Source organism: Azospirillum rugosum, assembly GCF_017876155.1.
GTDB lineage: Bacteria > Pseudomonadota > Alphaproteobacteria > Azospirillales > Azospirillaceae > Azospirillum > Azospirillum rugosum.
This window is the reverse complement of the sequence record NZ_JAGINP010000033.1, coordinates 1-53,700: the sequence shown is the minus strand read 5'-3', so window position 1 is coordinate 53,700 and position 53,700 is coordinate 1. Positions and strand designations below refer to the sequence as shown.

Genomic DNA, 53,700 nt, shown 5'->3' with positions numbered 1-53,700 from the left:
GCTCGGCGCACGTCCCGATCGGCGCACATCTCAATCGGTGTCGCGAGCGCGACCGTGCCACATTCCCCCGGTCGGGCCAATAGGCCGAGGGGGTGGGGAAGGAAATAGGCCGACCGCCTGAGCCAAAGGGCGGCCCATGTGCAGGAAAGTGACGCACTCTTCTGCCTAAAAAATAGTCAAAAGCCCATGATGCCGGCCGAAGCCGGGTGAAGATGGGGCGTTCCCTCTCCCCATAACACGCGAATCCGAAGAACGTCCGCCCGCGCGGGCAAGGCGAGGAGATGATCAAAAAATGTGCAGAGGCGGGCCGCGACTCGGGGTATGAGGTGATTCGTGGTCAGTCCTATGACCGCAACCCTGCCGATTCCTAGCCCTTTCGAGTTGGCACGCTTCTTGTAATTGATCGGCCGTCCTTGGCCCCCTCCCGCCGCCCCGTCTTTGACCCGGGGACGGGGCGAACCGGGCCGATGCTACGAATACATGAGGAGCCTCGATGAGCCGTCTCTTCCTTCTCGCCGCGCCGACGATGGCGGCACTTCTGGGCTTGGCCGGTCTGCCCGAAGCCGCCCTTGCCCAGGATGCAGCTGCGGCCGCGGCCCCGGCCGGGCCGACCCTGAACAACGGCGACACGGCGTGGATGCTGGTCTCCACCGCGCTGGTCCTGATGATGACGATCCCGGGCCTGGCCCTGTTCTACGGCGGCATGGTCCGCAAGATGAACGTGCTGGCCACGGTGATGCAGAGCTTTGCGATCACCTGCCTGATCAGCGTCCTGTGGTACGTCATCGGCTACAGCCTGGCCTTCACCGGCGAGGGCGCCTACATCGGCGGCCTGGACCGCCTGTTCCTGAACGGCCTGGACTTCACGAAGGCCTTCACCCTGGGTGAGAGCACCTCGGCCGGCGTCCCGACGACGATCCCCGAGCCGGTCTTCATGATGTTCCAGATGACCTTCGCGATCATCACCCCGGCGCTGATCACCGGCGCCTTCGCGGACCGCATGAAGTTCTCCTCGCTGCTGGTCTTCACGGCCCTGTGGTCGCTGGTCGTCTACGCGCCGATCGCCCACTGGGTCTGGTACCCGACGGGCTTCCTGTTCGGCCTGGGCGTACTGGACTTCGCCGGCGGCACGGTCGTGCACATCAACGCGGGCGTCGCCGGCCTGGTCGCCGCGCTGGTCATCGGCAAGCGCAAGGGCTACCCGAACGAGAACTTCATGCCGCACAACCTGGTGCTGTCGCTGATCGGCGCCTCGCTGCTGTGGGTGGGCTGGTTCGGCTTCAACGCCGGCTCGGCGCTGACCGCCGGCCCGCGCGCCGGCATGGCCATGGCCGCCACGCACATCGCCACCGCCGGTGCGGCGCTGGGCTGGATGTTCGCGGAGTGGGCCGCCAAGGGCAAGCCGTCGGTCCTGGGCATCATCTCGGGCGCGGTCGCCGGCCTCGTGGCCGTCACCCCGGCCGCCGGCTTCGTCGACCCGACGGGCGCCATCGTCATCGGCATCGTCGCCGGCGTGATCTGCTTCTGGTCGGCCACCAGCCTGAAGCGCGCGCTGGGCTATGACGACAGCCTGGACGCCTTCGGCGTGCACGGCGTCGGCGGCCTGGTCGGCGCGATCCTGACCGGCGTGTTCGCCAAGATGTCGGTGTCGAACAGCGAAGGCGCCTTCGCCGCCGTCCTGAAGGACAGCCCGAACGCCACGCTGGGCCTGCTGGAAGGCAACGCCTCGGCCGTGTGGATCCAGATCCAGGGCGTGGCCTGGACCATCGGCTGGTGCGCCATCGCCACCTTCGTCCTGCTGAAGGTCATCGACGTGGTGATGGGCCTGCGTGTGGACGAGGACGTCGAGCGCGACGGCCTGGACCTCTCCCTGCACGGCGAGACGATCCACTGATCCCCGGCCACTAAGCACTCGTTTCTTTGCAGCCTGGTTGTTTCCTCCAAGACTTTCCGCCGCCGGGGCGTCCCGGCGGCGGATTTTCTTTTTGGGGCGTTGCGCGATTTCAGCCCGGCAGCCGCAAGCTCCCGTCCGCGGCCAGCGGGAAGTGCGGGTTCCAGCAGACCTCCCAAGGATGGCCGTCGGGGTCGGCGAAATAGCCGCTGTAGCCGCCCCAGAACACCTCCTGCGCCGGCTTCAGGATGCGGGCGCCGGCGTGCGCCGCCCGGGCCATCAGCGCGTCCACCTCTTCGCGGCTGCGCAGGTTGTGGGCCAGCGTGATGCCGCCGAAGCCGGAGGTCGGGCCGGCCTCCGCCAGGTGTGCGTCCTCGGCGAGCGCCTCCCGGCCGTAGAGGGCGAGCGCCATGCCGCCCAGCTGGTAGAAGGTGATCGCCTCCTGGCTGGCGGGCGACGGCGTCCAGCCCAGCCCCGCCTCGTAGAAGCGGCGGCTGCGCGCGAGGTCGGCGACGCCCAGCGTGATCAGGCTGATGCGCTGTTCCATAGGATGGGGTTCCATCACTCTTAGTCCCCCTTCTTCTCCACGGTCGCGACCGGCAGGCCGGCCTCCTTCCAGGCCTTGAAGCCGCCTTCCAGGTGGCAGACGTTCTCCAGCCCCATCCCCTGCACCGTGTCGGTGGCGAGCGCGGAGCGCCAGCCGCTGGCGCAGTAGAAGACGAAGCGCTTGCCCGACGCGAAGATCGGCTTGTGGTAGGGGCTTTCCGGGTCGACCCAGAACTCCAGCATGCCGCGGGTCGCCGGGAAGGCGTCGGGGATCATGCCGTCGCGGGCCAGTTCGCGCGGGTCGCGGATGTCCACGAAGACCACGTCGGGATCGCCGTGCAGGGCCAGCGCCTCCTGCGGGGTGATGGCCTGGATGCGGCTGTTGGCTTCGGCCAGAAGGTCCTTGTAGCCCTTTTTCATCGTCATGGCGCTGTTCCTCCTCCGTTTTTTCCATGATCCCCGCGGGACCGCAGGCGTGGCTGCCGCGTTCATGGTCCACGCATCTGTGTAACAGAGCGCCGAGCCCGCCGGAACACGAGCCCGGGGGATGCGGCGTTCGGGCCTGGGGGACGCCATGCAGACCGCCGGCGACAGGACGGGGACGGGGCGAGCGCTTCCGGCGGTGATCGACCGCTTTCGCGCGGAGCGCGACGAGCGCTACGTCCGCCGCGGCCTCTGGAACAAGCTGCGCGCCAACCTGCACCGCGTGCCGGTCCTGGACCAGGCGCTGGCTGCCTATTTCTGCGCCACGGACCCGGTGACGCCCTTCCGGGCCAAGGCGATGCTGATGGGGGCGCTGGCCTATTTCATCCTGCCGTCCGACACGGTGCCGGACTGGATGGTCGCGATCGGCTTCGCCGACGACGCCGCCGTCCTGGCGGCGGCGATCCAGGCCGTGCGCAGCAGCATGAAGCCCGAACACCAGGAGCGCGCCCGCACCGTCCTGGAGACGGAGCGGCGCCGGCACACACCCACCCGGCACACACCCACGTGAGCGTTCTTCAGGGCAGGGGGCGGGACCCGGCCGCGGAAGGGGGAAGCGGGGCCTGCGCCTCGTCCCGGACGTCCGCGTCGCGAATCTTCCGGGCGCGGCTCTGGAGCGCGTCGCGGTGCGCCGTGTAGAGCGCCGACCCCGCGATCACGGCGGCTCCGGCCCAGCCCCAGGCGTCCATCACCTCGCCGAACAGCAGCCAGGCGAGCACCGCCGTGAAGGGCAGGCGGATGTAGTCGTAGGGCATCATGGCCGACGCCGGGGCCATGCTGAAGGCGCGGGTCATGGCGAGCTGCGCCAGCGTCATGACCGCGCTCAGCACGGCCAGCCAGCCCAGCGCCGTCCAGCTGGGCCATGTCCAGACGAACAGGGCCGGAACCAGGGCCATGGGCGTGAGGAACAGCCCCATGTAGGCGACCACGACCAGCACGCTGTCCTTCATCGCCAGCGCGCGCACCTGCAGGGTGGTGGCCGCCGCGGCGACGCAGTGGAGCAGCAGGACGAAGGTCACCGGGCTGACGCTTCCCGCACCCGGCCGGATGATGACCAGCACCCCGGCGAAGCCGACCGCGACGGCCGTCCAGCGGCGCAGGCGCACCCGCTCTCCCAGGAACAAGGCGCCGCCGATGGTGACGAACAACGGCACCGTGAAGGCCAGCGCGGTGGCCTCCGGCAACGGCATGTGGGCCACGCTGTAGAACCACGCCAGCATCGCCAGAAGGCTGGTCAGCGAGCGCGAGGCGTACAGCCGCGACCGGCCGGTGCGCAGGCTGCCGAAACCCGACGCCGCCAGCCAGGGCAGCACGAACAGCACGCTGAACAGGTTGCGGAAGAACACGACCTCGAACGCGTGCATGTCCACGGTCACGTGCCGGACCAGGGTGTTCCCCACCGCCACGAGCAGCGCGCAGACCAGCATCCAGCCGACGGCGGCGAGGGGGTGGCCGAGTGCTGGTTGGCCGGGTGCTGGTTGGCCGGGTGCTGGTCGGTCGGGTGCTCGGGGCGTTGATGCGGTATCGGGCACGCGCGTCTCATCGGTGGGAGCAAGCCGAAGGCGCCCGGTCGCCCCCGCGTGGCGGGACTTGCCGGCCGTTACGCCCGGTTGCATCCTCCCTCCTGTCATGCCCTTACGCAAGCGTCATCCGATGACCGTCTCCGCCGTCCGCACCGTTGTCCTGCTGTTGGCGGTCGCCCCGGTAGCCGGCCCGCTGTCCATCCCCGCCGCCGGCGCTGCCGATCCCACGCGGACCTGGAGCGCGCCGACGCCCGCCGGCCCGCTGACCGCCGCCCTGGAAACCCGCGGCAAGGAGAGCGCCCTGGTCCTGACCCTGAAGCCGGAGGCCGGGGTGCGGGTCGTTCCGCCGGTGCTGCGCGTCGACGTGCCGGCCCTGCTGCGCGCGCGGGTGGCCGGGCGCTTTCCCGCCGCGATCCGGTCGGAGAGGGAGGATGGGCCGCTGCGCGCGGTCCTGCCGCTGAAAGGGCCGGTGCGCTTCGCCGACCCCGACCGCAACGACGGGATGATGCGGGTGGAGTTCCGTTATTGCCGAAACGGCCCGGCCACCTGCGCGGTGCAGCGGCTGGACATTCCCCTGCGCGCCGGGCCGTGAGTCCGCTCAGGAAGCGACCAGGACGAGAGGCATGTCCAGCCGGTAGCTGGTGCCGGGCCGGCGCGGCTCCACCGACAGGGTGGCGTCGAGCTGGTTGGTCAGGGCGTGGACCAGCCGCATGCCCAGGCTGCGGCTGCGCCGCCAGTCGAACCCGTCCGGCAGGCCGACGCCCTCGTCCTCGATGGTCAGGCGCACGGAGTCGCCGGCGTGGCGAAGGCTGACCGCGATGGACTTGGATCCCAACCCGGGCCCTTCACCGGGATAGGCGTGCTTGACCGCGTTCATCAGCAGCTCGTTGGCGATCAGGCCCAGCGGCACTGCCTGGTCGCTCGGCACCTCCACCGGCTCGACCGTCAGGGTCAGCCGCCAGCCGTCGCTCTCGGCGAGCGCGGAGCGTTCCAGGTCGCGGCACAGGGCGGTCAGATACTCGTGGAAGGGCACGAGCTGGATGTCGTCGACCTTGTAGAGCAGCTGGTGGATGTCGCTGACCGCGTGGACGCGGCGGCCGGCCTCGTGCAGGCTCTCGCGGGTTTCCGGGTTGCCGGTGCTCTGGCCCTGCAGCGACAGCAGGCTGGAGACCACCTGCAGGCTGTTCTTGATGCGGTGGTTGGCCTCCCGCATCAGCAGGTCCTTCTGGGCCAGCACCGCGTCGCGCTGGGCGAGCGCCGTCTCCAGCGAGGCGGTGCGCTCCTGCACGCGGGCCTCCAGCCGCTCCTGGACCAGGCGGGCGGCGTGGGCCTGGCGGAAGCCGAAGGCGGACAGGACCAGCAGAGCCGCGGCGGCCAGGGCGGCCATCCCGGCGTAGGGGGCCAGCGCCGCGCGCCAGTCCGCCAGGACCGGCTCCAGCCCGATGCGCACGGCGACATGGACCGGCCAGTTCTCCACCCGCCGGTGGGCGACGATGCCGCCGTCGCCGGTCGCGACGGCCATGGCGGGGTGGGCCGTCACCGAGCGCCTGACGAAGTCCGGCACCGGGGCCGGCGCCTGCGGGTTCCCATCCGGGTGATGGACCAGGACGGCAAGGTCGTCGGCCCGGAACAGCAGGATCGACGGATCGCTGGGCAGGTCGAGGTTGCGGTAGAACTCCTCGAAATAGGCGGGATCCACCGTCACCGAGGCGATCCCGCGGAAGGACCCGTCGCGTTTGCCCAGGCGCCGGCTGACCAGGAAGGTCGGCTTCCGCGTCACGCGGCCGACGATCAGCTCGCTGATGTAGGGGCGGTCGGGCCCGGACAGGTGCGCGAGGAAGGAGTCGCGGTCGCTCGCGTCGGATGGCGGCGTGGGAAAGCCGATGGTGCTGAGCCGCAGGCGTCCGGTCTCGTCGTTCAGCCAGACAGCGTTCAGGAAGGGCAGGTGCTCCACCTCCGCGCGCAGGCTGCCCCATATGTCGTTCGACGCTTCGATCTCGTTCCAGCCCATGTCCCGGATGCGCTGCGCGGTGTGCTCCACCAGCAGGTCGGAGGCGTCGAACAGGCGGGCGGTGTGCTCCGCCAGGACGTGGGCCGCCGACTCCGCGCGTTCCGTCGCTTCCTGAATGGCGCGCTGGCGCGACTCGTAGGCCACCACGGCCATGACCGCCAGCAGGAACACCAGCCCGGCCGCCGCCAGCCATCCGATGGCCGCCTCCAGCCGCGGGCGGTGAAGCGGCGGGGTGGCCGCCGCGGGCGATGCGTCGGCCGGGCCGTTGTCTTCTGGCCCATTATCTTTTGGCATGGGGGTGGGAAAACCGGATCGTGGGACCACACGCCAATTTAGCGTGCATCGGAAGGCGGGGGACCCGGCCTTTGGTTCGCATACGAATGGCCTAGATCCCCAAAGCGCCTCCGTTCCTTACGACCCCCGCGAACGGACCCGGCGTGACCTTTTGCGGCGAGGCCGCCGCCGGCCGGGATCACCCCCCGGCCTTCAGCGACTCCAACCGGGCGCGGATCAGCGCGTATTCCGGGTCGTTCGGCTGGAACTGCGCCAGAAGGCGGGTCCACAGGTCCGACGCCTCGGCGGTCCGGCCGGTGTCGGCGGCGTCGAGGCCCAGCAGCCAGAGCGCGTCGCGGTTCGTCGGCTCCACGGTCAGCGCCTGGCGGAGTGCCGTCACCGCCTCGGCCGGCATGGGGCCGGGCTTGTCGGTCGGGGGCTCCAGGGACAGCAGCGCGCCGGCGTAGGCGACCAGCACGTCGGGGCGGTCCGGCGCCTGCTCCTTGGCCTTGCGCGCTGCTTCCGCGGCCTTGTCGCGCTCGCCCAGCACGTTGTAGGAGCGGGCGAGCTTCAGCCAGCCGTCGACGTCGGCGGGGTTGGCCTCCAGCTTCGCGGCGAGGTTGGCGACCATGCCGCGGATCATCTGATCGCGGTCCTCCGGCGAGCCGGCCTGATCCTGGCCCTGGCCCGGATTCTGGTTCTGGGCGGCCGGCGGCTGTTCCGGCGGCAGGGTCTTGGGCGTGACGGCCGCGGGGTCGAGCCCAAGCTCCTTGGCGGCCTGCTGGATTTGGCCTTGCACCACCGGCACCCAGGGGGCGTCGGCGGGCGAGTCGCCCAGCAGGGCGGCCCAGCGCTCCAGCGCGCCCTTGACGTCGCCGGCCTGACGGCGGGCCAGCGCCAGATAGAAGCGGGCGCGCGGTTCCTTCGCGTCCTTGGTCAGGATCGTTTCGAAGGCGGTGCGCGCCTCCTCCGTCACCGTGCCGCCGGCGGCGCTGATCAGCACCTCGCCGTAGGTGCCGAGGATGTCCGGGTCGCCCTTGGACAGGGTGGCCGCCTTGCGCAGGGCGTCCGCCGCCTCCTGGACGCGGCCCATCTTGGCGTAGGCCTGGCCGAGGATGGACCAGCCCTGCGCGTCGTCGGGGTTCTGGTCCAGCTGCGCCTTCAGCTTCTCCAGCGCGGCCAGCACGTTCTTGGGCGGGGCGCCGCGCTCCTGGTTCAGGTCGCGGGAGGCCAGCGGCTGAGCCGGCAGCTCCGGCCGGCCGAGCTTGCCGTAGACGGCCAGCGCGCCGAGCGGCAGGGCCAGCACCAGCAGGCCGGCCAGGACTTTGCCACTGCGCGGAGCGGCGGCGGGTTGGGATGTGCTGCCTTTATGGTCGGCGATGGCGAGCATGCGGCGGCCGATCTCCGCCTTGGCGGCGGCGGCCTGGGTCTCGCTGATCAGGCCGCGGGCTTGGTCGCGCTCCAGCTCCGCCAATTGGTCGCGGTAGACCTCCAGGTCGAAGTCGGCGCGGGCGTCCGGGCCGGTGGCCTGGCTCTTCAGCAGGGGCGGCACGATCAGCATCACCACGGCCGCCGTCATCACGGCGGCGACGATCCAGAACAGCATCAGGCGTCTTCCTTCCGGTCTTCCTTCCGGAGTAGGGCGTCCAGACGCTGGCGCTCGTCCTCGGTCAGGGGGGCGGTGTCGCCGCCGGCGGCGACGGCGGCGCTCTTGCGGCCGCGCAGGTACAGGAACGTGCCGATGGCGCCGATCGCCAGGATGACGAAGGGGCCGACCCACAGGACCAGCGTCGTCGCCTTGAAGGGCGGGCGCAGCAGCACGTAGTCGCCGTAGCGGTCGGTGACGTAATGGACGACCTGCTGGTCGCTGTCGCCGGCCTTCAGCCGCTCCCGCACCAGGATGCGCAGGTCGCGGGCGAGCGGGGCGTTGGAGTCATCGATCGATTGGTTCTGGCAGACGAGGCAGCGCAGATCCTTGCTGATCTCGCGCGCGCGGCCCTCCATCGCCGGGTCGGGCAGCACCTCGTCGGGCTGGACGGCCCAAGCGATGGAGGCGGCGGTCAGCGGCGTGATGGCGAGGAGGGCGGCGAGGAGGATGGCTTTCACGTGGAGGGCTTTCACGACGCGGCCCTCAGATGCTTGACCATGGGCAGGATCTGCTCGTCCACCACCTGCGGGGTCAGGGGGCCGACCTGCTTGAAGCGGATGCGCCCCTGGCGGTCGATCAGGTAGGTCTCCGGCACACCGTAGACGCCCCAGTCGATGGACACGCGGCCGTCCAGGTCGGCGCCGATGCTGGCGTAGGGGTCGCCGTTGCGCTTCAGCCAGTCCAGCGCGTCCCCGGTCTTGTCCTTGTAGTTGATGCCGCGGACGGTCACCCCCAGTTCCTTCGACAGGCGGGTGATCACCGGGTGCTCCGCCTTGCAGGGGATGCACCAGGAGGCGAAGACGTTCACCAGCGTGACGTCGCCCTTCAGCATCGCCGACGACACGCCCTCCTTGTGGCCGGGCAGCGGCGGCAGGGTGAAGTCCGGGGCCGGCTTGTCGATCAATGCTGAGGGGATGTCGCGCGGGTCGCGCTCGAAGCCCAGGAGGAAGGCCACGCCGACGCCGACGAACAGCAGCAGCGGCAACAGGAAGATCAGGCGGCGCATCGGACGGGACCCTTACTCGGCAGGCTGCAACGTGGGCTTGGCGGCGCGGCGGCGCTCCGGCGCGCCGACGCGGAAGCGGCGGTCGGACAGGCTGACCAGCCCGCCGGCCATCATCCCCAAGGCACCCAGCCAGATCCACGGCACCAGCGGGTGGTGGTAAAGCCGCACGATCCAGGCCGTGCCGTTCTGCGTCGGGTCGCCCAGCGCGATGTAGACGTCGCTGAACACCGTGGTGTGGATGGCCGACTCGGTCGTCGTCATCCGGGTGACCGGATAGCTGCGGCGCTGCGGCTTCAGGGTGGCGATCAGCGCGCCGTCCTTGGTGACGGTGAACACGCCCTCCTCGGCGCGGAAGTTGGCGCCCTGCACCTCCGCCACGCTGTCGAAGCGGACGGAATAGGCGGCGAGCTGGGCGGTCTCGCCCGGCTTCATGGCCTGGATGACCTCCGTCTGCCAGGCCGAGGTGCCGGTCATGCCGAGGATGGAGATGCCCAGGCAGGCGTGCGCGATGGTCATGCCCCAGGCGCTGCGCGGCAGGTGCGCGGCGCGGGTCCAGCTGTCCTTCAGCGGCACGCGGAACAGGCGGATGCGCTCCGCGAACTCGGCGAGCGAGCCGAAGAAGGCCCAGGCGGCCAGCGCGATGCCGACCAGCGCCAGCAGCGGCCCGCCGCCGTTGGTGATGTAGGCGGCGATGGCGACGCAGACGACCACGGCGACGCCGGCCGACCACAGGCGGGTCAGCGCGCCGGGCAGGTCGCCGCGCTTCCAGGCCAGGAAGGGGCCGACGACCATGGCGATCACCATGGGGATGGCGACCGGCACGAAGGTGGCGTTGAAGAAGGGCGCGCCGACGGAGACCTTGCCCAGCTTCAGCACGTCCAGGAACAGCGGGTACAGCGTGCCGATGAAGACCGTCGCCGTCGCGGTGGACAGCAGCAGGTTGTTCAGCACCAGCGAGCCCTCGCGGCTGATCGGCGCGAACAGGCCGCCGGCCTTCAGGCTGGGCGCGCGCAGGCTGTAGAGCAGCAGCGAGCCGCCGGTGGCGATGCCCAGCAGCACCAGGATGAACACGCCGCGCGCCGGGTCCACCGCGAAGGCGTGCACCGACGTCAGGATGCCGGAGCGCACCAGGAAGGTGCCCATCAGCGACAGCGAGAAGGTGATGATCGCCAGCAGGATGGTCCAGGTCTTCAGCGCGTCGCGCTTCTCCACCACGATGGCGGAGTGCAGCAGCGCGGTGCCGGCCAGCCAGGGCATGAAGGAGGCGTTCTCCACCGGGTCCCAGTACCACCAGCCGCCCCAGCCCAGCTCGTAATAGGCCCACCAGGAGCCCAGCGCGATGCCGGCGGTCAGGGTCGACCAGGCAGCCAGTGTCCAGGGCCGCACCCAGCGCGCCCAGGCCGGGTCCACGCGCCCCTCGATCAGGGCGGCGACCGCGAAGGAGAAGGCGATGGAGAAGCCGACATAGCCCGCGTAGAGGAAGGGCGGGTGGAAGGCGAGGCCGGGGTCCTGGAGCAGCGGGTTCAGGTCGTTGCCGTCCAGCGGCGCCGGCACCACGCGGATGAAGGGGTTGGAGGTCGTCAGGATGAACAGCAGGAAGCCGATGCCGACCAGCCCCTGCACGGCCAGCACCCGCGCCTTCAGGGTGGGGGGCAGGTTGCGCCCGAAGACCGCCACGGCGGCGCCGAAGACCGTCAGCATGACGATCCACAGCATCATCGAGCCCTCGTGGTTCCCCCAGACGCCCGACACCTTGTAGAGCATCGGCTTGGCCGAGTGGCTGTTCTGGACGACGTTCATCACGCTGAAGTCGGACACCACATGCGCCCAGGTCAGCGCGCCGTAGGCGACCAGGACCAGCAGCATCTGCGCCACGGCGGCGGGGCGGGCGACGCCCATCCAGGCGGCGTTGCCGGTGGCGGCGCCCGCCAGGGGGACGCCGGACTGCACCAGCGCCACGAACAGCGCCAGCACCAGCGCGTAATGGCCGAGTTCGGGGATCACGGACCCGCTACTCCCTTTGAAAATGCTACGAGCTTGGCTTCAGCGTCTTGGTCGTGGCCTTGAAATGCTCGGCCTGCTTCAGCGCGTCCGCCACCTCCGGCGGCATGTAGTTCTCGTCGTGCTTGGCCAGCACCTCGCGCGCCTGGAAGACGCCGCCGGCCAGCCGGCCTTCCGCCACCACGCCCTGGCCCTCGCGGAACAGGTCCGGCAGCTGGCCGCGGTAGGTGACGGGGACGGAGTTCACCGTGTCGGTCACCACGAAGCGGGTGGTGACGCCGTCCGGCAGCTTCGTCACGCTGCCCTGCTCGACCAGCCCGCCCAGGCGGAAGTTGCGGTCGCCGACCTGCTGCGTCTGCAGCTGGGTGGGGCTGAAGAAGAAGACGATGTTGTCCTCGAAGGCGGTCAGGGTCAGGGCCGCCGCCGCACCCAGCCCGAGCAGGGCGAGGCCCAGCATGTAGAGGCGCCGTTTCTTGCGGGTCATCCTTCGCTCACCTCCGCCGCGGACGGGGCCGCGGCTTGCCCTTTGGAATCCTTGGGGCGAGGGCGCCGCCGCGCGGGGCGGCTGCCCTCCAGCGCCTTCAGCGTCGTCTCCGCCCCGCGCAGGCCCTTCAGCGTGGCGACGAGCAGCCCGACCATCACCAGCGCCGCCAGCCCGTAGGCCGGCCAGACATACGCGGCGTAGCCGCCCATCGCGAAAAACTCAGCCATCATCCGCTCCTCAGCCCTGTGCCCCTAACCTTGAGCCTCGGTCAGGCGCAGGGTCTGGATCTTGCGCTGCACGATCTCGGCCCGCAGGCGCAGCAGCACGACCGTGATGAAATAGGTGGTGAAGCCCAGCGCCATGACCGCCAGCGGGACCAGCATCGTGGGATCGATGGTCGGCCCGCCCATGCGGATGACGCTGGCCGGCTGGTGCAGCGTGTTCCACCATTCGACCGAGAACTTGATGATCGGCACGTTCACCACGCCGACCAGCAGCAGCACGTTGCCCGCGCGCATGCCGCGCTGCGGGTCGTCGAAGGCGTTCACCAGCGCCATGTAGCCCAGATAGAGGAAGAACAGGATCAGCACGCTGGTCAGCCGCGCGTCCCACACCCACCAGGTCCCCCACATCGGCGCGCCCCACAGCGAGCCGGTGACCAGGCAGATGAGGGTGAAGCCGGCGCCCACCGGGGCGGCGGCCTTGGCGAACAGGTCGGCCAGCGGGTGCTTCCACACCAGCCCGCAGGCGGCGGCGATGGCCATGTTGACGTAGACGAACAGGCTCATCCAGGCGGCCGGCACATGGATGTACATGATCCGCACCGTGTCGCCCTGCTGGTAGTCCGGCGGCGAGCCGAACAGCGAGACGTACAGCCCCACGATCAGCAGGATCACGGTCGCCCCGGCGCTCCACGGCAGGATCGCCGCCGACAGGCGCTGGAAGCGGGCAGGGTTGGCGAAACGGTGCATAGGTCCCATGACCTCTGGTCGTGCTGCGGACGATATAAGCGCACTGATGCCCCAGCGCGAGGGGATTCGCCTTGATCTTGGTCATCCCGCAAGCCCCCGCCGCAGGGCGATTTCGTGGTGGGCCATCATGCCCGGACGGCCTTCGGGCGCCTCGCGGAGACCGTATGACGCTTGAAGGCGACATTTCTATGGTACGATGGTGCTTGGTGGACAAGCCAGGGAGGCGGTTGTGGGCGACATCACGCTCCGGAACATCGGCGACAAGCACATGCACCTGCTCCATGAACTCGCCAGTGCGACCGGACGGACGCCGGAGGAGGAGGGGCGGTTGTTGCTGGAGCAAGCGCTTGAGCGGGAAGGATATGTGTCGGGTGCGATCGAGCAGGACGCATCCCAGCAATCCATGGAACCGGCCATGGATCCGGCTATGCAGCAGCGGTATCGAGAATTCTGGGAGCAAGCCGATCGATTCCGGGCCAGTTTTGGCAATCGGGTGTGCGCTGACAGCGGTGAAATCGCCAGTGAAATGCGGGAGGAACGGTCCAGACTGGTCGGTGAGCCGTGAACCGCTTACCGTCCTCGATCGTTGCCGATGCCAGCGTTGTAGCAAAATGGATCCTTGAGGAGAGTGACAGCGAAAGGGCCAAGATCGTTGGAATTGGCCGGACGTTGCTTGCTCCTGAGTTCCTGCTCGTCGAGTGTGCGAACATCTTCTGGAAGCATGAACGACTGGGCGGTCTTGGCGCAGGGAGGAGCGTTGACGCCCTCGCGATTGTTCAAAAAGCGCCGTTTTTATGGACAAGTGACGCTGATTTGGTCGACGACGCATGCCGCTTATCGAGCGACTTGAAGCATCCCGTGTATGACTGCCTTTACCTCGCACTCGCGTTGCGGCGCCGGGTGCCGGTTGTCACTGCCGATCGACGCTTCGCGGCGCTGGCGCAGAAGCACGGTGGCATGGCGGAACATCTAATCGCCCTCGACTCGCTCGCCTGACCCCTACTCCACCGCCTGCCGCAGCGCCGCGGCACTCGCCCAGGGGGCGAGCGGCAGGGCGCCGGCCAACAGGCTGCCGAGGAGGAGCAGGTGCGGGCGCGGGGTCAGGCCGTTGAGCGCGGCGTCGATGGCGCCGGCGCCGAAAATCAGCACCGGGATGTAGAGCGGCAGGATCAGCAGAGACAGCAGCACGCCGCCGCGCCGGGCGCCCAGGGTCAGGGCGGCGCCGATGCTGCCGATCAGGCTGAGGATCGGGGTGCCGACCAGAAGCGTCAGCACCAGGATGCCGAACCCTTCCGCGTTCATGTTCAGCAGCACGGCCAGCAAGGGCGCGGCGACGATCAGCGGCACGCCCGTCACCAGCCAGTGGGCCAGCGTCTTGGCCAGCACCACCGCCTCCATCGGCAGGGTGGAGAGCGACAGAAGCTCCAGCGAGCCGTCCTCGTAGTCGTTCTGGAACAGCCGCTCCAGCGACAGCAGCGAGGCGAGCAATGCTGCGACCCAGATGACGCCGGCGGCGATGCGGGCGAGGATGTTCGGCTCCGGCCCCACGCCGAAGGGGAACAGCACGACGCACAGCACGAAGAACATCACCGCGATGGAGGCGTCGGAGCCTTGGCGCAGCGCCAGATGCAGGTCGCGCCCGACCAGGCGCAGGAAGCGGGTCATGCCGCGTCCTCCCCTTCCACATCCTCGTGCTCAGTCTCGTCCTCGTCATGGGGGACGGGGGTGAAGTCGTCCAGGTGCAGGTCGCGGGCGCCGGGCATGGCGATGTCCACGTGGGTGGACACGGCGACCATGCCGCCGCCGGCGCGGTGCTCCGCGATGATCTCCTCGAACAGCGCGATGGCCGCGCGGTCGAGCGCCACGGTGGGCTCGTCCAGCAGCCACAGGGCGGCGGGGGCGGCGATCACGCGGGCGAGGTTCAGGCGGCGCTTCTGCCCGGCCGACAGGTAGCGGCCCGGGACGTTGGCGATGTGCGGCACCCCCAGCCGGTCCAGCGCGGCGTGCGCGTTGGCGCGCGGGTCGGCGGCCCCGCCGAGCGTCGCCCAGAAGGCCAGGTTCTCCACCGCGCTCAGCACCGGCTTCACCGCGTCGAGATGGCCGACGTAATGGATACGGGAACGGTGGCCATCGGGATCCTCGGTCACCGCGACTCCGTCCCAGGACAACTGGCCGCGCAGCGGCTTCAGCAGCCCGGCCATCACCCGCAGCAGACTCGACTTGCCGCTGCCGTTGGGGCCGAGCAGGACCAGCGCCTCCCCCGGCTCGATCCGGAAATCCAGCCCGGTGAAGACCAGCCGGTCGCCGCGGAGGCAGGTCAACTCGGTACCGGCGAAAACGGGCATGGGGACGGGCGGGCTCGTGCGGTGGACGGGGCCGGGGAGCTATAGCACAGGGAACGGAGAGGCCAAAAAGAAACGGCCATCGCAAGGGGGTTCTTGCGATGGCCGCGGATCCAGCCGGGGCCTGGCTGGGGGCGCCGCGTGGCGGTCGCCCTATCAGTCGCGCTGTGTCAGTAGCAATGTGTGTGTCGCAGAGGATCGGGACGGGGGTCACGTCCCTTCCGGGTCACATCGTGCCTGACGGCTGTCCTCTGTCTATGCCGAGAAAGTGGCGAAATTTTGATGGGGTGACGGATGGGGTAGCGTCCTCCGGAAAAGCCCTCATTGCCAACGCGGAATTGTCCAGGCATCCATTACCACGCGCACCGCGCGACCCGTGACCGCCCCGGATGCCCCGCATGACCGTCCTGCTCGACCTGTTCAATGGATTGCCCGACATCGCCCGCATCATGCTGGCCCTCAGCGCCGTTGCGGCGGCGGGGCTGGCGCTGGGGCAGGTCAAGCTGCACGGGGTGGGGTTGGGCATCGGCGGGGTGCTGTTCGCGGGCATCGCCGGCGGGCACGTCGCCAAGGCGCTGGGTCTCACCTTCGACCTGCACGTCCTGCATTTCCTGCGGGAGTTCGGGCTGATCCTGTTCGTCTACACCATCGGCATCCAGGTCGGCCCCGGCTTCTTCGCGGCGCTGAAGAAGTCCGGCCTGACGCTGAACGCGCTGGCCGCGTCGCTGGTCGGGCTGGGCGTGCTGGTGGCGGTGGCGATCCACCTCGTCGGCGGGGTGCCGCTGCCGGCGGTGCTGGGCATCTTCTCCGGTGCGGTGACCAACACGCCGTCGCTGGGCGCCGCCCAAGGCATCCTGCGGGAGGTCGGGGCGAGCGCCGCCGAGATCAACACGCCCAGCCTCGGCTATGCCGTGGCCTATCCCTTCGGCATCGTCGGCATCCTGATCGCCATGGGGGTGGTCCGCGTCCTGTTCCGAATCGACACATTGGCGGAGGCCGAGGCGTTCGAGCGCACGCGCCGCGCCCAGGTGGAGACGCTGGAGACGCTGGACGTCGCCGTGCGCAACCCGGCGGCCTTCGGCACGCCGCTGCGCGACATCCAGCTGTTCGGCGATCTGGGCGTGATGGTGTCGCGGCTGCTGCGGGAAGGGCACCTCCAGGTGCCGCACCCGGACACCTGCCTGCACCCCGGCGACGTGGTGCATCTGGTCGGCCCGCGGGAAAAGCTGGAGCGGATGAAGACCTACCTGGGCCAAGAGGCGGAGGTGACGCTGACCACCAAGGGCACCGACATGCGGTGGGAACGGCTGGTCGTCACCAACGAGCATGTGCTGGGCAAGACCATCGGGCAGCTGAGCCTCGCCGACGCCTACGACGTGGTGGTCAGCCGGGTGAACCGTGCGGGCGTGGAACTGGTGCCGACCCCGGCGCTGCACCTCCAGTTCGGCGACATCCTGACCGCCATCGGCAAGCCGTCCGACCTGCACCGGGTGGCGGCGCTGATGGGCAACTCGGCGCGGCGGCTACAGCAGGTGGAGTTCGTGCCGGTCTTCCTCGGCATCATGCTGGGGGTGATCCTGGGCTCCATTCCGCTCTACCTGCCGGGCATGCCGACGCCGATGAAGCTGGGGCTGGCCGGCGGGCCGCTGGTGGCGGCGATCCTGCTGGCGCGCATCGGGCACATCGGGCCTCTGGTCTGGTTCATGCCGCCGGCCGCCAACCTGGCGTTGCGCGAGATCGGCATCGTGCTGTTCCTGGCGGTGGTCGGCCTGCTGTCCGGCGACCGCTTCGTGGAGACGCTGGTGGAGGGCGACGGGCTGCTGTGGATCGGCTGCGGCGCGCTGGTCACACTGATTCCACTGCTGGTCGTCGGCATCGTCGCCCGCGCGGTGAAACGGCAGAATTACCTGACGATCTGCGGGCTTCTGGCCGGCAGCATGACCGATCCGCCGGCCCTGGCCTTCGCCAACGCCATGAGCGCGTCGGAGGCGCCGGCTCTTGCCTACGCCACGGTTTACCCGGTGGTAATGTTCCTGCGTATCCTGGCCCCCCAGTTGATCGTCCTCTTCCTCTGGTAGGGGCGGGGGCGGTCCTTTCCCTCCACCGCGAGGAAACGGGCCATGCACGCGCTCGCCGAGTTGTTCGCCGCCATCTTCCAGGGCATGCCGCCCATTGCCCGCGTCGTCTTCATGCTGGGCGTCACCTCCGCCGCGGGGCTGGCGCTGGGGCATATCAAGCTGCGCGGCGTGGGCCTGGGCATCGGGGGCGTGCTGTTCGCGGGCATCGCCGGCGGGCACCTCGCCAAACAGGCGGGCGTGACCTTCGACGCGGAGATGCTGGACTTCATCCGCGACTTCGGCCTGATCCTGTTCGTCTACACCATCGGCATCCAGGTCGGCCCCGGCTTCTTCGCGGCGCTGAAGAAGTCCGGGCTGGCGCTGAACGGGCTCGCCTTGCTGATGGTCGGGTCGAGCATCCTGATCACCGCCCTGCTGGTGACGACCGGTCTGCTGCCGCTGGGCTCCGGCCTCGGTGTCTTCGCGGGCGGGGTGACCAACGCCCCGGCGCTGGCCGCCTCCCAGCAGGTGCTGAAGGAGGTGGGGGCGGAATCCGCGGCGATGGCGCTGCCCGGGCTGGCCTTCGCCGTGACCTATCCCTTCGGCATCGCCGGCAACCTGCTGGCCATGGCCGCCGTGCGCGCCGTCTTCGGCATCGACCCGCAGGCCGAGGCGCGCGGCTTCGAGGCGGCGCGCCGGGCGGAGGTCGCGGCGCTGGAAACCATGGACATCGCCGTGCGGAACCTGTCGGTGCACGGCGTGCGGCTGGCCGAGCTGACCGTCCTGGACAGCCTGGGCGTCTGCGTGTCCCGCCTGCTGCGCGACGGGCAGCTGCGCGTGCCGACCGGCGACACCCGGCTGGCCTGCGGCGACGTGCTGCACGTGGTCGGCCCGCGGCTGAAGCTGGAGCAGGCGCGCATGCTGCTGGGCGTGCCGGCCGACGTGCGGCTGACCACCCAAGGCAGCGACCTGCGGTGGGAGCGCATCGTGGTCACCGCCAACGCGGTGCTGGGCAAGTCCATCGCCGCGCTGAACCTGAAGGGGGTCTGCGACGTGGTGGTCAGCCGCGTCACCCGCGCCGGGATCGAGCTGGTGCCGGACGCCGCGCTGAAGCTTCAGTTCGGCGACATTCTGACGGTGATCGGCAAGCCGGACGACCTGCGCGCCGTCGCCCGCATCATCGGCAATTCGGAACGGCGGCTGCAGACGGCGGAGATGATCCCGGTCTTCGTCGGCATCGCGCTGGGCGCCGCACTCGGCTCCATCCCGCTGTTCCTGCCGGGGATGCCGGCGCCGCTGCGGCTCGGCATGGCCGGCGGGCCGCTGATCGCGGCGATCCTGCTGGCGCGGCTCGGCCATGTCGGGCCGCTCGTCTGGTTCATGCCGCCGGCCGCCAACCTGGCCCTGCGGGAACTGGGGATCGTCCTGTTCCTGGCGGTGCTGGGCATCGCGTCCGGCGACCGCTTCGTGGAGACGATGGCGAGCGGCGCCGGCCTGCCCTGGATGGCCTGGGGCGTGCTGGTCACGCTGGTGCCGCTGCTGCTGACCGGGCTGGTGGCGCGCGGGGTGATGGGGCTGAATTTCCTGACCATCTGCGGCGTGCTGGCCGGGGCGCAGACCAACCCGCCGGGCCTCGCCTACGCCAACGCGCTGGTGACGTCGGAGGCGCCGGCGCTGGCCTACGCCACCGTCTACCCGCTGGCGATGTGCCTGCGCATCCTGGCGCCGCAACTTCTGGTGCTCATGCTCTGGTAGGTTGCCATTTACCGGACGGGCACTGCAAAATCCGCGTTGCGGGGGATTGGCCGGCGGTCTAGCTTATCGGCGAAGTCCATGATTGGTCGTACCTCTCTCCCCGCCAACAGGCCCGAATGCACCGACATCCGCCCACCAATCCCAACGCCCCCGAAGCCGTCATCGTCGACAATCTCCACAAGCGCTTCGGTCCGCTGGAGGTCCTGAAGGGCGTGTCCCTGACGGCGCGCGAGGGCGACGTCATCACGCTGATCGGCTCCTCCGGCTCCGGCAAGAGCACGCTGCTGCGCTGCATCAACATGCTGGAGGTGCCGGACGAAGGGCGCATCGTCATCGGCGGCGAGGCCATCGGGCTGAAGAAGGGCCGCGGCGGGCGCACCATCCCGGCCGACGCCCGGCAGGTCGACCGCCTGCGCACCCGGCTCGGCATGGTGTTCCAGAACTTCAACCTCTGGACCCACATGACGATCCTGGAGAACGTCATCGAGGCGCCGGTGCACGTCCTGGGCGTCCCGAAGGCGGAAGCGGTGGACCGCGCGCGCAAGCTGCTGGACAAGGTCGGCATCCTGGCCAAGGCGGACAGCTACCCGGTCCAGCTGTCCGGCGGGCAGCAGCAGCGCGCCGCCATCGCCCGCGCGCTGGCCATGCAGCCGAAGGTCATGCTGTTCGACGAGCCGACCTCCGCGCTCGACCCCGAACTGGTGGGCGAGGTGCTGCTGGTCATCCGCCAGCTGGCGGAGGAGGGCAACACCATGATCCTGGTGACGCACGAGATGGGATTCGCCCGCGAGGTCGCGTCGGAGGTCGTCTTCCTCCACCAGGGCCGAATCGAGGAACAAGGGCCGCCCGACCGGGTTCTGGTCAATCCGGAATCGGAGCGCGTGCGACAGTTCCTTTCGCGCCACCTGTCGAACGGCGGCTGAGCGCTTAATCCACTTGACTGGCGTTGTGAAACCGTAAAGCTCAGTGCCTGCCCGGTCAGAAGAACCGTCCATAAAAGGCATCTGAACAGAGGAGGTTTTCCGTGAAGAAGATCGTTGCGGCGCTGGCGCTGGGCGCCGTTGTTGCGTCCGTCGGCGGCATGGCCGAAGCCAAGGACTGGAAGAAGATCCGCATCGCCACCGAGGGCGCCTACGCCCCGTGGAACGCGACGGACCCGTCGGGCAAGCTGGTCGGCTTCGAGCCGGACCTCGCCATGGCGCTCTGCAAGACGATGAAGGCGGAGTGCGAGATCGTCGCCCAGGATTGGGACGGCATGATCCCGGCGCTCCAGCAGGGCAAGTACGACGCCATCATGGCCGCCATGTCGGTCACCGACGAGCGCGAGAAGGTCATCACCTTCGCCGGCCCCTACGGCAGCGAGCCGTCGATGTTCGGCACCATGAAGTCCTCGCCGCTGACCAAGGTCGCCTATGGCGCGGAGCGCGTGGACCTGTCCAAGGACGACCCGGCCGGCAAGGCCGCCATCGACAAGCTGGGCGACGCCCTGAAGGGCAAGACGGTCGGCGTGCAGACCTCCACCATCCAGGCCAACTTCATGGAGAAGTACCTGCCGAAGGTGGCGGTGCGCACCTACGACAAGCTGGACAACGCGGGCATCGACCTGGCCGCCGGCCGCGTCGACGCCATCTTCGGCGACCGTTCGGCGGTGGACGCCATCATCAAGTCCGACAGCGGCAAGGACATGACCCTGGTCGCCCCGGCCTTCTCGCGCGGCGTGCTGGGCAAGGGCGTGGGCGTCGGCCTGCGCAAGGCGGACGCCGACCTGAAGGAGCTGTTCAACAAGGCGATCGCCGATGCCAACAAGGACGGCACGATCACCAAGCTGAGCACCCAGCACTTCGGCTACGACATCTCGATCAAGTAACAGAGTCCTTCCCCTCTCCCATCCCCGATGGGAGAGGGAGGGGCCCGCGGAACGCGGGAGGGTGAGGGCAAGGTCTCCCCGCGAAACCAAGCCCTCACCCTCCCATGCTCGCGCATGGGCCCCTCCCTCTCCCGGCAGGGCCGGGAGAGGGGTTTAATGCCGAGTGCCCATGTTCGAACTTCTCTCCTTCGGCCCGAACGGGTGGGGCGGCCAGCTTCTGGGCGGGGCGGCGATGACCGTCGCCGTGTCGCTGTCGTCCTTCGCGCTCGGCCTTGTCTTCGGGTCGCTGGGGGCGTCGGCGAAGCTCAGCCGCAACGTCGCCCTCAACGCCCTCGCCGAGGTCTACACCACCATCGTCCGCGGCGTGCCGGAACTGCTGGTCATCTACCTGCTGTTCTTCGGCGGCGGCGGAATCGTCATGGCGATCGGCCGGGTCTTCGGCTACGAGGGCTACATCGAACTCAACGCCTTCACGGTCGGCGTCGTGGCGGTCGGTCTGATCTCCGGCGCCTATTCGACGGAGGTGATCCGCGGCGCCGTGCAGGCCGTCCCGCACGGCCAGATCGAGGCGGCGCGCGCCTGCGGCATGAACCGCTGGCTGATCCTGCGCCGCATCCTGGTGCCGCAGACCATGCGCTACGCCCTGCCGGGGCTCGGCAACGTGTGGCAGCTGACGCTGAAGGACACGGCGCTGATCTCCGTCACGGCGCTGGCCGAGATCATGCGCGTGGCGCATGTGGCGGCGGGGTCCACCCGCCAGCCCTTCCTGTTCTACACCACCGCGGCCGCGCTCTACCTCGTGCTGACCACCGTCTCGACGGCGGCGTTCGAGCGGGCGGAGCGCCGCGCGAACCGCGGCGTGCGGAGGGCCTGACCGGTGAACTGGGAACTGATGTGGGACAGCGTCCCGACCCTCTTGGGCGGCGTCCCGGTGACCCTGGAGCTGGTCGGGCTGGCGCTGCTGTTCGGCGCCGCGGTCGCCTTCGCGGCGGCGCTGCTGCGCCTGTCCGGCAACCCGGTGGCGGAGCGGCTGATGGCCGCCTACGTGTTCGTCTTCCGCGGCACGCCGCTGCTGGTGCAGATCTTCCTGATCTACTACGGGCTCGGCCAGTTCGAGGCGGTGCGCGGCAGCTTCCTGTGGACCTTCCTGCGCGAGCCCTTCTGGTGCGCGATCCTGGCGCTGACGCTGAACACCGGCGCCTACACCAGCGAGATCCTGCGTGGCGCCATTCTGTCGGTGCCGCAGGGCCAGATCGAGGCGGCCCGCGCCTGCGGCATGTCGCGCACGCTGCTGTTCCGCCGCATCGTGCTGCCGATCGCCATCCGCCAGATGCTGCCGGCCTACGGCAACGAGGTGATTCTGATGGTGAAGGCCAGCTCGCTCGCCAGCACGATCACGCTCTTGGAGATCACCGGCATCGCCCGCAAGATCATCGCCCAGACCTTCGCGGTGTTCGAGATCTTCATCGTGGCGGGCAGCATCTACCTGCTGCTGAACTTCCTCGCCTCGCGCCTGATCCGCTACGCGGAATGGCGCATGACGCCGTACCTGCGCGCGCGGGGGTAGGGCCGTTCAGGCCAACTCCCAATCGCAATGGGCCTCCGACCTGAACGGGCGGTTTGTCAGGCTTTGGCGTTGCCCATATAATGATGGTTTCGGAGGTGGGCCATGGGCGAACGCAACTTCAGCCTCGACGCACGTCTCAGCGATTTCATCGACCGTCAGGTCGAAAGCGGACGTCACGAGTCCGCGAGCGACGTCGTTGGCGAAGCGCTGCGCCGCTATCAGGAACAACTCTCCTCGGGATCCGTCCGGAACGAGGCGATCCGTGCCGTCGCCGAAGCCGGCCGCGCCGCCATCGCCCGTGGCGACTGCTCCCTCGTCCGGGGTGAGGAGGAAGCGGCCGGCCTGCTGCGCCGGCTCGGGCAACGCGCGTCGGAGCGCGTGAGACGGTCCGGAGCGGGCAAGCTTGGCTGATTTTCGCCTCGCCAAGCCGGCCGAAGAGGCGATCGAAGGCATCCTTGCCCAAAGCGAACAGGAATGGGGAAGCCCAGGGCGTGAGCGATACGAGGCGCTGTTTGTCCGGGCCATACTGGACGTGGCGGAATTACCGGGCCGCGGCGGCTCCATCCGGGAAACCGGGGCCGGCATCGGCCTGCGATCCTATCACCTGAAGCACAGCCGCAAGCGCGTACCCGAACCACCGGGGCGGGTTGGCGCGCCCCGCCATGTGCTGATCTACGAAGTGGCCGCGGATGGGATCGTCGATATCCTGGGCGTGGTGCACGAGCGCATGCTGCGCGGCCAAGCCATCGCACAGATCAAGGCGCGTCTGGCCCTGATCTGACGGCGCGCGGGCACAAAAAAAAGCGGCCCGTGGCCGCTTCATCGTCCATCCCCTCGACCGCGAGGGGGAATTGGTGGAGCCGAGGAGGGTCATGCGGGCACCGGGTCAGGTCTGTCCGGTGACATTGTCGCCCCCCGGCTGATGCCGGTCGAGTTCATGATGAGGACAGGACCGACGACATCGCCGTCAGAGGGCTCCCAGGACCGTCTGGTGGCGATCCGGTGGTCACGGCTCAGCCAAGGGGCGGGAGGATTGGAGCCGTTCCTCTGCCGGCGGCAATCCTGCTCGTCAAGCCGGTCGCCCGGCCGTCGTCGGCTTCGTCCACACCGCCGTGGCGGTGGGACCGGCCGACGACTGGATCACCCCCAGGCGTCGGCCAGCCGGTCGGCGATTGCCGCCGTCGAGCACCCGCATTGGACAACCACATGGTTCTGCCCGTCCAACCGGGCGTCTATGATCGTCACGTCGTCCAGGTCCTCGCACCCCGAGCGGAAGCGATGCCAGTCGATGGTGTCAAGGGCGAGGGTGACGATGTGGTCGTGGTGCCCGCTTGCCCGGCGGGAAAGATTCCAAACGATCTCGGCGGATTTCATGCTTGCTCTCCATGGTCGCGACGCCCAGGTCGGCGTGGAGGTATTTACCGCCGGAGCCGCATCGGGCCGGCTTGCGGGGCAAAGGGTCATGCCGGTGCCTGGTACTGCCGGCCGGTCAGCTTGTTGGTCCGCCACTTCCTCAAAGGGACACGAAGGCGGGTGTGCCGCGAGAACAGCGTATGGGTTCAGGCCGCCACCTTCGCCTCCCGCAACGCCCGGAAGACGCTGGACCGGCTGATCCCGAGCCGGGCGGCGATCTCGCCCGGCAGCACGCCGGCTTGGCGGAGTTCAATGACCTCGGCGAACCGCCGCCGGGCCGTAGGGGCTCGCCCCTTGTACCGGCCTTCGGCTTTGGCCACGGCGATGCCGACCCGCTGCCGCTCCAGCAGGAGCCGCCGCTCGAACGCGGCCACCGCCACGACGATCTCGGCGACCATCCGGCCGGTGGGGCTGCTGGTGTCGATGCCCAGATCGATGACGCGGATCGCCGCCCCCTTCCGCTCCAGGCGGTCGAACACCTCGCAGAAGTGGGCTGTGGACCGGCACAGGCGGTCCAGGCGGGTGACGATCAGCGTGTCGCCGTCCCGGACGAAGTCCAGGCACGCGTCAAGCTGCGGACGGTGACCAACAGCCGACACCTGCTCGCTGAAGACCTTCTCGACCCCCAGCCGGTTCAGGTGCTCGATCTGGTCCTCGAAGCCGGCGACCTGATCGAGCGTAGACGTGCGAGCATATCCGACAAGCATCCGGGGCCTCAGTTCCACATGACTTCTTGAGTAAGTGAAACATGAGTCTCAAAACTGATCAACACGACTTCAGTGACACTGCTGTATTCAGTGCCGCACCGGTAGGGCCATGTGGCACCGCCGCCCGCGTCAGGGGCTCAGCGAGCCTGCGGCTGTCCCGGAAGCCGGTGAAGCACCAGGGCCGCCGCGACCGCCTCGGCGTCGCCAGAGACGCTCCCATGTTGCAGCCGGGCTGGGGGGCCGATGCAGGCCGTGTGGCGAACAGCAGAGCTACGCAGAGCCGCCAGCATGGGCTCGCTTGACAGCTTTCAGATTGGGGGTACTCGAATGGGATCACGGCAGGAGTACGTCATGCCCAATCCCCTCGACTGGCTCATCGACCGTTACAGTGATCGCCCTCGTGCCCTTCAGAACATGATCGATCTCGCAGATCGGCTCCCCGCTCAGTGGGACACCGAGCAGGAAAGCCGCTACCGGCACCGCATGACCCGGTTGGCCAGCACGGTACTGGAGGTCGCGAACGTCACCACCGTCGCCGACAAGCCCATGGCGTTCCGCGAGCGGTTCACCGTCGCCACCGCCCTGGAGGTCCAGCGGTTTGTAGTCTATTTGATCTACCTGTCGTTGCCCGACCAAGTCTGGCCGCAGCCCGTGGCGTGGGACTCCGAGGCCGGGAGCCCGCGAGTGTATCACCTCGACAGGATGCTGGAGCACGCGGAGCAACTGGTGCTTACCCTGCTCGCTCGCCGCCTCCAGAGCGAAGCGTGAAGGTCATTGTGGAGACCATGCGGCTCTCCGACGGCTCGGCCGGAACACCCCACCGCCGTATAGGGGGAGCGATTTGACCGGATCGAGGTGACCAATGAAGCGTTCTTGGACACTGGTCGAGCGTCCCATCGCCTCCTGGACGGCCACCGTCGGTGTCGATCTCGGGTCTTGGAGTTTCGGGTTTGGCTGGGATCTACGGCCGGCCTACTTCTGGGTTGAGATCGGCCCCCTGTATTGCGATTTCAGCCGCGATGAGCCCTGGCCGTTGAATCCGGATGAGATTCCGAATTGGACGACACGTCTTGGGAGATGGGTCGTCAAAAATCTCGAAATCCGCTTCGCAATCGACTGGAACATCTGGCGGTTCGGCGTCTGTATGGCAGACCCCTACGACTGGGGGCTGTATTGTGGCCCGATCAATTTCCAGCTTGAATACGGAAAACGCTACGCCGACGACCGCCGACTCTAAGCTTGGCAATGGCTTGCCATGACGACCCTGGGGTTGGTGAATCAGAACCAGTGGTGCATGCGGCCCCTGTCCCGTTGAAGCGTCGGGAGACGGGAGATGGCGGCATGCAGTTTGCTCCCTTTGCCCTCAGCCAGCGATGCGTCCCGACAGCAGCAAGGACAACCTCAGGATATGCGGGAGGCCCCGACCATGGCCTTCTGGCGGCGTGGCGTGGACTTCATCGGTCCCATTCACGTCTATACCGGCTGCCAGTCGATGGCGGTGGTCGGTCTCGCATAGGACCTCAACGGGCTGCCCCTCCAGATGTGGCCGGTCATGGTCGATCTGCCGTTCCGTCAGGTGGTCAGCACCACCGTGGTGGAGTGAGTGCCCTGCCGATTCAGTAACTGGCGGCTCCGCGTTGAGGTCGATCTCGGGATATGGGCGGTAGGGCTTTTCTGTTGGGGGGCGGGACGACGATGGTGTTATCCGGGGGCCGCTGGTGGTGTCCCTGGAGAGTTACGAGGAGTGATCGGCCCAATCGCCTGCTCGGCCCAAGCTACCGGGCAGCCAACCGCCGGCACCGATTAGCTCGTCGGCGAGTCTGATCATCAGACTGTTCGGGCGAGCCTCCGGCCGAATCTGCCGGATCAGCACGACGGCCTGTTCCTCATAGCCCGGCATCGCCTGGGCGACGGCGATGACTGCGGCGGCAGCCGACCGCGACCGTCCGGCTCCGCAGCAGCAGAGCAGCTGTCCGCCCGGCGACACACTGCGACCAAACTCCAGGATAGCCTGGATGTCGCCGACTTGCGGCATCCGAATCAACCCGCGTCGTGACAGTGCCGTCGACATCGGGTTCCCGACCGCTGATTCCCGGTCGAGATCCCAAAAGCTCAGCCGTAAAACGGAGGCTTCGTCCGGCACCGGCATACCACCCTGGTAGGGGTCGCTGATGGCGATGATGTTCGTCGGTACAAACGCCCTGACGACGGTCTCGGCCTCCCGGAGGCCGCAGATCCGGATGCTAAACGGTACGACGGCGGTCGAGAAGCCTTCCCGCCCCACGTTGTGGTTTCCTTGGTGAATTCCTCTTCTGTCATCATGGTACCTTCATGGCCCTCACATCAAGGAAACCTGAACCTGCCTCGGCTAGATCCGGAGGTAAGGTATGGGTGGGGACCTCAAGACCCAGGTGGCATCGTTGATTCGGGCTAGTCGAACTGGTCATGGGATGACGCAGGAGGATCTTGCGGACCGGGCAAACCTAAGCGTGCAGTCGATCTCCGCCCTGGAAAACGCTAAGTACCTGCCAGCCCTCGACACCCTCGTGGATCTGGTTGAAATCCTTGGCCTCGATGTCACCGACGTAGTCTCCCCGTCGCAAGTGCCGGAACACCGCCTTGCTCAAGAGGCCAAGGCCAAGTCGCTCCTCCGCCGACTCGACGCTGACCTCTTGCTGGTGGCCGTCCGGCAGCTTGAGGCTTTGGTCGAGCACGCCGAGCGGGCTGGTCGGGCTACCCGCCCCACAGCGGGCTCGGCGAAGAAGTAGCTACTCACCTCCCGGCGTCTCCCATCCCTCAACTGCCGTGACTGCACAGCCTGCCCCGCCAACCACCAGCCGCGGGTTGAGTATCGTGTTTCCTTTAAGCTATGATCGCATTTATTCAACCTATCTGGTCGGGTGCCGGGTAGTGTCGGCTGTTTGAAGGAATGCGACATGGGCAAACCAATGGCCCTTCTCACTTCAGCGTTGCTCGCCGCGGCCGGCGTGCAGGCTGCGGGGTACAGTGCTGCGTCAGCAGCCAACCAGCAGGTCGCCCAAGCGGGCCGCCCACTCCGGTTGTCCGCTCTCTGCATGCAGGACGGTCAGATAGCGTTCTTCTTCGAGAACAACAGCGATGCGACCATCGACCACATCTCGATCAACGTCACCTTCCACAGCCGGAAATTCCCGAACCAGCCGCTGGACAATCACGCCGCCCAGTTCGAGTACTCCGATCCGGAGTCGGTCAACCAGGACTCCTACGAGATTCCCAATCGACACTGCTCAGATGTGGATTTTATCCGCGTCCGCGATGTCGGCTACTGCAAGGTCAAGGGCGTCATATTCCCACTCTGCCGGAACTACCTGGAACCCGATGTGATCGAAATCGACGGCGTCACCCCATAGCTCAGTCGGGAGCCCGCCATGGATGCCGTTCACCTGATCGCGATGACGCTCGGTGCCACGTGGGCCAGCGGGATCAACCTCTACGCCGCAGTGACGGGCCTGGGCCTGCTTGGGGTGTTCGGCATGGTCGAACTCCCTCCCGGATGGGAACTCCTAATGCATCCGCTGGTCATCGCGGCTGGCGGCTTGATGTACATGGTCGAGTTCACGGCCGACAAGGTGCCGGGCGGCGATTCGGTCTGGGACGCGATCCACACGTTCATCCGGATACCCGCCGGGGCCGTGCTGGCCTTCTCAGGGACGCATCACGTTGATCCAGGTCTCGCCCTGGCCGCGGCCTTGGTGGGAGGCGGTCTGTCGGCAGCCAACCACTCGGCCAAAGCCGGTCTGCGACTCGCCATCAACACCTCTCCAGAACCGTTCACGAACTGGGCCGCCTCGACAACCGAGGACGGTCTGACCTTCAGCGGCATCGCCTTGGCGGTCTACCACCCGGTTCTGTTCCTGTCCCTGCTGGGCCTGTGGATACTTCTGCTGATCTGGGCAATCCCCCGACTCTGGAGGTTCGTCAGAGCCGCATACCGGCAGGTTCGATCATTGCTCGGCAGAGCAACCGCCCCACGGGTACCGGCGGTCGTTGGCCCTGCGGCTACAGGGTCAGATCGAACACCAACCGGCCGGCGGACGGAGAATGCCTTCGATACCAGCCGTGAGGCCGGTGTTCCGCCGCTCGTCATCCAAGTTCAAATCTCGGGAAGCTGGCACGATCTGAAGGAAATCCCCGGCGATACGCCGCAAGTTCATCTCGTCGGGATGGCGAGAAAACTCAAGTCAAGCAGCATCACCCAAAAGGTGAGAGTTTTCCAGAAGGTCAACCAACCCGGTAGAAGCGATACCGGAGGGAATGTTCTTCTGGAGATGTAGCAAAGCCACCGGATCTAGATTTCACACAGGAGATAACGTTGACGCATCGACAGAAGTTGCTCGTCGGAGCAATCGTTCTCACCGCTTCCGCTCTTTCGTTTCACGCCTTGGCCGCCAACGGCCTGTATTTCTCGGTCGCCGTCAACGCGTTCGGTAAGGCCGGAGGGCAATGCAACATCAACCCGCAGCGGGTCACGCTGCTTGAAAAGCGGGGTGTTCAGGAAATCTACGTCACACCGGCCACCAAGACGATCAACGGCTCCTGTGTGGCCGTCTGCCAGAACGGCCGCTGTGACGTGTCGGTCACCAAAGGGTGAGGAACAAGCCGAACGTTGGCTCGAACAGCCGCCGAGGGCGGGTCGTGCGTCGCATTCACACCGTGGGGTCTCCACAATGAAAGTACTGATCGTGGTGTTCGGTCTCATGGCAGCCGGCATCGCTCCTGCTCTGGCCCAGCCCACTCCTTGGATGACCGGCAACGCCAAGGGATGGTTCACCGCCACCAAAACGGACGACAAGGGGAACAAGCTGGCCATCGTCTGCGACGCAGCCACCCAAGAGCAGGCGGCGATAATGTACATGCCGCGGATTCCTGTCCGGGGTATGGGGCAAATCAACGTTTCACTGGGGCTGGATGGGACCGTCGCTCCGGCGGGTTCCTGGCAAATCGTCCAGGGCGGCGTTGCGATCAAGGACTATGCCTCGGTTGCCGCTTTGGTCGAAAAAATGAGCGACGCCTTCCTGATCGACATTCTCCCCGGCGACCAACCCGGAGCATCGTTCAACAACTTCGGCTTCGAAGAGGTTGGCAAGGGACTGGCCCAGGCGTGCGGGCGGTAGCCGAGAGCCCGGCGGTGATGCACCGGATCACGACGGCGACCTCGGCGGTGCTGCTGGTCACGTTGGGGGTGGCCACCGGCTGTAGGCAGGCAGGACCAGCGAGCGGGATCGGCCAGCCCTATGACGGAGCGACGCCCTACCGCTTGGCCTTCCCACCGGGACAGGGCGGCGGCCCGCCGACCGAGGCGACCGGCCGTACGACGTGCCCGAACGACGATGTCGTGGGCGGCGGGTGTATGCGGTTCCTGCACCAGCAGCCCCGCGAGTTCTGGGAGCAGTACCAGCGGGAAGCCCCGGCTCTCCGCGAGGGCTTCCTGACCTGTGCCCGGCTGCGGGACGAGTTCGGCGACTGGGTGCGGGGCAAGCGGAACGAACTCCGCCAGAAGGATCGCCAGTGGAACATGGAAACCGGTTACCTGCCCCACAGCGTGGTCGAGGAATCGACCCATGCAATCCACCAGATGGCCACCGCCTTCAACAACGTCGAATACCACCAGATCATCAACGCGGGGGCTCGACCCGACTTGTGCCGCGAGCGGATCTTATTCTGGAAGGCTCAGATCCTGGCGATCACCGATAAGTTTCCGCCGCTTCGTCGGTAGGCCGAACCTACCGAACCTCCTGGATCGTGCCGTCGGCCATCCGACACCGCCATGCGGTCGTTCTTCCAGTCTGCGGGTCGAAGAGCGGCTGGCACAACGGCTGCTGCATCAGCTTCCATCGGTGAGGAAAGTCCCGGTAGGCCGGGATCGGATCGGGCCGCAGATCGGGGGCCATTCCGCCCGCCGGGGGAGCGTCGCGGCCGAACGGATCGGCAAGCGGATGAACCTGCGGCGGCTGATACGTGTCGGCGACGGCCGGCATCACGACGGTCGCGGCGGCAACCAGAGCCATCCAGCCCATGACTTCCTTGATCATGGTGCTCCTCCGCCCCACGCAACCCGGTAGAATTTTCCGCAACCAGGAACAACCTGCCCAGCATCCATTCTTCGACCGACGTAACATGACCACCCCACATGGTGACGACCGTCACAGTGTAAGGTTTTGGCTATTGGTATCAAGTTTGCTTGTTGTCATAAGAAAATTTCCACAAGCAAGCACGAATACGGCCCGATGGTATCTCCCGACCTTCAGCTTCCCGCCGCGATGCGGGCGAACCTGCTGACCCTCCAGGTCACACAGCAGGGGATGTCGGCTGCCCAGCAGCGGCTGGCGACCGGGCTGAAGATCAATGCTGCCCTGGACAGCCCACCGGTGTACTTTGCGGCCAAAGCCCTGACGCAGCGGGCCGCCGATTTGTCGGCGGTAAAGGACGCGATGGGACAGGCGATCTCCACGATCAAGGCCGCCGACAAGGGAGCCGGCAGTATCGCCAGCCTGCTCCAGCAGGCCCGCGGGTTGACCACAGCGGCCTTGGCTACCCTGGGCACCGACGATGCCTCGATCCGCACCAGGGCAGCCTTGGCGACCCAATTCGACGCCATCCTGGACCAGATCAACGGGGTCGCCCACGACAGCGGCTATGGCGGTAAGAACCTCCTGGTCGGTGACGGCTCGAAGATGGATGCGACCACGGAGAGCAAGCTCGACGTGCGGCGAATCGTCGGCGTCACGAAGGCCCGCGTCACCGATATCACGTCCCCCGACAGCTACGACATCCAGGTGGTCGGCAACGGCGAGATATCGGGGGCTCCTGAGGGTATTGCCGAAGCCGAACAGCAACTCGGCCTTACGGGCCTCTCGATCAGCGGCCTTATGAGTTCAACTCGGGGCAACTTCAACAACATCCAGATCGCGGTTACCGGCAGCCCCGGCCGGGACAAGACCATCACCGTCTCGAACCCACCCGAGTCGTTCACCCGGAAGTTCACGGTTGACGAATGGAAGGTGGCCGACGCCGCCGGCATCCCCCTGTCGTTGGACCACGCTTTCCAGAGCGGCTCCCGCGTCGGCTTCGATGTCGATTTTGACCTGATCGACGCGACGCCACGCAACGTCGGCACCCGCTCGGTCGAGATCGAGAAGCACGCCGCCCTGGCCGTGAAGGTCACCAACAACCAGGGTCTTACTGTGACCCGTGACCTCATGAGTCCCCTCGGACAGGGAAAGCTCGCCAATGGCGTCAACGACTTCGTGTTCCCGAGCGGAACCGTTCGGATCGAGGTTGATGGGCAGAAGCTGTGTTCCAGAACGGACCCCTTCGCCCGCGGCACGCAGATCGGGGTGGACGATCTGCGGGGCACAGGGCCGTACCTTCCGGTCGGCGTCCCGGTCGCCCAGGCCGAGCAGTACCTGAGCGTTCCGGAGTCCACCTACTTCCAGTTTAAACTGGGCCTGCCGGACGGAAACTCTCCTGGACTTAGGGACTTGTATGTGTGGGACACGCGGTACGATTCCGTGACCCAGGTCACCGTGCCGAATGAGCGGCAGACCTACTTCCCGGTCACGCTTGCGGGGAACAACCCGAACGCGGGCTCGACCATCCGCCTGAACATCGACGCGTTCGACCCCGCGACCCCGTACGCCTTCGACTTCGGCATTCCCAGCCCAGTCACCGAGGGCACACCCGGCTGGGTCGGCATCACCGACACCCAGCCGCATTCGACCGGCTGGGTCGGAATTGCGACCAACAGCCCAATCCTCGACGGAATGGGCGGCATTCCGCCGTTCGCCGACAACGTCAGCAACATGGCGTCATCGGCGAAGCAGGGCGTCTACAATCTGGTCCCCGAGAGCATCCAGGGCTTTGTGCCCGGTGCTAATGCCCGGCTTCGCTTCCAGGAGGGTGTGCTGGACAGTGCGGGGCCGGGGCAGGCAACGCTGATGGTAACCGACGGCTTTGGGCGGTCGTTCCAATCGGCCATCCCGAACGCCGGCTTCGCCTATGTCGATGTCAACTTCGGCAAGACAGACGCCGCACCCGCCTCCTCCATGCGGGTCGGCGTGGTCTCGCGGCTCGGAACCGGGGCCGGTCAGACCCTCACGCCGTTCTGGCACGATGCCGAGATCAAATGGCCAGCCGGCACCCGCGAATCGGCATTGCTGAAGACCGCTCTGGTCACGCCCGCCAACCACGCCAACGACATGTTCGTCGCCTTTGACGCTGCCCACCAGAACGGCGTCACCGTCGAGAGCCAGAACCTCCAGGTCGAGGGCAAGGGGCTACATGTCGACTACAGCCAGAACGGCTGGATGGACCGGGCCGACATCGAGAACGCCATCGCGGGTCTGGATACTGCCGAGCAGCGGGTCCGGTCGGCGTCCCAGGCCCTGTCCACCGGCATGGGCATCATCACGACCCGCGAGGACTTCATGCGGGGCTTCTCCGATGTGCTCGACGAGGGGGCGAACAAGTTGATCCTGGCCGACCAGAACGAGGAGGGGACCAACCTTCTGACGCTCCAGACGCGGCAGCAGCTTGCCCAGACCGCCCTGGGGTTGGCGAAACAGAGCCAGCAGGCGATCCTGTCCCTGTTCAGGTGACGCCTTGGGAGGCAGCGGTGGGGCCGGTGTCGGTCTGCGTCCCTCCTCGTGGCATCGCGTGGCCGAGAGCAGTATCCTCCGATTATTCACAACGGGTAGAGGTTGAAGTCCAAATCCGTTTCGGAAATTGTTTGGACGGCTTCCCGGAATTTTTCCGGATGCCGCAGGGCAAGCTGGATCACTTCCGACCAGAGTTCGTTCATGATCTCCGGTGGCCACGGCGGCAGCCAGACATCATCAAGAGCGGCCCGTCTGACCGGCAGGTCAGGATAGTCGTGGTGCACCAGTTCGCCGCCGAGGGACGGACACTCGCCTCGTAGCGAAAACGGGGAGCCATCCGGCAATCCGCCGGCCACAAGCTCCAGAAACGCCCGCAGGTGCAGGTCACGCGTTAGCCGCCAACCGGCGGCCTCCATCTCATGTTCGAACCGCTCCCGTTCCGCGAGCCCATTCCGGAGTGCATCCAAAAGCTTGTCTGCTCCATGCATATGCGTTGCCTTTCAGATAGCGGTTCGACAGCTTTTGGGGGCAAATATTGATGATCTACCACGCTAGGCAGCAGCTTGGTCGATTAACTGCCCGCCTGTTCCAGTTGGTCCCACGATGCTGCCGCCAAATCCCGGAGAGCCTCCAGGCGAGCCTGAAGGCGTTCGGCTCGGGCAATCGCAGCGTCTCTCTGGGCTTCAGCCTGCTCGGCTCGAACAACCATGGCTTTCATCATGGCGTCTGCGTGTTTGACGCGAGCGTTCAGTTGTCGTTCAGTGTCCTGCCATAGCCCTTCGGCAACCCGGAAGGTCCGCTGCCAGTCGTTAACCAAACCAATCCAATGGCTAACTTCGCGTCTGCGATCCGCCGATGCGGCATCCCTCGCCGCGTTGATTGCTCTCTTGGCTGCCCAGTAGATCCGCTCCTTCTCCCGATACGATTTTCCCTTTCTGTCCTTTGTCAGAAGTTCGTTGATAGCTTCCTCTCCTTCTCCCGGCGGAATGACCAAGAGGTCTGCAAGGGACCACCCAGCTTCCCGGCAAGTTCGGGTGAAAGCCAATGCTGCGGCATCCCGCTCGCCCTCGTGAACGCTCCCGAGCATGCCCAATATTTTCTGAAGCCGAGCGACCGTCGCGGTGATGTCGTCTTTCAGCACAGGGGTGGTCATGAGCCATCCTCCTATTGTGCATCATCGATATGCGGAGGCAGCGGCGGGGCGATGTTGCCGCTCTCCGCCGCGATGGAGATCCGCTCCTCCTCGGAAATCCATTCGACATCGTCTGCCTCGCAGTAGACCTCACCGTCTTCATGCTCGTATGGGAGGTTAAACTCCGTCAGAATCTCCCCAGAGGGAGCAATGACGAACCAATCTTCATCCTCGAACTCGTCGAGATACCACACGACTTTGTAGATCTCCGTGCACGCATCAAGGCTTGGGAGCCCATCAGCACGAAACGTATCATTCCAGTTTCGTAGTTTGTAGAACTTTGAAGCATAACTGAAACTCGTTTCACTGTATTTCATGGCAAAGCTCCACCGTTCCGCGACCAGTGGTCGTCGGCATATTGATGTGCGGATAGATGATCACTAGATAAGTCTGTCTGTGTTCCTCGGCTCGTCAGACACGACGCTGCCTGCTCCCGAGGAATTGGTGACCATCCGGCTATTCGCGTTCAAATCCCCTTGGCGGCTACTGAGAGCGTACCCTTGGGGATCATGACTGCCACGGCAGCCCCCGGATGCTCCACCTCGCCAGTCTCGATGTCGGTCATGACGTGGAGTGATTCCTCCAGCACCTCGCCCGCCGGGATCTCCAGGAGTTTGTCGCCGAATCGGATGATCGACCACCTGGACCCCTCCAGGCCAACTTGGAGGCATTCGGCAATGATCAGAGCACCAACACCGAAGCCTCCGTTTTCCGCCGTTCGGCCCCGTCGGGCCACTCGATATAGGCCTGATGGCGGCGGATACAGAACATCACCGGCAGCACGTGGTAATGGAACCAGCCAGCGTAGAGGCTCGCCGACAGGAAACCAATGACCGCGATGATCCAACCGGTCTCGGCTTCGCCGACTACCTTCCGGCACCACTCCATTGTTTGGCTGTATGGCGGATTGCACCACACCACGCCCGACCCCGGCTGCGACAGCCCGTCCTGTTTCCTCGTGAACCGTCGCCGTGCCGGCAGCGTCCGGATGGCCGGCGACGCCACATCCAGGTCCACTTGGCGAAGGGCGAGCCTATTCAGTACCTCCTGGACTACAGATCCGGGGGTGTACCATTCATCTGAGGAGTTCACGTAATTGACCAAGGGGCGGACCATGGCGAACCTCACTCGACGCAAGTCGGCAGGGAGTAGAAGACGTTCTTGCCCACCTTCCGGCGACGCAGGGTCCCGTCGCGGACTAGCTTCTGAATTTTAAGATATGCCGCGTAACGGCCGGTCGGAACATCTCCAGCCTGGAACTCCGGCATCGAGCGGGCGACGGCCATGATGTGGTCATATGTGGTGGGACCGACTGCAACGTCCGGAACGGCCTCATAGATTCGTGCCTGTTTGGCTCCGGGCAGCCGGATCGCTCGGAGTTGCCCTGTGCTCAGCATCGCCTTGATCTCCTCACTGACGACGGATCTGGGCAGAAGGAACTTCGCGGTGATGTCCGCGGAAGTCACCCGTCCGCGTATCATCACGTATTTGAGTATCTGGCGGCGGTCTTCTTGGACCTGCTCGGGAGTCCGCTTTTTGGTGCCGCGGCGAAGAAGCGGTTCGGGGGCATCCACGTCATGACCAAGTTTTCCCGCTGCCAACTCGTTCACCATGGCCATCAGCTTCTTCACCCTCCCAGCGTGAAATTCCGCGGTCTTGCGGATTTCCAACAATTCTTGTTCGAGATGCCGATTACGATTTGTGAGGTCATTAACCTCCTGGGTAAGGTCAAAGATCCTTCGATTCAGCCGGGCAACAACCAGCAGAGCATTGTCGAGCCGCCTCTTCGTAGACCGATTGGATTCCTCCCGCTCATGCTGCTCGGCGAGATGTTGTCGCAAGCTCTCGATTTCATGGTCACGCTGCTGGAGCAGTATCCGAAGATCGCGAAGCTCATGTTCGCGGTCCTGCTGAACGGCTGGCTTGTTGAGGGTGAGCCGCAGGTCGGCCAGCATGGCGTCCAGCGAATCCTGTTCCGGAACCGACACTGCCGTCGCCCGCTTCTCGACGGGTTCCGGCTTTGGCTCTTGATCAGCCATATAGATTTCGATGACGGCCCAAGCCCGTTCCTGCCGTCTGAGTCTCACTTCCGTATTCTGGATCGCGTCCCGAACGACCCGGCGGAACCGAGCACGTTCGGTGTCGGACCGGCTATCCCCGAGGCGTTGGTCGAGTAGTGGCAGCTTGCAGGATCGGGCCGCGTTCAGTTCCATTACGTGGATCTCACGAAGCGGAGCACCGGCAATGAAGATATGCTCAAGTTGTACGACCGTTTGATTTGCCCGAGCAGTCGCTGGTTGGGCGAGCCAAAGTTCCATACCGATCAACGTGTCGAAGGCCTCCCAAAGATCCATTGCGATCTCCTGTAAATACGCCTATTGGCAGGATCTCGTATGAGTGCGATTTGGCGGCTTGAGCAATCTGCTCGCATGCCGACATCGGTCCTTTCCCGAAACCGTGGATTCCGAGTTCATATCTTGGGTTTCTGAATTTCTCGGTGGCTTCAGGCGGCTGCCCCCGAGGGGCAAGCTCGCCGGATCGCATCCCAGTGTGGAATTCGATATAAACGAATATTCTTGACGGATAAAATCGCTCTGCCGTCAGGATAAATGGCATATTTGCCATAATTGTCCCGGCTGACGCTTGGTAAATCTAGGACTATGACAGAAAAATACTTAGCGAATCCACGGAATCTCAGGAGCGAACTGCATCCCGAGCCAACAAAATTCTGCTGTTTTGCTTTCAACCTCGCTGTGTTCGTGGGAGTAACATAACGCGATTTCTGTGGCCTGAAAATATGACAGGTTCCATAGGCACCTCTCAGGTTCCATTTCCCGTCTTCTTGACAGCCTTGAAATCTGTATAATTATAGCCGCTCCTAAAATTTTCCTTCATTGAGGCCCTGCCTTGGCGACTCGGGATTCGGGCGAGCGGAATGAACCTACATTGGGAGCATGCCGGGGATCAAAGGGGGGGCATATATCTCATCGGATATATCCCAAACCTTGGGTCTGGCTACGTGTGGTCCCGACCGTGTGAGTTTGGGTAGGACACGGGGATTGGCGGGTACTCTGCGGGTCTCCGCCCCATCGCCGCTACTGATAGCCAAGCCCTTGCCGGGCGGCGGCAGAGGGCCGGCCAAACGGGCGGGAGAGCCCGCGGTAGGGCTGCCGGCGATGCGGCTGCTCCAGCAGTATCTGGAGCAGCCACCGGGCGATGAAGCCCCGGATCGCTGGGAGAATTTCCCGCCCTGGTCCAGGGCGGTCTGCTCCGCCCCGAGGGCCGCCCGGCCAAGCGGTTCTGCCGGAGATCTTCGCCCTCCGTGCCTATTGACGATGCCATGGTGGGAACTGACGACGGAAGGCTCAGGAGCGATATGACGGTTGAGGGCAGCCAGCGGTTCGTTCTTGCAGGTGTCTTCACCCCTTCCCCCTACGGTGCCGAGATTCCATTGGTGAACCCGACGCTGTTGCCGCGGAGCAGGATGCGGTCGGCCCCCAGCAGGTCCACAAGCTTGCCCCGGTGCTTGGTCCAGACCACCCCCCTCCGCTGATCGTCGTCGAAACCGAACAGGACCAGCCGAGGCCGGTCGCAGATCACCAAGGGCTTCTCACCGGCCAGCACCTTCCGCAGCACCGCATCCCGCTCAGGATGACGACCGACGACACCCTTCATCGCCAACAGGTTCCCGAACACCCGCCGGTAGGATCGCTCAACTTGTTCGCCGTGTTGCCGCAGCAAGGCAGCGTAGCGGTTGACCTGCTCCACGACCTTCGGCGGGGTATCGCCGCCGGCCCTGACCTCAGAGTTGGAGAACAGCTTTGCCTCGAAGAAAACCAGCCGGACCTCGTCGACCATCTCGTGGATGGCGGCGAAATCGACCCGTGGGTTGCCGGAGTCACCCTCTTCAGTGCCGGCTACGCTGAATGCGACCTCCACATCGACGATGTTCGGGTTGCCCATGACGATATCATGGACGCCGACCTTTTCGGCACCGGCATAGGGCTTGGCCGCCGCCTTGAGGGATCGAAGGTCGCCGATGTTCTGGGTGAGAAAAGACGCCGGGTCAGGGATCACGGGGCGGCCATCCTCGACCAGGACATAGTCGGGCGTTCGACCGGCTCGGAGCAGGTACTTGTAGTGGACCCGTCCGACCAAACGCCCCTTTTCGCAGGATACCTTCAGCAGGCTGTTGCCCCGCCAGTAGACGTTCAGGTAGTTCGACCTAACGGCGATGAGGAGATCGGTGTCGTCAGCCAGCGTCCTCCACCAACCACCCGCATCGTAAGCCGCGTTCAACGCGGAGACGAACGCGTCGTCGATGCCGCGGTCGAACACGGTTGGCATAATCGTCCCGTCCAGCGTCACACCTCCCACCATTCCCCATCTCCCCGAACGTCCACATTGTCGAAATAGTCAGAGTAGCGATCCGGGCCGAAGCTGTGCACAGGGACCAGATGCCGGGGCCGAACTGCATCGGCCAGACGCTTCAGATCCCTTATGGACGCGTGTCCGGAAGTGTGAACCTTCACCATCGGCAAACTATGCCGGTTGAGCCAATCCAGGAATGGTTCCGAGCGTTCGTCCTGGAGGTACCCTTCCCACATCGAGTAGACGACCGAGCCCCCTGCGAGGCAGCCCGCCCGCTCCAGGTCCTCGCACATCGACGGGCGGAACAGGACGGTGGTCATCGAGGCCGCCGACGCAAGCTCTTCCGGATAAATGCGGTTGGTCCGGTACCGTGGGATGAGATCATAGAGTTCGTGTCGCTTCACCCATACCCGCTGCCGGTGGGGCAGGAACACTCGAACGCCGTTCCACCAGCCTTGAGGTATCCGGTCGTTGCCGGTGGCCCTCAGCACCTCGGCGGTGTAGAGGTCAATCACCAGTTGGCGGCCGGTCTTCCGGCACGCCCGGAACATCGTCACCAAACGGTCGATGTTTTGGCCGGAAGCGTACACCAGCACTGTGCCCCTCGTGGCCTGCATCACATCCACGAATTCGTGCTCCAGGTCGTCCTCCGAGGGGAAGCTGCCGTCCTCGCCAAGACGGCCGATGGAAGAGCCCTCCATCAGAAGGACATCGACACCGACGGGCGGCTGCTCGATGATCCGCTCAACCAGGGCTGCCTTCCGACCGTGCACCCGGAAATCGCCGGTGTAGAAGAGCCGCTTCCCGTCGGCTTCAACGAGGAGCGAGTAGGCGTCGTACGCCGAGTGATCGACCAGCAAGGGCTGGACGCGGAAGGGGCCAATCTCCACCACCTGCCGATCACGCAACGGAATCACGTTCTGGAACGAAACGCCCGAACGGATGAAGCACGCCGCCGCCTTGAGGATTCGGTCGGCCGCCTCGCCGATCATGATCGGTAGATCGGGGCGGAGGTGCCGGGCAAGGCCATAGTGGTCCTGGTGGGGATGGGAGATCACGGCGGCCAGCAGGCTGTCGTCCGGGTCGCGGAAGCCCGGCACCGCGGGCAGCAACGACACGGTGTCGTCAGCGGCATCCAGCGGCAACCCGACATCAAGAGCGATCCGCTGACCACCGGCCTCGATCTCGATGCAGGTGCCACCGATCTGTTTGGCCCCGCGATGGATGCAGACCCTCATCTTGGGTCCGCCGTGATGCTGTTCAGCAAATAGCGAAACGTCCCGTTGGTGCCGGGCACCGTCGAGTACTCACGCCACGCCGCTATGTAGGTGCCCTTCAGCATAACCGCGTGCTCGCGGTTCCGTTTGGTTCCCGCCGCCGCCCGCTCACCCCAAGCCAAGGAGCCCGACAGCCGCCGCCCCTCAGGAAGACGAAATGCGGCGTCGATGGTCCCGGCTTCGGAACCACCTAACCAGCACTGCCGGGTATTCGTCAACAGCACGGCGTGCCCCTCGATGGGACCTTGGTTCTGGAACGCATTCACGACCCGTTCGAGTCGTTCGATGTCGGCGACGCAGTCGTACCGGCGGACAGGCATGGCACTCTGGTGAGCGAGCCGAAACTCCTCACCACCGATGACCGCCTCCAGCTTCGACGTGAGGTACTTCAGTTCGACGGCCACGATCCGCTCCCCCAGACGAAGCCAAATGTCGATCTCCGGCCGCGGCCCGGTGATGGCCGGCTTGTACTCCAACCGCACCCCGGCGGAGGGGTGGAGTTCCCGAACGGTCCAGGCGAAGGCGTGCTGGAAGTCGGCTTCCGAATGGAACACCGGCCGGCTGGTCGCCAGCCGCCGCATGATCTCTTGGATATCGGTAGTGGCCGTCGTAAGACTCTCGATGCCAACCAAGTCCGGACAGCCTCCTACCTTATATTCCGGCAATCCCGGACCTCATGTATCATCGCCCAAAGCTGAGTTGGAACAACCGGCTTTCCAGCCGCTCGCGTGACGGTCAAGATGCCGCATTCACCCGCAGTCGAACACCGGGAATTCCTCTCGGGCCTGATCGAACGGGTCACCTACCACAACCCCGAGAACGGCTACTGCGTGCTGCGGGTAAAGGCTCGTGGCCACCGGGACCTCGTGACCCTCATCGGCCATGCCGCCTCGATTCAGCCCGGTGAATGGGCACAGGCCAGCGGCAACTGGGAGGTCCACCGAGAACACGGGCAGCAGTTCCGGGCGACGCACCTGAAAACGGCCCAACCGACCTCCCTGGAGGGAATCGAGAAGTACCTGGGTTCCGGGCTAATCAAGGGCATCGGCCCGGTGTACGCCAGGAAGCTGGTGAAGGCGTTCGGCGAGGCGGTGTTCGACATCATCGAACAGGACCCGAGTCGTCTGTCCGAGGTCACAGGCATTGGGCCGAAGCGGGCCGCCAAGATCACCTCGGCCTGGGCCGACCAGAAGGCGATTCGGGAGATCATGGTCTTCCTCCAAAGTCACGGTGTCGGGACCTCGCGGGCCGTGCGGATCTTTAAGACCTATGGGGTGGACGCCATCGCCCTTGTGACCGAGAACCCCTACCGGTTGGCCCGTGACATCCGGGGCATCGGCTTCAAGACTGCCGATATGATCGCGGAGAAGTTGGGTATCCCGCAGGACGCCATGATCCGGGCCAGGGCGGGCATCTCCTACACCCTGCTTGAGGCGGTCGATGACGGCCACTGCGGATTGCCCAGGGACGACCTACTCACCACGGCGGAGAAGCTCCTGGAGATCCCGGTGGCGATCCTGGAGGACGCGATCCGGCTCGAACTCGACGACGGTGTAGTCGTCGCCGACCAAGTGGCTGATCAAGACTGCGTATTCCTCCGCCGGCTTTGGGAGGCCGAGCGGGTGATCGCCGGCAGGGTTGCGTTGCTGCGGGAGGGGGAGCCACCTTGGCCCAGTGTCGACGCTGACAAGGCCATTCCGTGGGTTGAGGGGAAGCTCGGCGTCAGCCTCGCCGCGAGCCAGAAGGACGCGGTCAGGATGGCCCTGGCGTCGAAGCTCATGGTGATCACTGGGGGGCCGGGCGTCGGCAAGACCACCTTAGTGAATTCGATCCTGAAGATCCTGGCGGCCAAAGGCGTTCATGTCCTCCTCGCCGCTCCGACCGGCCGGGCTGCGAAGCGGATGACCGAGGCAACCGGCATGGAGGCCAAGACGATCCACCGCCTGTTGGAATTCGACCCCACGACCGGCGGCTTCCGCCGAAACGAGGAGATGCCCTTGCAATGCAATCTCCTGGTCCTGGACGAAACCTCAATGGTGGACGTTCCCCTCATGGCGTCGGTCCTACGGGCTGTGCCGGCGAAGGCGGCTGTCATCCTGGTCGGCGATGTGGACCAGCTACCGTCTGTAGGACCGGGGCAGGTCCTAGCCGACACCATCGAGTCGGAGGCGGTGCCGGTCGTCCGTCTGACAGAGGTCTTCCGACAGGCGGCGACCAGCCAAATCATCACGAACGCTCACCGGATCAACGCTGGCCAGATGCCGGTCCTGACGCCGCCGAAGGACGGCGAGACCACCGACTTCTACTTCGTCGATACCGCCGACGCCGAAGATGCGGTCAGAAAGGTCGTGGAGATCGTCCAGCACCGCATCCCCCGGCGGTTCGGGTTCGACCCAATCCGCGATATCCAAATCCTGACCCCGATGAACCGTGGTGGTCTCGGTGCCCGCACGCTGAACCTCGCCCTCCAGGCGGCCCTGAATCCGGCGGTCGATCAGCCCGCCGTCGAGCGGTTCGGCTGGACCTACCGGCCCGGCGACAAGGTCATGCAGGTTGAGAACGACTATGACAAGGAGGTCTACAACGGGGACCTGGGGCTGGTGACCGCCATTGATCCCGACGCCCAGGAGGTCGTGATCAACTTTGACGGTCGAGACGTAGTGTACATTTTTGGGGAACTCGATGAGGTCTCGCTGGCTTTTGCGACCACGATCCACAAGTCGCAGGGCTCGGAGTACCCGGCAGTCGTCATACCCATTGGGATGCCACACTTCATGATGCTCAAGCGGAACTTGATCTACACTGGGGTAACGAGGGGCAAGAAACTCGTGGTCCTGGTTGGTCAGCGGCGGGCAGTGGGGCTCGCTGTTCGAACTGCTGAGGACGGTCGAAGGTGGTCGAAGCTCCGTGAAATCCTGAAGAAGCCTGTGCCGGTCAAAAATCAGGCCGGCACTTGGCTGACTTCTTGAGGGCCAGCCTTCAAGGCACACGGGAAAACCGCATGCCCCAGGCTCCCGCAGTCATTCCTCAGGTGCCTGTCGGAGGAGTGTCCACCGACTGGTCGCCGTCCCCAATCGTGAGGGACCGCACCGAGAGGTTCGGCGTAGTGTCGCTGGTTGGTACGTCGCCCACGATCACAGTCCGGCTGACCGTGGACCAGCATCTCGCCGGGACCGACGGTAGCGTCCGGATCGGCCTCGACTTGCAGAAGACGAGCATCCGATGCACCTGTGGGGCGATGTCGCCCCTGTACCCCCCTGGCGGCAGCCTCGATTGGGCTCTGCCAGAGGCCGCTGTCAACGGCCTTGTGGACTGCATTGACCATGACGAGCTTGCCTCGCTGCTCCACCATCTGCCGGCCGGATCGCTGCCGGCCATGCAGGTTTCGCTTTGATAGCGAAACACCCCAGCATTCATCCATCTGAGAAAGACTTAGACATACTGAATGGAGCAGTACTGAATGGAGCAGTTTCGCTGGAAGTCGTCCCAGTCAATATTCTCAATAACTTTATTGAAGCTCTGCTTCTCATCTTCATGAACGGGAAGCAGAGAGGCACCGCCTGCGTCAACTTCAACCTCAATTCCGCAGCCATCCACATCGAACTGCACCCAATGAGCATCCGTTGGGTTCCACGGACAAGGGGAAATGTCGACGAGAAGCTCGCACGAAATGGCTTCATCGTTCTCCCCAAGAGTAAATCGGTAGGACAGCTTAACCTCGGAATAGAGACGGAAGGAGAATCCGGCTGCGAATTTCTGAGCCAGAAGTTCCGAAGCACTGATGCAGGTATCGATGTTCATTGGTGACATCCTTGTATACGCATGAAGAGAGAGTTTCACTGTATTGAGGATAGAGGTTAGCTTGGACTGGCCATTTCCTCGGCCAGCATGGACAGGATCTGGAAGTCGAGATCAATGGCGTCGTTGTTCACGACGAGATCCGTCACGGCATTGAACAGCAGGCTGGAGATCCGCTCAGCAACAATCGGTGGGACGTTTTCACCGAGAATTCGGTAGGCGTTCATTTGCTTGTCTCTTTGGCTGTTTTGACGTTGGCCCTGACAGAAGCTCTACAGGCTCTGAAACGCTGAAGTCAAAATTCCGGATTTGAATTTCAAGCGGTTGAATGGGTCAGAATTGGAGCAACGGTCTCTAATCCGAACAGATCCGGTCCGACATATGTGACAACGGCGAGGCTGACCATGATGGAATTCTTGGCCTCATCCACAGACACCGATGTTCATCAGGGGGAAGCATCGCGGCCAGCTTGCAAAGCTCATTGTTTTTTCTCACGTCGGTCAGTGTGGTTGGATTGTTGATCCCGAGCCTACGTGGGTGGAATCGCTCAAGTCAAAATTCCCGACGGTGCCGGAAGGCCGCATGGGGGTGATGAGCGACAGGCTGATGATCCCCGTAGAATGGTCAGGCGGCGGGGAGGTCGGCTTCGGTGTGCCCGCCCTGGAGCGGCTCATGCACGCCGACGCGTGGCAGTCCATCTGGCTGGGGCGGCGGGAAACCCTGTGGCAGATCCGGGCACTCGGTGCCGAACCGCTGCCGTTGTTCGCAGCAGCCGACGCCAGAGCCCAGTCGGGGGACAACCGCGGACCGGTCGAGCGGGGGACGAACCCGACGTGGACCTGCCCGGCGATGTGGCTGCTCCAGCAGCACCTGGAGCAGCCACCGGGCGATGAAGCCCCGGATCGCTGGGAGGATTTCCCGCCCTGGTCCAGGGCGGCCCTCGCGGGCCTTCTGACGGCGTTGCGGCAGCCCCGACTCGATCTGTCGCCGGCCGACCAGGAGACTATCTGGATGGTGGTCACGGCGGACATCTACCTGCCGCCCGGCCTGGAGGCGTCCCTACCACTGCTCCAGGAGGTGCCCCGAGAGGTCATGGTGATGAAGCTGATCGCCATCGCCCAGGCTGGTAACAATACCTACGGTGCCGGCGTCCCCATCAGGCGGTCCTGACCGACGGCCGCCCGGATGTCATCGACCACCGTCATCCCGCGATCCGCACCGGCGTGAGTTGACAGTTCTCGGAACCGTGGGATGTTCGAGTTCAGTGAACGACGGTTTAATGGGTTGTGACATGCGATACGTGACGTATTATCGGGTGAGCACGCGAGACCAGGGTCGCAGCGGTCTCGGCCTGGACGCCCAACGGGCCGCCGTCCAGCGGTTCCTCCGCGACGATGACACTCTCGTCGCCGAACACCAGGACATCGAGACCGGCAAGCGGGACGACCGTGAGGGGCTTGGGCAGGCGTTGCGGGCTTGCCGGATTTACAATGCGGTTTTGCTGATTGCCCGGTTGGACCGACTCAGCAGGAACATCGCCTTCGTGACCCGCTTGATGGCTGATGGCGTCCAGTTCGTCAGCGTGGACAACCCGGCCATCAACGAGTTGACCGTTCACATTCTGGCCGCTGTCGCAGAAGCCGAGAGGAAGGCGATTTCCGAACGAACCCGCCTTGCCCTAGCCGCAGCGAAAGCCCGCGGCACCAAGCTAGGCAACCCCGCCAATCTGAAAGGACAGGACGAAGGACGGCAACGCGGAGCGGCGGCCGTTGCGGCCCAGGCCGCCAAGCGTGCAGCGGATCTCCGCGACGTAATCGCCGCCATTCAGGCCGACGGCGTAACAAGTCGGCGGGGAATTGCCCGCGAACTCAACCGCCGCGGCATCCGGAGCACTCGCGGCCAGGACTGGTCGGCCGGTCAGGTCCACGTCCTGCTGGGCCGCCTCAGCCATGTCTTCCCTACCGCCTAGGTGCGACCACCCTCAGTCGTTTCCGTGGCATTTTTTGAATTTTTTGCCACTCCCACACGGGCATGGGTCATTCCGACCGACACGTCTTTGATTCTGCCCTCGGCCCTTTTTGCCATACCGCTCTGCTAGGTAGTTCAAGAGCACCTGCTGGCGGGATGCGAGAGGAAACAGTTCGGCTGGATTGAACGAGACTGTCAATCCCACAGATTTTCTTTCCATAAATGCCGCCATTTCGGCGGCATTTTCGAGAAATTCACGAAGATATGGGTCGTCAGCGATGGCAAGTCTTCTGTTGTCAATCCGTCGATTGCTCTCCCAATCATAAACCGTCTCCGGATCAGGAACGAACAGGACCTTCTTTTCTCTTTCGGGTCGGGGCGTCACATCGATCAGATCGCCCGTTGGGGATCTCCAGACAGCGTGGTGCTCCGCTTCGATGAACACCCCCGGCCATTCCCAGATGCTCCAGCCGTAGGCGATCTCCCCGCCATCTCTTTCGACCTTCGCGGCAACGTTCGGAAAGCACTCGCTGACGACAGCGGTGGGTTCTGGGACAACCGGCACGAACACGGGAGGTGCCGGAGCAATGCTCCGGCAAAATTCCTCTATAATATTCGTAACGGCTTTAGGAGTTGAAGAATTCAAAGCCAACGGGGGGAAGTCCATGCCGCCCTCTGAGGAGTAATACATCGGGTTGAACCAATAACCGGTCAGCGTTCCAGCAAATACACGCTGCCTCCTCTCATCAGGCGGTTATCTGCCACCCCGTCAAGTCGCTGGATGCAGGCTGACAGACCGTGTGCTTGATCGTCCAGTTGTTCACGTCCTTCGCACCGCTCACGATGGCGGCGAGGTCACCTGTGAAGCTGGGAGTCTTGTCCACGACACGCTGGATGGTCACATCGCGGCAGTTATTGCCCCCGCGATTGTATCGCTCGCCCGCCCGGACATTGCCGCCAACGGCCTCCACCATGAGCCAGCCTGAGCGGCCCTCCGGGTTCGTCACGGCATCGTGCACGGCCTTGGCAATCTGTTGCCGCTCCGTCTCGACGAGGCGGGAAAGGTTCGGCGACCCCGTCATCTGGGCGGTCAGGGCGTCGTATTGGGCGATCAACTCCTGGGCCGCCTTGGCCTTCGGCTGGGCAAACCGGATCGGCTTCAGCGTGGACGACAGAGGGGAAACTTCAGCCAGGAAGGCTTCGTTGTTCGCCCCCGTGTTGGCGAAGAGATCGACGCCTACGAAATCGTGCACCGGCGATGGACTCCGCTTGCTCTGGGTCGAGAAAATGTCAGCGATGAACAAGATGCGGTCACCCGCGGCACAGATCCCGTAGGCGTAGCGGCCGTTCTGTTTAGCACAGAAGGCGGCGAAATCCCGATGGAAGGCCGCGATCCCGCCAGCCGCCGAGGCCACGTCCTTCTGAACACGTTGGTACGTTTGCCCCTTTAGCTCGTTGGCACTGCCCATCACCTTGCTGAGGCCGGTCGTGTGATCGACGAACCGGACCTTGGCGAAGGACACCACGTCGTTGGAGTTGGCTAACGCGAGGGCCGGATCAGTGTTCGCGAGGATTCCGCCCCCGCCGTTGCTGGTCTGGCAGGCAGAGATCATCAGCGTCGCGGCCAGAACCGCGGGAAGAGCGAGCCGGGGCATTTTCGTTTCCGATTGAGTGTTCCGCATGCAGCATCCTCTCGGGATAGCATGAACAGAAGCCGCTCTCAACTTACGACACAACTCCAGAAGCGGTTCTGCTCCTGGACATTGGGTCGTGCCCACCGGCATGCCGCCCAGCAGTGTCGCGGCTCAGTCTGCCATTCATCAGGGCCGCCACGGCGAAGACCGCAGCCCCGTTACGGCAGCGGGTCTTCCCTGTGGCATGGTTGCACACGCCCCGGAAGTTCACGTACCATGATTTTCTCACCTTGGGGGCGTCGATGGGATACAGGCCACGCTTTCTGTATGTTGCGGTTTCTATTGATCACCCAAATCGCGTGAAGGTTGGAATCTCAGATCATCCAAGGCAACGTGGCGAAGAGCTTTGTCTCGGTTCGTACGCGGGCTCAGACCGGTGGCGGATTGCATTCGCCCAAAGGATTTGGAATGCCGAAAAGGCCGAGCGAATGGCCCATGGAGTTCTCAAGAGGCGGCATGGTCGGGCTGAGGGTTTGGTCGGCGGGAACGGTAGAAGATCACGGGAGGTGTTTGAAGCTCCGTTCCAGCATGCCGTTGCACTTGTGCGAAAGTTCGGTCGCGATTTTGGCCGTCGATGACCCGGACGGACACACGTCAAATGTTCCTCATCCTTCCTGTGGCTTTCTTCGGTTTGTTCCTCTACGTCCTCACGAAGGTCCTGAAAGCCGCCGTTCGAAGCCAGGAGGTTGCACGCTTCGGGAATGGCAATGGACTCGCCGAGTACAAGGACAACCATCCGGACTGCTGCCGCGACGGCACGGTCGCCTGTTACGCCTGCGGGGGCGGCGACATCTGGCTGGAAAAGGTCGCTGACGACTGCTTCAACCATCGGTGCCGGGCGTGTGCGACCCTGCTTTACCAGTCGAACACCCGATACCCGGCCGGTACACGCCAGTCCGAGCAATACCGAAACCTTCGGGAATGGATGGAGGGTGAACGACGGAAACGCCAGCTTCAGGCCCACCGAACCGAACCGCGGCACGACGACGAGAGAGTACATTGAGGCTGCGACCTTCTCCTAACCGTGCCTACCTCGGCCTGAGACCCTATCCCAGCACGTCCTCGACGGCCTCAGGGTGCTGCTCGATCACCTTCAAAAGGATGCGGGTCGGGGAATCGGGTTGGTAGCGACCCTGTTCCCAGTTCTGCACCGAATCGACATCGAAGCGGAACTGGACCGCGAACTCCTTCTGGGTCACCCCGAGTTTGGCCCGGATCGCCTTCACGTTGATGGAGACCGGCGGATGCGGGAAGCCCACCGCGACACCCAGCCGCTCTAGCGTGGAGACCACCTCGGCCGGCTCCGGAGCGTCCGCCAGCAGGACAGGCAGCTTCTCCCCGGCGACCAGCCGGGTGACGACCTCGTGGGCTTTGCGGAGCACCAGCCCCCAGCGGGCCAAGGTCTGGATCAGGGTGACGGGGTGATCGACGGCCCCGCCGAGCCGCAGGACGACGCTAACGGTGGAACGGATGGGGCTGGGCTTCTGGCCCCGCTGCTTTCCTGTTGTTCGGGTCGCTCCCTGAACGACAACTTTCCGGACATTGGCGACCTCCGGCAGCGTGCGGCCGACAGCGTTCAGCCCCGACCGCCCCAGGGCGAACATCACGCCCCCAGTCGAACGTCAGGGCCACCCCGCCGACGGCGATCTGCTCCACGGAGACATCGAACACCTTGACCAGGATCACCACCGAGGCCACGGCCAGGAGGTTCTGCTTGGTAGTTCGGGTCGCGGTCGAGAGGGGATTGGCTACCATGCTGGGGTTCCACGTGGTCGTGGATCAGGTCCGGCGGGTGGCCCGAAAAAGACCAGAAGATACGCTCGGCCGTGCAACCCTAAGGCCATCCTGACCGCGTCCTTTATGACGCTGTGGTGCATCTGCGGTCGATTGTGCAATACAGCCTGATCCGCTGGCCCAGGCCGGCATGAAGAGGAATTGACCATGAACCGCGTGGTAATCGTCGGGGCTGCTCTGGTGGCTCTGCTGTCCGGTCCGGCCCAGGCTCAACTGGGACCGCCGCAATCAAAAGTTCAGCGTCCCGTCTGCGAGGTGATTCAGGACGCCTCCAACTTGATGGATCTTCAGCCCAAGCTTTCCGATGCAATGGAACAATGCGGGTCGGAAAGCTGGGTGTCCGTGAACCTCGGAATCTTTTCCGCGGCCGATGTGGCGGGTCTGATCTGTCGGCCGGGTCTCCCCGTCGTGGTTGACGGGGGCAAGCTGGGATGCATGGGCGGCGTGTGGTCGGTTAACCGCCGGGTCGTCAAGACCAAGTAGGAATGGTGGGCCTGGGCCGCTGGAATCCAGAACGGTACAGGCCCTATTTCCCTCTTGGCGGTTCAGGCGGCGTGATCCCCACCTCCGCATCGGTCAGGTACCGATCCCGTTCGACCATGAAACAGCGTTTGATGGCTGGCCTCTCCGCTGTGGGAGTATGGGTGGAGTACCCGCAGACCTGAAGGGAGCCGGTTGCCGAATCCAAGACCCAAACCGACGTGTCCCCGGCCTTGACCATCTGGAACTGACCGACGTTGGATGGTGGGCGGCCGACAAGTCCATACAGGACGGAGCCGCCCAGAATGGCGGCCGACACGACAATTGCGGTCTGGGTATTCATGAACTTCCTCTGGGATCGGTCGGGAGCGACAGCATAACAGCAGTTGTACAAGGGTCGAGCCTTGTCCGGAAACGGCCCAGAACAGCAGTTGGGGATCGCGTGATCAATACGCCCAATGCCGCAAGGGGGTTCGGTCATGTCCCCCCTCGGTGAGCCAGAGCAATCTCGGTGAACCGGAGCAATCACCCCGTCCCGCGACTTCACCATCATCCTATGACTGTTCCATCCATCGGCCTTGGCCTGTCGGCGGATGGTCGGCTCCGAAACGCCGCGTGTGGCCGCGATCCGGGCCAGCGGGTTGTCGGGGAAACTGCGTGGCATGCGGGCAGTGTAGCGGCCGGGCGGGTGGAAATCGAAATTCCACTGTTCCAGGACCGGGCCATGGCGTCCTGGACGGCGAACGTCCCGACCCGGTGTACCGGGGGCATGTTCCGTTCGGGTCGGTCGGCGAGGCGTCGGCTGACGGGAAGAGCGGATCGGGGGTACGGCCCAGGTCGGGGTCAAGAACGGCTCAGGATGCGGGCTGGGATTGGGCTCAGTATGGAATGAGAGAACGGCAGGGTGGAGAACACTGGGAAAGCACCAGCCCGGCTTGGTCGAATCCTGAAGCTCTGACGCTTGGGTCTACCCCCCGGCATAGCATGGTCGAGGGGGCAGCCGCCATGTAATCCCACATGGCCCTGCCGGTGCTACCCAGCGGGCCTGAGTGCCACCGGGGCCGGATTTGACAGTTTTGGAACCCATGGTTCACTGGGTTCTTGAGTTGTCAGGAACCGAGGACGCCATGCTGGTCGGCTACGCCCGCACATCCACCCATGATCAGGTCGCCGGCTTCGAGGACCAGATCGAGCACCTGAAGCGGCTCGGCGTCGAGAAGGTCTTCGCCGAGCAGGCGTCGGCCGTGGGAGACCGGCCCCAGCTTGCGTCCTGCCTGGACTTCCTCAGGGAGGGCGACACGCTGATCGTCACCCGCCTGGATCGCCTGTGCCGGTCCACCGCCCACTTCTGCGAGGTGTTTGACCGGCTGGAGCGGAAGGGAGCGGCGATCCGCGTCTTGGACCTCGGGATCGACACCTCCAGCCCCACCGGCCGGATGGTGGCTGAGATCGTCGTGGCGGTCGCGGCGTTCGAGCGGCGGCTCTTGCTGGAGCGGCAGCGGGTCGGCATCGCCGCGGCCAAGGCCCAGGGCAAGTACCGCGGCCGAGCCCCGACGGCCCGGCGGCGGTTCGCCGAAGTGATCGAACTCCGCCGGGCCGGCGTGCTGCCGGCCGAGATCGCCATCCGGCTCGGCATCAGCCGGTCGTCGGTGTTCAGGGCGTTGCGGGAAGCGAAGGCATCCGCAATGCCCTGAACCACGCCGCCGTTCCCACGACAGGTCCGTAAGGTGCATCAGACCGCGAGCGGTTGCCCGGAAACTCGACCTCAATGCCGATAGACCCGACATAGATCGGTTCGACCGGCACGTCCGGCTGATTCTTCCAAGCGGTCAGATGCGATGCCAAAAGGTCCCGAACGGCTTCTTGTCCAGGCAGGTGGCTCTCGGCAATCAAGGACGCCCGAGCAACCGAAATGACCAGATCGGCAACCACCTCATGGCTCACCGGTCCGGTATGTTCGTAGTTCGAATGCCCAAGGATCACCCAGATCTTCTGTTGAGTTCCGTCCGCCCAGCGGATTTTGACGGTAGCCAGTTCCATTTTTGCTTTCCCTTCGTATGTGGAGGCCCTGTGACCTCGCTGAGGTCCTGGCTACCTGACTCCGAATCGGGAAGTCGAAATTAAAAGTTCTGGGCAGACGCCTTTTCATCGCGATGCCGATGCCGATGGCGGAGCGGCGTGGCCCCGGCGATCCAGGCCGTCCTGGACGGGCGGGACGGCCGTCCGGAACCCGGCCGGTAAATACCCGGAGCCCGTCACGGGGCCAGCCGACAACCAGCCAATCCGAGGTCCCGCCATGAAGGCCAGCGAGGTCTATTTCAACCGCAGTCCCCGATCCCAGCATCCCCACGACCATGTAGCCATCCTGGTCCTGGATGGCTCGAACTGGGTCAGGTTCCGCTCCTTCTTCGAGCCGGGTGACGCCGGTGTCGTGATCCTGGACGCCCAGGTGGACGGCATCGACCGCATCGTGGTGCGGGCGGGGTGTGCGACCCAGGAGGTCCTGGAGCGACTCTGCGACGGCTGGGCCTGACGGTCTGGCCCCAGGGGGGGAAAACCTTCTTTCCCTACTTAGAGGCACCAATCCTCCCGTTCTGCCCAGGTCAAAGGGGGGGAAAACCTTCTCCTCCAGGAGGAGGAGAACGCTCCCCCGCCTCTGCCCCGGTCAAAACGAGATGATCGAACCTAACACCGGCCCTCCCGGCGTGAGTCTCGGGCTTCGCCCTCGTCTCCCGCCGTGCCGGGCCTCGTTGCCGACTGCGTCGCCGTGGGGAATTCGGCCATGCCAGCGGCTTCGGGGAAACACGGTCGTGGCCGCTCCTGCGTCGCGACCACGAGGTGCCGACCTTCGCGGCCCTCGCTGCCGCTCGGCCCGCTCCGGCCGGCACCGGAGTGCTTCGCCGGATCTGGATGGGTCGGAACCGCCGTGCCCGAGCTTGCGTCAGGGCCGGTATGGCCCGGCTGTCCGGCGGGTCGCTGCCGTTCAGACCGGGCTGGCGAGGTGGGCATCGGCCGAGCCCAGGGCCAGGATGGGTGCCCGGCCTGGATCGCGGAGACCAGGGAAACCGGGGGCCAGGATGAGCCGCCCCATCACCAGGAAGGCTCGCCGGGAATTTTGCGTTCCGAAAAGGCCGGGTGGTAAAAATGAAGGAGGAGAAGAGCGAGGACCAATGGGTAATGCACGCCCAATCCACGAACGGCTGGAAATGCACAGTGAGGACGACCTCAATACAGGATGCCGGATCTGGAAAGGAAGAGTGGACAAGAACGGCTACCCGGTGCTGAAGATCAACGGCGAACGTGTATGCGTTCGCCCCGTAGCCTTCGAAGCGGCCTACGGAAACCGTCTCAACTCCAACATGGTCGGGCGACCGCAGATTCGCATGACCTGCGGGATGAAGACCTGCATCAACCCCGCCCACATGACCGTCCGAACCGACGAGGACCGATTGTTCCTGGAGATCCGGCAGGAGGTCTACCTGAACGGCCGGACCAGGGCCGAGGCGAACCCCCGCTTTGCATTCATGACGACACCGAAGTTCGTTGACGCCGAGGCACGCCGACAGCTTGAGATCCGGCTGGCCAGGGAGGCACCGCTCACCCCAGAAGTCCAGGCGATCCTGGATCAGATCCGCCGGTAAGGGTGAGGAACGCTGGCGGCCATGCCGGCGAGGCCAACAGCGGGATCGGTAACGATCCGATCACTCCGGCTGGTTGCCGCAACGAGGTATGACGGCCTCATTTGCCGCCCTGGGCGTGCCGCTGACCATGCCGTTCTGGAACCACTCGACCGCCAAAAGCCGGTGCTGGACAATGTCACCGGACAGACCTGACCCGGTGCCCGCATGACCCTCCTCGGCTCCACCATTACTTGTGTTCCCATTGATTCGGCTGGGAAATCCGCCCCGAACGGGGTGTCTGACCCGGTGTGTGACACAGCCCTGT

At 65.3% G+C, this 53,700-nt stretch carries 63 protein-coding genes; 31 read left to right on the top strand and 32 right to left on the bottom strand.

Translation table 11 applies throughout. The annotated features are described in order from the left end of the window. Window positions 1-493 precede the first annotated feature (493 nt). Window positions 494-1,894 carry an ammonium transporter gene (locus J2851_RS32040; RefSeq protein WP_281416121.1) on the top strand — a complete coding sequence of 467 codons (1,401 nt, stop codon included), beginning with the start codon at window positions 494-496 and terminating at the stop codon, window positions 1,892-1,894. Between the two features lie 109 nt (window positions 1,895-2,003). Here the strand turns inward: J2851_RS32040 and J2851_RS32035 are convergent, their stop codons facing one another. Together J2851_RS32035 and J2851_RS32030 are read right to left on the bottom strand one after the other, a co-directional pair. Continuing rightward, window positions 2,004-2,453 carry a VOC family protein gene (locus J2851_RS32035; protein WP_307420782.1) on the bottom strand — a complete coding sequence of 150 codons (450 nt, stop codon included), beginning with the start codon at window positions 2,451-2,453 and terminating at the stop codon, window positions 2,004-2,006. Between the two features lie 5 nt (window positions 2,454-2,458). Beyond that, window positions 2,459-2,863, bottom strand: coding sequence for a rhodanese-like domain-containing protein (locus J2851_RS32030; protein ID WP_209772025.1), 405 nt, complete (start codon window positions 2,861-2,863; stop codon window positions 2,459-2,461). Between the two features lie 121 nt (window positions 2,864-2,984). Between J2851_RS32030 and J2851_RS32025 the strand changes: the two genes are divergently transcribed. Further along, window positions 2,985-3,431: a YkvA family protein gene (locus J2851_RS32025; protein ID WP_246501080.1), complete on the top strand. Its 447-nt coding sequence runs from the start codon at window positions 2,985-2,987 to the stop codon at window positions 3,429-3,431. Between the two features lie 7 nt (window positions 3,432-3,438). Here the strand turns inward: J2851_RS32025 and J2851_RS32020 are convergent, their stop codons facing one another. Continuing rightward, window positions 3,439-4,452: a DMT family transporter gene (locus J2851_RS32020; RefSeq protein WP_307420783.1), complete on the bottom strand. Its 1,014-nt coding sequence runs from the start codon at window positions 4,450-4,452 to the stop codon at window positions 3,439-3,441. A 121-nt stretch (window positions 4,453-4,573) separates the two neighbouring features. Between J2851_RS32020 and J2851_RS32015 the strand changes: the two genes are divergently transcribed. Then, the gene (locus J2851_RS32015) at window positions 4,574-5,035 is read left to right on the top strand and encodes a hypothetical protein (protein ID WP_209772023.1); all 462 of its coding nucleotides are present in this window, start codon (window positions 4,574-4,576) and stop codon (window positions 5,033-5,035) included. 6 nt (window positions 5,036-5,041) lie between these two features. Here J2851_RS32015 and J2851_RS32010 read toward each other — a convergent pair whose 3' ends face one another. The 8 genes from J2851_RS32010 to J2851_RS31975 form a co-directional block, all read right to left on the bottom strand. Beyond that, window positions 5,042-6,748, bottom strand: coding sequence for a sensor histidine kinase (locus tag J2851_RS32010; RefSeq protein WP_209772021.1), 1,707 nt, complete (start codon window positions 6,746-6,748; stop codon window positions 5,042-5,044). 178 nt (window positions 6,749-6,926) lie between these two features. Then, entirely contained in the window at window positions 6,927-8,333 is a 1,407-nt protein-coding gene (gene ccmI / locus J2851_RS32005) for a c-type cytochrome biogenesis protein CcmI (RefSeq protein ID WP_209772019.1), read from the bottom strand. After that, on the bottom strand, window positions 8,333-8,833 hold the full coding sequence (locus J2851_RS32000) for a cytochrome c-type biogenesis protein (RefSeq protein WP_209772017.1): 501 nt from the start codon (window positions 8,831-8,833) through the stop codon (window positions 8,333-8,335). Before J2851_RS32000 ends, ccmI begins: the two co-directional genes overlap by 1 nt. Window positions 8,834-8,844: 11 nt before the next feature. Beyond that, window positions 8,845-9,381, bottom strand: coding sequence for a DsbE family thiol:disulfide interchange protein (locus tag J2851_RS31995; protein WP_209772014.1), 537 nt, complete (start codon window positions 9,379-9,381; stop codon window positions 8,845-8,847). Between the two features lie 12 nt (window positions 9,382-9,393). Next, the gene (locus J2851_RS31990) at window positions 9,394-11,385 is read right to left on the bottom strand and encodes a heme lyase CcmF/NrfE family subunit (RefSeq protein WP_209772012.1); all 1,992 of its coding nucleotides are present in this window, start codon (window positions 11,383-11,385) and stop codon (window positions 9,394-9,396) included. 25 nt (window positions 11,386-11,410) lie between these two features. Then, window positions 11,411-11,866, bottom strand: a complete 456-nt coding sequence (ccmE, locus tag J2851_RS31985) for a cytochrome c maturation protein CcmE (RefSeq protein ID WP_209772010.1) — start codon at window positions 11,864-11,866, stop codon at window positions 11,411-11,413. After that, window positions 11,863-12,093 carry a heme exporter protein CcmD gene (ccmD, locus tag J2851_RS31980; protein WP_209772008.1) on the bottom strand — a complete coding sequence of 77 codons (231 nt, stop codon included), beginning with the start codon at window positions 12,091-12,093 and terminating at the stop codon, window positions 11,863-11,865. The genes ccmE and ccmD overlap by 4 nt, the downstream gene beginning before the upstream one ends. A gap of 24 nt (window positions 12,094-12,117) precedes the next feature. Next, window positions 12,118-12,837 carry a heme ABC transporter permease gene (locus tag J2851_RS31975; protein WP_209772006.1) on the bottom strand — a complete coding sequence of 240 codons (720 nt, stop codon included), beginning with the start codon at window positions 12,835-12,837 and terminating at the stop codon, window positions 12,118-12,120. Between the two features lie 229 nt (window positions 12,838-13,066). On the opposite strand from J2851_RS31975, the gene J2851_RS31970 reads away from it, so the two are divergent. After that, window positions 13,067-13,402 (top strand): hypothetical protein, encoded by a 336-nt coding sequence (locus tag J2851_RS31970; RefSeq protein WP_209772004.1) that lies wholly within the window; start codon window positions 13,067-13,069, stop codon window positions 13,400-13,402. Then, on the top strand, window positions 13,399-13,833 hold the full coding sequence (locus J2851_RS31965) for a type II toxin-antitoxin system VapC family toxin (RefSeq protein WP_209772002.1): 435 nt from the start codon (window positions 13,399-13,401) through the stop codon (window positions 13,831-13,833). The genes J2851_RS31970 and J2851_RS31965 overlap by 4 nt, the downstream gene beginning before the upstream one ends. Window positions 13,834-13,836: 3 nt before the next feature. Here the strand turns inward: J2851_RS31965 and ccmB are convergent, their stop codons facing one another. Both ccmB and ccmA read right to left on the bottom strand, forming a co-directional pair. Beyond that, a complete protein-coding gene (gene ccmB, locus J2851_RS31960; protein WP_209772000.1) occupies window positions 13,837-14,502 on the bottom strand; it encodes a heme exporter protein CcmB in 666 nt (221 codons plus the stop codon). Then, on the bottom strand, window positions 14,499-15,182 hold the full coding sequence (gene ccmA / locus J2851_RS31955) for a heme ABC exporter ATP-binding protein CcmA (RefSeq protein WP_209771997.1): 684 nt from the start codon (window positions 15,180-15,182) through the stop codon (window positions 14,499-14,501). The genes ccmB and ccmA overlap by 4 nt, the downstream gene beginning before the upstream one ends. Window positions 15,183-15,577: 395 nt before the next feature. On the opposite strand from ccmA, the gene J2851_RS31950 reads away from it, so the two are divergent. The 8 genes from J2851_RS31950 to J2851_RS31915 all read left to right on the top strand — a co-directional run bounded on the left by J2851_RS31950 (window position 15,578) and on the right by J2851_RS31915 (window position 23,206). Next, on the top strand, window positions 15,578-17,257 hold the full coding sequence (locus J2851_RS31950) for a putative transporter (protein WP_209771994.1): 1,680 nt from the start codon (window positions 15,578-15,580) through the stop codon (window positions 17,255-17,257). A 42-nt stretch (window positions 17,258-17,299) separates the two neighbouring features. Next, the gene (locus J2851_RS31945; protein ID WP_209771991.1) at window positions 17,300-18,991 is read left to right on the top strand and encodes a putative transporter; all 1,692 of its coding nucleotides are present in this window, start codon (window positions 17,300-17,302) and stop codon (window positions 18,989-18,991) included. Window positions 18,992-19,107: 116 nt separating this feature from the next. Continuing rightward, window positions 19,108-19,914, top strand: a complete 807-nt coding sequence (locus tag J2851_RS31940) for an ABC transporter ATP-binding protein (RefSeq protein WP_209771989.1) — start codon at window positions 19,108-19,110, stop codon at window positions 19,912-19,914. A 101-nt stretch (window positions 19,915-20,015) separates the two neighbouring features. Next, window positions 20,016-20,858 carry a transporter substrate-binding domain-containing protein gene (locus tag J2851_RS31935; RefSeq protein ID WP_209771987.1) on the top strand — a complete coding sequence of 281 codons (843 nt, stop codon included), beginning with the start codon at window positions 20,016-20,018 and terminating at the stop codon, window positions 20,856-20,858. Between the two features lie 169 nt (window positions 20,859-21,027). Next, complete coding sequence (locus J2851_RS31930) at window positions 21,028-21,732, top strand: ABC transporter permease (protein WP_209771985.1); 705 nt, start codon at window positions 21,028-21,030, stop codon at window positions 21,730-21,732. A gap of 3 nt (window positions 21,733-21,735) precedes the next feature. Continuing rightward, window positions 21,736-22,425 carry an ABC transporter permease gene (locus J2851_RS31925; RefSeq protein WP_209771983.1) on the top strand — a complete coding sequence of 230 codons (690 nt, stop codon included), beginning with the start codon at window positions 21,736-21,738 and terminating at the stop codon, window positions 22,423-22,425. Window positions 22,426-22,527: 102 nt separating this feature from the next. After that, entirely contained in the window at window positions 22,528-22,836 is a 309-nt protein-coding gene (locus J2851_RS31920) for a ribbon-helix-helix domain-containing protein (RefSeq protein ID WP_209771982.1), read from the top strand. Further along, the gene (locus J2851_RS31915) at window positions 22,829-23,206 is read left to right on the top strand and encodes a type II toxin-antitoxin system RelE/ParE family toxin (RefSeq protein ID WP_209771979.1); all 378 of its coding nucleotides are present in this window, start codon (window positions 22,829-22,831) and stop codon (window positions 23,204-23,206) included. The genes J2851_RS31920 and J2851_RS31915 overlap by 8 nt, the downstream gene beginning before the upstream one ends. A gap of 359 nt (window positions 23,207-23,565) precedes the next feature. On the opposite strand, the gene J2851_RS31910 is transcribed toward J2851_RS31915, so the two are convergent. Then, window positions 23,566-23,799, bottom strand: coding sequence for a hypothetical protein (locus J2851_RS31910; protein ID WP_209771976.1), 234 nt, complete (start codon window positions 23,797-23,799; stop codon window positions 23,566-23,568). 185 nt (window positions 23,800-23,984) lie between these two features. Further along, window positions 23,985-24,545 carry a recombinase family protein gene (locus J2851_RS31905; RefSeq protein WP_209771973.1) on the bottom strand — a complete coding sequence of 187 codons (561 nt, stop codon included), beginning with the start codon at window positions 24,543-24,545 and terminating at the stop codon, window positions 23,985-23,987. Window positions 24,546-24,896: 351 nt separating this feature from the next. Here J2851_RS31905 and J2851_RS31900 point away from each other — a divergent pair, with 351 nt between their 5' ends. Further along, complete coding sequence (locus J2851_RS31900) at window positions 24,897-25,313, top strand: hypothetical protein (protein ID WP_144428141.1); 417 nt, start codon at window positions 24,897-24,899, stop codon at window positions 25,311-25,313. 94 nt (window positions 25,314-25,407) lie between these two features. Then, entirely contained in the window at window positions 25,408-25,782 is a 375-nt protein-coding gene (locus tag J2851_RS31895; RefSeq protein ID WP_045581519.1) for a hypothetical protein, read from the top strand. Between the two features lie 498 nt (window positions 25,783-26,280). Here J2851_RS31895 and J2851_RS31890 read toward each other — a convergent pair whose 3' ends face one another. Beyond that, on the bottom strand, window positions 26,281-26,829 hold the full coding sequence (locus J2851_RS31890) for a hypothetical protein (RefSeq protein ID WP_209771970.1): 549 nt from the start codon (window positions 26,827-26,829) through the stop codon (window positions 26,281-26,283). A gap of 103 nt (window positions 26,830-26,932) precedes the next feature. On the opposite strand from J2851_RS31890, the gene J2851_RS31885 reads away from it, so the two are divergent. The 6 genes from J2851_RS31885 (at window position 26,933) to J2851_RS31860 (ending at window position 30,300) form a co-directional block, all read left to right on the top strand. Beyond that, window positions 26,933-27,313: a helix-turn-helix transcriptional regulator gene (locus J2851_RS31885; protein WP_082108873.1), complete on the top strand. Its 381-nt coding sequence runs from the start codon at window positions 26,933-26,935 to the stop codon at window positions 27,311-27,313. 168 nt (window positions 27,314-27,481) lie between these two features. Beyond that, window positions 27,482-27,934 (top strand): hypothetical protein, encoded by a 453-nt coding sequence (locus tag J2851_RS31880; RefSeq protein ID WP_209771967.1) that lies wholly within the window; start codon window positions 27,482-27,484, stop codon window positions 27,932-27,934. A gap of 18 nt (window positions 27,935-27,952) precedes the next feature. Further along, window positions 27,953-28,858 carry a DUF4126 domain-containing protein gene (locus J2851_RS31875; RefSeq protein WP_209771965.1) on the top strand — a complete coding sequence of 302 codons (906 nt, stop codon included), beginning with the start codon at window positions 27,953-27,955 and terminating at the stop codon, window positions 28,856-28,858. 38 nt (window positions 28,859-28,896) lie between these two features. Beyond that, window positions 28,897-29,175, top strand: a complete 279-nt coding sequence (locus J2851_RS31870; RefSeq protein ID WP_144428139.1) for a hypothetical protein — start codon at window positions 28,897-28,899, stop codon at window positions 29,173-29,175. A 76-nt stretch (window positions 29,176-29,251) separates the two neighbouring features. Beyond that, on the top strand, window positions 29,252-29,698 hold the full coding sequence (locus J2851_RS31865; protein ID WP_209771963.1) for a hypothetical protein: 447 nt from the start codon (window positions 29,252-29,254) through the stop codon (window positions 29,696-29,698). A gap of 17 nt (window positions 29,699-29,715) precedes the next feature. Further along, window positions 29,716-30,300, top strand: a complete 585-nt coding sequence (locus J2851_RS31860; protein WP_209771961.1) for a hypothetical protein — start codon at window positions 29,716-29,718, stop codon at window positions 30,298-30,300. Window positions 30,301-30,307: 7 nt separating this feature from the next. Here the strand turns inward: J2851_RS31860 and J2851_RS31855 are convergent, their stop codons facing one another. Continuing rightward, entirely contained in the window at window positions 30,308-30,616 is a 309-nt protein-coding gene (locus J2851_RS31855) for a hypothetical protein (protein ID WP_209771960.1), read from the bottom strand. A gap of 195 nt (window positions 30,617-30,811) precedes the next feature. On the opposite strand from J2851_RS31855, the gene J2851_RS31850 reads away from it, so the two are divergent. Then, window positions 30,812-33,181, top strand: a complete 2,370-nt coding sequence (locus J2851_RS31850) for a flagellin N-terminal helical domain-containing protein (protein ID WP_209771958.1) — start codon at window positions 30,812-30,814, stop codon at window positions 33,179-33,181. A gap of 86 nt (window positions 33,182-33,267) precedes the next feature. Here the strand turns inward: J2851_RS31850 and J2851_RS31845 are convergent, their stop codons facing one another. The 8 genes from J2851_RS31845 to J2851_RS31810 all read right to left on the bottom strand — a co-directional run bounded on the left by J2851_RS31845 (window position 33,268) and on the right by J2851_RS31810 (window position 40,653). Then, entirely contained in the window at window positions 33,268-33,669 is a 402-nt protein-coding gene (locus tag J2851_RS31845; RefSeq protein WP_045581526.1) for a hypothetical protein, read from the bottom strand. An 83-nt stretch (window positions 33,670-33,752) separates the two neighbouring features. Next, complete coding sequence (locus J2851_RS31840; RefSeq protein WP_209771955.1) at window positions 33,753-34,334, bottom strand: hypothetical protein; 582 nt, start codon at window positions 34,332-34,334, stop codon at window positions 33,753-33,755. 11 nt (window positions 34,335-34,345) lie between these two features. Beyond that, on the bottom strand, window positions 34,346-34,690 hold the full coding sequence (locus J2851_RS31835) for a hypothetical protein (protein WP_060721690.1): 345 nt from the start codon (window positions 34,688-34,690) through the stop codon (window positions 34,346-34,348). A 364-nt stretch (window positions 34,691-35,054) separates the two neighbouring features. Continuing rightward, the gene (locus J2851_RS31830) at window positions 35,055-35,489 is read right to left on the bottom strand and encodes a DNA N-6-adenine-methyltransferase (protein WP_209771953.1); all 435 of its coding nucleotides are present in this window, start codon (window positions 35,487-35,489) and stop codon (window positions 35,055-35,057) included. Between the two features lie 8 nt (window positions 35,490-35,497). Next, complete coding sequence (locus J2851_RS31825; RefSeq protein ID WP_209771951.1) at window positions 35,498-36,727, bottom strand: hypothetical protein; 1,230 nt, start codon at window positions 36,725-36,727, stop codon at window positions 35,498-35,500. 1,078 nt (window positions 36,728-37,805) lie between these two features. After that, window positions 37,806-38,753, bottom strand: coding sequence for a hypothetical protein (locus J2851_RS31820; RefSeq protein ID WP_144428135.1), 948 nt, complete (start codon window positions 38,751-38,753; stop codon window positions 37,806-37,808). Then, window positions 38,738-39,982 (bottom strand): MBL fold metallo-hydrolase, encoded by a 1,245-nt coding sequence (locus J2851_RS31815; protein ID WP_209771949.1) that lies wholly within the window; start codon window positions 39,980-39,982, stop codon window positions 38,738-38,740. Before J2851_RS31815 ends, J2851_RS31820 begins: the two co-directional genes overlap by 16 nt. Further along, the gene (locus tag J2851_RS31810) at window positions 39,979-40,653 is read right to left on the bottom strand and encodes a hypothetical protein (RefSeq protein ID WP_209771947.1); all 675 of its coding nucleotides are present in this window, start codon (window positions 40,651-40,653) and stop codon (window positions 39,979-39,981) included. The genes J2851_RS31815 and J2851_RS31810 overlap by 4 nt, the downstream gene beginning before the upstream one ends. 96 nt (window positions 40,654-40,749) lie before the next feature. Between J2851_RS31810 and recD2 the strand changes: the two genes are divergently transcribed. After that, window positions 40,750-42,990, top strand: a complete 2,241-nt coding sequence (recD2, locus tag J2851_RS31805) for an SF1B family DNA helicase RecD2 (RefSeq protein WP_417281618.1) — start codon at window positions 40,750-40,752, stop codon at window positions 42,988-42,990. Window positions 42,991-43,453: 463 nt separating this feature from the next. Here recD2 and J2851_RS31800 read toward each other — a convergent pair whose 3' ends face one another. Further along, window positions 43,454-43,822 carry a hypothetical protein gene (locus tag J2851_RS31800; protein ID WP_209771944.1) on the bottom strand — a complete coding sequence of 123 codons (369 nt, stop codon included), beginning with the start codon at window positions 43,820-43,822 and terminating at the stop codon, window positions 43,454-43,456. 56 nt (window positions 43,823-43,878) lie between these two features. After that, a complete protein-coding gene (locus J2851_RS31795) occupies window positions 43,879-44,046 on the bottom strand; it encodes a hypothetical protein (protein ID WP_158511039.1) in 168 nt (55 codons plus the stop codon). A 310-nt stretch (window positions 44,047-44,356) separates the two neighbouring features. On the opposite strand from J2851_RS31795, the gene J2851_RS31790 reads away from it, so the two are divergent. Beyond that, entirely contained in the window at window positions 44,357-44,989 is a 633-nt protein-coding gene (locus J2851_RS31790) for a hypothetical protein (RefSeq protein WP_209771941.1), read from the top strand. 121 nt (window positions 44,990-45,110) lie between these two features. Then, entirely contained in the window at window positions 45,111-45,788 is a 678-nt protein-coding gene (locus tag J2851_RS31785) for a recombinase family protein (RefSeq protein WP_209771938.1), read from the top strand. Between the two features lie 12 nt (window positions 45,789-45,800). Here the strand turns inward: J2851_RS31785 and J2851_RS36135 are convergent, their stop codons facing one another. Together J2851_RS36135 and J2851_RS31775 are read right to left on the bottom strand one after the other, a co-directional pair. Further along, complete coding sequence (locus tag J2851_RS36135; RefSeq protein ID WP_246501079.1) at window positions 45,801-46,454, bottom strand: SEC-C metal-binding domain-containing protein; 654 nt, start codon at window positions 46,452-46,454, stop codon at window positions 45,801-45,803. A 79-nt stretch (window positions 46,455-46,533) separates the two neighbouring features. Continuing rightward, window positions 46,534-47,442 carry a hypothetical protein gene (locus J2851_RS31775; RefSeq protein WP_209771935.1) on the bottom strand — a complete coding sequence of 303 codons (909 nt, stop codon included), beginning with the start codon at window positions 47,440-47,442 and terminating at the stop codon, window positions 46,534-46,536. Between the two features lie 281 nt (window positions 47,443-47,723). On the opposite strand from J2851_RS31775, the gene J2851_RS36765 reads away from it, so the two are divergent. Both J2851_RS36765 and J2851_RS31765 read left to right on the top strand, forming a co-directional pair. After that, entirely contained in the window at window positions 47,724-48,059 is a 336-nt protein-coding gene (locus J2851_RS36765) for a GIY-YIG nuclease family protein (RefSeq protein WP_209771932.1), read from the top strand. A gap of 20 nt (window positions 48,060-48,079) precedes the next feature. Next, window positions 48,080-48,484, top strand: a complete 405-nt coding sequence (locus J2851_RS31765; protein ID WP_209771930.1) for a hypothetical protein — start codon at window positions 48,080-48,082, stop codon at window positions 48,482-48,484. A gap of 43 nt (window positions 48,485-48,527) precedes the next feature. On the opposite strand, the gene J2851_RS31760 is transcribed toward J2851_RS31765, so the two are convergent. Beyond that, the gene (locus tag J2851_RS31760; protein WP_209771928.1) at window positions 48,528-49,088 is read right to left on the bottom strand and encodes a helix-turn-helix domain-containing protein; all 561 of its coding nucleotides are present in this window, start codon (window positions 49,086-49,088) and stop codon (window positions 48,528-48,530) included. A 334-nt stretch (window positions 49,089-49,422) separates the two neighbouring features. Here J2851_RS31760 and J2851_RS31755 point away from each other — a divergent pair, with 334 nt between their 5' ends. Beyond that, complete coding sequence (locus J2851_RS31755; RefSeq protein ID WP_209771926.1) at window positions 49,423-49,758, top strand: hypothetical protein; 336 nt, start codon at window positions 49,423-49,425, stop codon at window positions 49,756-49,758. 43 nt (window positions 49,759-49,801) lie between these two features. Here the strand turns inward: J2851_RS31755 and J2851_RS31750 are convergent, their stop codons facing one another. After that, complete coding sequence (locus J2851_RS31750) at window positions 49,802-50,098, bottom strand: hypothetical protein (RefSeq protein ID WP_045581539.1); 297 nt, start codon at window positions 50,096-50,098, stop codon at window positions 49,802-49,804. Between the two features lie 742 nt (window positions 50,099-50,840). Here J2851_RS31750 and J2851_RS31745 point away from each other — a divergent pair. Next, window positions 50,841-51,449, top strand: coding sequence for a recombinase family protein (locus J2851_RS31745; RefSeq protein ID WP_307420799.1), 609 nt, complete (start codon window positions 50,841-50,843; stop codon window positions 51,447-51,449). Here the strand turns inward: J2851_RS31745 and J2851_RS31740 are convergent. After that, window positions 51,409-51,795, bottom strand: coding sequence for a hypothetical protein (locus J2851_RS31740; RefSeq protein WP_144428130.1), 387 nt, complete (start codon window positions 51,793-51,795; stop codon window positions 51,409-51,411). The genes J2851_RS31745 and J2851_RS31740 overlap by 41 nt on opposite strands. A gap of 256 nt (window positions 51,796-52,051) precedes the next feature. Here J2851_RS31740 and J2851_RS31735 point away from each other — a divergent pair, with 256 nt between their 5' ends. Both J2851_RS31735 and J2851_RS31730 read left to right on the top strand, forming a co-directional pair. Further along, window positions 52,052-52,288, top strand: a complete 237-nt coding sequence (locus tag J2851_RS31735; protein WP_045581516.1) for a hypothetical protein — start codon at window positions 52,052-52,054, stop codon at window positions 52,286-52,288. A 724-nt stretch (window positions 52,289-53,012) separates the two neighbouring features. Next, window positions 53,013-53,396, top strand: coding sequence for a hypothetical protein (locus tag J2851_RS31730; protein WP_045581515.1), 384 nt, complete (start codon window positions 53,013-53,015; stop codon window positions 53,394-53,396). The last annotated feature ends 304 nt before the right edge of the window (window positions 53,397-53,700 follow it).

What these genes read in the sequence shown, in the direction of transcription:
- J2851_RS32040 (WP_281416121.1), top strand. Translation starts at nt 494, where the DNA reads ATGAGCCGTCTCTTCCTTCTCGCCGCGCCGACGATGGCGGCACTTCTG.
- J2851_RS32035 (WP_307420782.1), bottom strand. Translation starts at nt 2,453, where the DNA reads ATGGAACCCCATCCTATGGAACAGCGCATCAGCCTGATCACGCTGGGC.
- J2851_RS32030 (WP_209772025.1), bottom strand. Translation starts at nt 2,863, where the DNA reads ATGACGATGAAAAAGGGCTACAAGGACCTTCTGGCCGAAGCCAACAGC.
- J2851_RS32025 (WP_246501080.1), top strand. Translation starts at nt 2,985, where the DNA reads ATGCGGCGTTCGGGCCTGGGGGACGCCATGCAGACCGCCGGCGACAGG.
- J2851_RS32015 (WP_209772023.1), top strand. Translation starts at nt 4,574, where the DNA reads ATGACCGTCTCCGCCGTCCGCACCGTTGTCCTGCTGTTGGCGGTCGCC.
- J2851_RS32010 (WP_209772021.1), bottom strand. Translation starts at nt 6,748, where the DNA reads ATGCCAAAAGATAATGGGCCAGAAGACAACGGCCCGGCCGACGCATCG.
- ccmI (WP_209772019.1), bottom strand. Translation starts at nt 8,333, where the DNA reads ATGCTGTTCTGGATCGTCGCCGCCGTGATGACGGCGGCCGTGGTGATG.
- J2851_RS31995 (WP_209772014.1), bottom strand. Translation starts at nt 9,381, where the DNA reads ATGCGCCGCCTGATCTTCCTGTTGCCGCTGCTGCTGTTCGTCGGCGTC.
- ccmE (WP_209772010.1), bottom strand. Translation starts at nt 11,866, where the DNA reads ATGACCCGCAAGAAACGGCGCCTCTACATGCTGGGCCTCGCCCTGCTC.
- ccmD (WP_209772008.1), bottom strand. Translation starts at nt 12,093, where the DNA reads ATGGCTGAGTTTTTCGCGATGGGCGGCTACGCCGCGTATGTCTGGCCG.
- J2851_RS31975 (WP_209772006.1), bottom strand. Translation starts at nt 12,837, where the DNA reads ATGCACCGTTTCGCCAACCCTGCCCGCTTCCAGCGCCTGTCGGCGGCG.
- ccmB (WP_209772000.1), bottom strand. Translation starts at nt 14,502, where the DNA reads ATGACCCGCTTCCTGCGCCTGGTCGGGCGCGACCTGCATCTGGCGCTG.
- ccmA (WP_209771997.1), bottom strand. Translation starts at nt 15,182, where the DNA reads ATGCCCGTTTTCGCCGGTACCGAGTTGACCTGCCTCCGCGGCGACCGG.
- J2851_RS31950 (WP_209771994.1), top strand. Translation starts at nt 15,578, where the DNA reads ATGACCGTCCTGCTCGACCTGTTCAATGGATTGCCCGACATCGCCCGC.
- J2851_RS31945 (WP_209771991.1), top strand. Translation starts at nt 17,300, where the DNA reads ATGCACGCGCTCGCCGAGTTGTTCGCCGCCATCTTCCAGGGCATGCCG.
- J2851_RS31940 (WP_209771989.1), top strand. Translation starts at nt 19,108, where the DNA reads ATGCACCGACATCCGCCCACCAATCCCAACGCCCCCGAAGCCGTCATC.
- J2851_RS31930 (WP_209771985.1), top strand. Translation starts at nt 21,028, where the DNA reads ATGTTCGAACTTCTCTCCTTCGGCCCGAACGGGTGGGGCGGCCAGCTT.
- J2851_RS31920 (WP_209771982.1), top strand. Translation starts at nt 22,528, where the DNA reads ATGGGCGAACGCAACTTCAGCCTCGACGCACGTCTCAGCGATTTCATC.
- J2851_RS31910 (WP_209771976.1), bottom strand. Translation starts at nt 23,799, where the DNA reads ATGAAATCCGCCGAGATCGTTTGGAATCTTTCCCGCCGGGCAAGCGGG.
- J2851_RS31905 (WP_209771973.1), bottom strand. Translation starts at nt 24,545, where the DNA reads ATGCTTGTCGGATATGCTCGCACGTCTACGCTCGATCAGGTCGCCGGC.
- J2851_RS31900 (WP_144428141.1), top strand. Translation starts at nt 24,897, where the DNA reads ATGCCCAATCCCCTCGACTGGCTCATCGACCGTTACAGTGATCGCCCT.
- J2851_RS31895 (WP_045581519.1), top strand. Translation starts at nt 25,408, where the DNA reads ATGAAGCGTTCTTGGACACTGGTCGAGCGTCCCATCGCCTCCTGGACG.
- J2851_RS31885 (WP_082108873.1), top strand. Translation starts at nt 26,933, where the DNA reads ATGGGTGGGGACCTCAAGACCCAGGTGGCATCGTTGATTCGGGCTAGT.
- J2851_RS31880 (WP_209771967.1), top strand. Translation starts at nt 27,482, where the DNA reads ATGGGCAAACCAATGGCCCTTCTCACTTCAGCGTTGCTCGCCGCGGCC.
- J2851_RS31875 (WP_209771965.1), top strand. Translation starts at nt 27,953, where the DNA reads ATGGATGCCGTTCACCTGATCGCGATGACGCTCGGTGCCACGTGGGCC.
- J2851_RS31865 (WP_209771963.1), top strand. Translation starts at nt 29,252, where the DNA reads ATGAAAGTACTGATCGTGGTGTTCGGTCTCATGGCAGCCGGCATCGCT.
- J2851_RS31860 (WP_209771961.1), top strand. Translation starts at nt 29,716, where the DNA reads ATGCACCGGATCACGACGGCGACCTCGGCGGTGCTGCTGGTCACGTTG.
- J2851_RS31855 (WP_209771960.1), bottom strand. Translation starts at nt 30,616, where the DNA reads ATGATCAAGGAAGTCATGGGCTGGATGGCTCTGGTTGCCGCCGCGACC.
- J2851_RS31850 (WP_209771958.1), top strand. Translation starts at nt 30,812, where the DNA reads ATGGTATCTCCCGACCTTCAGCTTCCCGCCGCGATGCGGGCGAACCTG.
- J2851_RS31845 (WP_045581526.1), bottom strand. Translation starts at nt 33,669, where the DNA reads ATGCATGGAGCAGACAAGCTTTTGGATGCACTCCGGAATGGGCTCGCG.
- J2851_RS31840 (WP_209771955.1), bottom strand. Translation starts at nt 34,334, where the DNA reads ATGACCACCCCTGTGCTGAAAGACGACATCACCGCGACGGTCGCTCGG.
- J2851_RS31835 (WP_060721690.1), bottom strand. Translation starts at nt 34,690, where the DNA reads ATGAAATACAGTGAAACGAGTTTCAGTTATGCTTCAAAGTTCTACAAA.
- J2851_RS31830 (WP_209771953.1), bottom strand. Translation starts at nt 35,489, where the DNA reads ATGGTCCGCCCCTTGGTCAATTACGTGAACTCCTCAGATGAATGGTAC.
- J2851_RS31825 (WP_209771951.1), bottom strand. Translation starts at nt 36,727, where the DNA reads ATGGATCTTTGGGAGGCCTTCGACACGTTGATCGGTATGGAACTTTGG.
- J2851_RS31820 (WP_144428135.1), bottom strand. Translation starts at nt 38,753, where the DNA reads ATGGTGGGAGGTGTGACGCTGGACGGGACGATTATGCCAACCGTGTTC.
- J2851_RS31815 (WP_209771949.1), bottom strand. Translation starts at nt 39,982, where the DNA reads ATGAGGGTCTGCATCCATCGCGGGGCCAAACAGATCGGTGGCACCTGC.
- J2851_RS31800 (WP_209771944.1), bottom strand. Translation starts at nt 43,822, where the DNA reads ATGAACATCGATACCTGCATCAGTGCTTCGGAACTTCTGGCTCAGAAA.
- J2851_RS31795 (WP_158511039.1), bottom strand. Translation starts at nt 44,046, where the DNA reads ATGAACGCCTACCGAATTCTCGGTGAAAACGTCCCACCGATTGTTGCT.
- J2851_RS31785 (WP_209771938.1), top strand. Translation starts at nt 45,111, where the DNA reads ATGCGATACGTGACGTATTATCGGGTGAGCACGCGAGACCAGGGTCGC.
- J2851_RS36135 (WP_246501079.1), bottom strand. Translation starts at nt 46,454, where the DNA reads ATGGACTTCCCCCCGTTGGCTTTGAATTCTTCAACTCCTAAAGCCGTT.
- J2851_RS31775 (WP_209771935.1), bottom strand. Translation starts at nt 47,442, where the DNA reads ATGCCCCGGCTCGCTCTTCCCGCGGTTCTGGCCGCGACGCTGATGATC.
- J2851_RS36765 (WP_209771932.1), top strand. Translation starts at nt 47,724, where the DNA reads ATGGGATACAGGCCACGCTTTCTGTATGTTGCGGTTTCTATTGATCAC.
- J2851_RS31765 (WP_209771930.1), top strand. Translation starts at nt 48,080, where the DNA reads ATGTTCCTCATCCTTCCTGTGGCTTTCTTCGGTTTGTTCCTCTACGTC.
- J2851_RS31755 (WP_209771926.1), top strand. Translation starts at nt 49,423, where the DNA reads ATGAACCGCGTGGTAATCGTCGGGGCTGCTCTGGTGGCTCTGCTGTCC.
- J2851_RS31750 (WP_045581539.1), bottom strand. Translation starts at nt 50,098, where the DNA reads ATGAATACCCAGACCGCAATTGTCGTGTCGGCCGCCATTCTGGGCGGC.
- J2851_RS31745 (WP_307420799.1), top strand. Translation starts at nt 50,841, where the DNA reads ATGGTTCACTGGGTTCTTGAGTTGTCAGGAACCGAGGACGCCATGCTG.
- J2851_RS31740 (WP_144428130.1), bottom strand. Translation starts at nt 51,795, where the DNA reads ATGGAACTGGCTACCGTCAAAATCCGCTGGGCGGACGGAACTCAACAG.
- J2851_RS31735 (WP_045581516.1), top strand. Translation starts at nt 52,052, where the DNA reads ATGAAGGCCAGCGAGGTCTATTTCAACCGCAGTCCCCGATCCCAGCAT.